The organism is Pseudomonas sp. FW305-70 (assembly GCF_058783925.1).
Genome location: NZ_JBYSYZ010000034.1, coordinates 1 through 57,671 on the forward strand (window position 1 = coordinate 1; position 57,671 = coordinate 57,671).

The window sequence follows — 57,671 nt, forward strand, 5'->3', positions numbered from 1 at the left end:
CATCCCCCCGCCGCACCAGCAACTCAAACACATCCCGCTGGTAATCCCCCATGACCAAATCATCCCGCAAAATCGGGCTCTGACCTTCCGATTCATAAGCCAGTTTGAGGGAGAAGAGGGCGACGGTTTCCAGGTGCAATTCCATGGGGGAATCCTTGTGAAATGTTCTTCCGGCGAGAAGGGCAGAAGAGAAGCAAGATCAAAAGATCGCAGCCTTCGGCAGCTCCTACAGGTCAGTGCGTTGTTCGCGGGGTGTCAGGGGTGGCTTTTCTTTGGGCGAAAAAAAAGGCCTTGCTAAGCAAGACCTTTCTTAATTTTGGTGCCCCGAGGGAGACTCGAACTCCCACTCCTTTCGAAAACGGATTTTGAATCCGCCGCGTCTACCAATTCCGCCATCAGGGCTCAATGGCGGCGAAGTATAGAGATGAGATAACCGCTGGTCAATCAGGTACATGGAGAATTTTTGATAATTCCGCTAGACTTCCCGGCCCTGCTAGACGAACCCCATCATGCGCGTTGCTGACTTTACTTTCGAGCTCCCTGATTCGCTGATTGCCCGCCATCCTTTGGCCGAGCGTCGCAATAGTCGTCTGTTGACCCTGGATGGGGTCAGCGGCGCCCTGGCACACCGTCAATTCACTGATTTGCTGGAGCATTTGCGCCCTGGCGATTTGATGGTGTTCAACAATACCCGGGTGATTCCGGCGCGGCTGTTTGGCCAGAAGGCTTCCGGCGGCAAGCTGGAAATCCTGGTGGAGCGGGTGCTCGACAGTCATCGCGTGCTGGCCCACGTGCGCTCCAGCAAGTCGCCCAAGCCTGGGTCGAAGATCCTGATCGACGGCGGTGGCGAGGCCGAGATGCTGGCGCGTCATGATGCGTTATTCGAGCTGGGGTTCACTGAGGAGGTGTTGCCGCTGCTCGACCGTGTCGGGCACATGCCGTTGCCTCCTTATATTGACCGCCCGGATGAAGGCGCCGACCGCGAGCGTTACCAGACCGTCTACGCCGAGCGTTTGGGCGCGGTGGCGGCGCCGACGGCGGGGCTGCATTTCGATCAGGTGCTGATGGAGGCGATTGCCGCCAAGGGCGTCGAGACGGCGTTCGTGACCTTGCACGTTGGCGCGGGTACGTTCCAGCCGGTGCGGGTCGAGAAGATCGAAGACCACCACATGCACAGCGAATGGCTGGAAGTCGGCCAGGACGTGGTGGATGCCGTTGCCGCCTGCCGCGCGCGCGGTGGTCGTGTGGTGGCCGTGGGGACCACCAGCGTGCGCTCGCTGGAAAGTGCGGCGCGCGATGGCGTGCTCAAGCCGTTCAGCGGCGATACAGACATTTTCATTTACCCTGGCCGGCCGTTTCATGTGGTCGATGCCCTGGTCACCAACTTCCATTTGCCCGAATCCACGCTGTTGATGCTGGTTTCGGCGTTTGCCGGTTATCCGGAAACCATGGCTGCCTACAAAGCCGCGGTCGACAACGGTTACCGCTTTTTCAGCTACGGTGATGCGATGTTCATCACCCGTAATCCCGCTCCAAGCGGCCCAGAGGAAACAGTATGAGTCGCACCTGTCGTATGTCTTTCGAGCTGCTGGCCACTGATGGCAAGGCTCGTCGCGGTCGTTTGACCTTCCCGCGCGGTACCGTCGAGACCCCGGCCTTCATGCCGGTGGGCACCTACGGCACGGTCAAGGGCATGCTGCCACGGGATATCGAGGCGACTGGCGCTGAAATCATTCTGGGCAACACCTTCCACCTGTGGCTGCGCCCGGGCACGGAAGTGATCAAGAAGCACGGCGATCTGCACGATTTCATGCAGTGGAAAGGCCCGATTCTGACCGACTCCGGCGGTTTCCAGGTGTTCAGCCTGGGCGCCATGCGCAAGATCAAGGAGGAGGGCGTGACCTTCGCCTCGCCGGTCGACGGCGCCAAGGTGTTCATGGGCCCGGAAGAGTCGATGCAGGTTCAGCGTGACCTGGGCTCCGACATTGTGATGATTTTCGACGAATGCACGCCGTACCCGGCGGATGAAGACGTCGCGCGTATTTCCATGGAATTGTCCCTGCGTTGGGCCAAGCGTTCGAAAGAAGCCCATGGCGACAACACCGCGGCGCTGTTCGGTATCGTTCAGGGCGGCATGCACCAGGACCTGCGCATGCGCTCCCTGGAAGGCCTGGACAAGATCGGCTTCGACGGCCTGGCCATCGGCGGCCTGTCGGTGGGCGAGCCCAAGCATGAGATGATCAAGGTGCTGGATTACCTGCCGGGCATGATGCCGGCTGACAAACCTCGTTACCTTATGGGCGTTGGCAAACCGGAAGACTTGGTTGAGGGTGTGCGCCGCGGTGTGGACATGTTCGATTGCGTGATGCCAACCCGTAATGCCCGCAATGGGCATCTGTTCATCGATACCGGCGTGCTGAAGATCCGAAACGCGTTCCATCGCCATGATGATTCGCCGCTCGATCCGACCTGCGATTGCTATACCTGCCAGAACTTCTCCCGCGCTTATCTGCATCACCTGGACAAGTGCGGCGAAATGCTGGGAAGCATGCTCAATACCATCCATAACTTGCGTCATTATCAAGTGCTTATGGCTGGTTTGCGCGAGGCTATTCAACAGGGTACATTGGCCGCCTTTGTCGATGCCTTCTACGCCAAACGCGGGTTACCTGTTCCGCCTTTGGACTGAGTTTCCTGACCCCAAGATTCAACATTTGCAACTGGAGTGCTAAATGAGCTTTTTTATCTCTAATGCCATGGCAGACGCTGCAGCCCCTGCGGCAGCCCCTATGGGCGGCGGTTTCGAGTGGATTTTCCTGGTCGGCTTCCTGGTCATCTTCTACCTGATGATCTGGCGTCCACAGGCCAAGCGCGCCAAAGAGCAGAAAAACCTGCTGAGCAGCCTGCAGAAAGGTGACGAAGTTGTGACCACCGGCGGCATCGCCGGCAAGATCACTAAAGTGGCCGACGATTTCGTCGTTCTGGAAGTTTCCGACACCGTCGAAATGAAATTCCAGAAAGGCGCCATCGCCGCGACGCTGCCAAAAGGCACGCTCAAAGCGATCTAAGTTTCAACTTCATTTTCAATCGACGGGGCGCGCAAGGCGCCCCGCGTCATAAACGGGCGGCGTGATGCTGAACAAATATCCTCTGTGGAAATACATTCTGATCCTGGCGGTGCTGGCGGTCGGTCTGATTTATTCCGCTCCCAATCTTTATCCTGATGACCCGGCCATTCAGGTCAGCGGTGCAAGCACTGCACTGCAGGTCAATCAGGCTGATCTGGATCGCGTGAGCGCTGCGCTCAAGGAATCCGGGATCAACGTCAAGGCTGCCACGCTGGCAGAGGGCGGCAAGGGTGGTCTGATTCGCCTGACCAAGGCTGAAGACCAGTTGCCGGCCAAGGACGTTGTACGCAAGGCGTTGGGTGATGACTACGTCGTTGCATTGAACCTGGCGCAAACCACCCCGCAATGGCTGCGCAACCTCGCTGCGCACCCGATGAAGCTGGGTCTGGACTTGTCCGGTGGTGTGCACTTCCTGCTGGAAGTGGACATGGACAAAGCCCTCGATGCACGCCTGAAAGTCTACGAAGGCGACGTCAAGAGCCTGCTGCGTAAAGAAAAGCTGCGCTATCGCAGCCTGCCGCAACTCAATGGTGCCATCCAGCTGGGCTTCGCTGATGAAGACAGCCGTGAACAGGCCCGTGTGCTGATCCGCAAGAACTTCAACGATTTCGACATTGTTCCGGCCGACCTCAATGGTCAACCGGTGCTGCGTCTGGCGATGACCCCGGCCAAGCTGGCGGAAATCCGCGAATACTCCATCAAGCAGAACTTGACCACGGTACGTAACCGCGTCAACGAGCTGGGTGTTGCCGAACCGATCGTCCAGCGCCAGGGCGCCAACCGCATCGTGGTTGAGCTGCCGGGCGTGCAGGACACCGCCGAAGCCAAGCGTATCCTCGGCAAGACGGCCAACCTCGAGTTCCGTCTGGCGGCAGAGCCTGGTGCTTCGAAAGCCACTTCCGAATCCTTCGAGTTCCGTGAAGGCGGCCGTCCTCCAGCGCTGATCGAACGCGGCCTGATCATCACCGGTGACCAGGTGACTGACGCCAAGGCCGGCTTCGACGAGCACGGCAGGCCAGAAGTGAATATCCGTCTGGATGGCCACGGCGGCGAGCTGATGAACCGTGCGACCCGTTCGAACGTCGGTCGCAGCATGGCGGTGATCTTCATCGAGCAGCGTCCGGTTACCACGTATACCAAGCAAGTGGTCAACGGCGTCGAGAAAGACGTGCCGGTTCAGAGCTTCAAGGAAGAGAAGAAGATCATCAGCCTGGCGACCATCCAGTCGCCGCTGGGTGCCCAGTTCCGTATTACCGGCCTGAACGGCCAGGGCGAGTCGTCCGAGCTGGCGCTGCTGTTGCGTGCCGGTGGTCTGGCTGCACCGATGTACTTTGCTGAAGAGCGCACCATTGGTCCAAGCCTGGGTGCCGACAACATCACCAAGGGTATCGATGCGTCGCTGTGGGGCATGCTGTTCGTCTCGCTGTTCATCATGGCCATCTACCGCTTCTTCGGCCTCATCGCCACCGTTGCTCTGGCGGTGAACATGGTGATGCTGCTGGCGCTGATGTCGCTGCTGGGTGCAACGCTGACCCTGCCGGGCATCGCCGGTATCGTATTGACCATGGGTATGGCGGTCGACGCCAATGTGCTGATCTTCTCGCGGATCCGTGAAGAGATCGCTGCCGGCATGACCGTGCAGCGTGCAATCAACGAAGGCTTCGGCCGGGCATTCACCGCGATTCTCGACGCCAACCTGACCACCTTGCTGGTCGGCGGCATCCTCTTTGCCATGGGCACCGGTCCGGTCAAGGGCTTCGCAGTGACCATGTCCCTCGGGATCTTTACCTCGATGTTCACGGCCATCATGGTGACCCGCGCGATGGTCAACCTGATCTTCGGCGGTCGTGACTTCAAGAAGTTGTGGATTTAAGGGGCTGCCATGTTACGTACAATCAACTTCATGGGCGTTCGCAACTTCGCGTTCGGCGTCACATTGTTCCTTACTGCGCTGGCCTTGTTCAGCGTCGCCACCAAGGGCATGAACTGGGGGCTGGACTTCACCGGCGGTACGCTCATCGAGCTGACCTACGAGCGTCCGGCCGATGTCACCAAGGTGCGTGAGCAGCTGGCGACCGCGGGTTATCAAGAAGCCATCGTGCAGAACTTCGGTGCAACCACCGATCTGCTGGTGCGCATGCCGGGCGAAGACCCGCAACTGGGTCACCAGGTGGCCGAGGCCTTGCAGAAGGTCGGCGGCGAGAACCCGGCGTCGGTCAAGCGCGTCGAGTTCGTCGGCCCGCAGGTGGGTGAAGAGCTGCGCGACCAGGGCGGCCTCGGCATGCTGATGGCGCTGGGCGGCATCCTGATCTACCTGGCGTTCCGCTTTCAGTGGAAGTTTGCGGTCGGTGCGATTGTGTCCCTGATCCACGACGTGATCGTGACCATCGGTATCCTGTCGTTCTTCCAGATCACCTTCGACCTGACGGTGCTGGCGGCGGTACTGGCGATCATCGGTTACTCGCTCAACGACACCATCGTGGTATTCGACCGGGTTCGTGAGAACTTCCGTGTACTGCGCAAGGCCAGCCTGATCGAGAACATCAACATCTCGACCACGCAAACCCTGCTGCGGACCATGGCGACGTCGATCTCCACCTTGCTGGCGATCGCGGCCCTGCTGTTCTTCGGCGGCGACAACCTGTTCGGTTTCTCCATCGCCCTGTTCATCGGTGTTCTGGCGGGTACCTACTCGTCGATCTACATCGCGAACGTGGTGCTGATCTGGCTGAACCTGAGCACGGAAGACCTGATTCCTCCTGCCAATACCGAGAAGGAAGTCGACGACCGTCCTTGAAGGATAATTCTTCTGGCGGTGTAGTCCAAAAAAGGCGCGAGTTGAACTCGCGCCTTTTTTTGTGCTCCAAGGCTGGGAGAAGCGCGGACATGTTCCGCATGTGATGGTCCAGGAGGTTCATGTGAACAAGTCGATGCTGGTTGGTGCTGTACTGGGTGCTGTCGGTGTGACTGCCGGGGGCGCTGTGGCCACCTACAGCCTGGTTAAAAGCGGTCCTGAGTTCGCACAAGTACTCGCCGTTGAGCCGGTCAAGACACAAATCAAGACTCCACGTGAAGTGTGCAAGGATGTAACTGTCACCCGGCAGGCGCCGGTGAAAGATCAACATCAGATCGCCGGTACGGTGGTCGGTGCATTGGCAGGTGGTTTGCTGGGTAACCAGGTTGGTGGCGGCACCGGCAAGAAGATCGCCACGGTCGCGGGTGCTGTCGGTGGTGGTTATGCCGGCAACAAGGTGCAGGAAGGCATGCAGGAGCGTGATACCTACACCACGACCCAGACCCGCTGCAACACGGTCAACGACATCAGTGACAAGGTTGTAGGTTACGACGTGCGGTATTCGCTGGACGGCAAGGAAGGCAAGGTGCGCATGGATCGTGATCCAGGCAACCAGATTCCGGTGGATAAGGAAGGCAAGTTGATCCTGTCGGAGAATCAGCAGGGGCAGTGATCTGGATAAAAAAGAAGCACCCTGCGGGGTGCTTTTTTGTGCCCGGGATTTATGCGCCACCACTAATCCCCTGTGGGAGCGGGCTTGCTCGCGAATGCGGTCTAACATCAAACATTGGTGCTGGCTGACCCACCGCTTTCGCGAGCAAGCCCGCTCCCACATTGGGTTTGTGGTGTGTTGGGGATCGAATTCCAGGCATAAAAAAGCACCCCGAAGGGTGCTTTTTTCTGTCGCGGGAAGCTTAGCGCTTCAGCGAGGCCGGCAGGTGCGGCTGGATCGCCGTCAAAACCGCCTTGAAGCATTTGGTGTTGCCGGCAACGACGTGGCCTTTCTCGAGGAAGTCGTGACCGCCGGTGAAGTCGCTCACCAGGCCGCCTGCTTCCTGGATCAGCAGGGCGCCAGCGGCCATGTCCCACTCGGACAGGCCCGACTCCCAGAAGGCGTCGAAACGGCCGGCAGCCACGTAGGCCAGGTCCAGGCTCGCGGAACCGGCGCGGCGGATGCCGGCAGTCTGGCCAACCAGGGCGCGGAACATGCCCAGGTAGTTGTCGAGGTTGTCCATCTGCTCGTCACGGAACGGGAAGCCGGTACCCAGCAGGGCGCCGTCCAGGCTGGTGCGACCGCTGACGCGCAGGCGACGACCGTTCAGTTGAGCGCCGCGACCACGGCTGGCGGTGAATTCTTCCTGGCGAACCGGGTCCAGAACAACAGCGTGCTCCAGGCGACCGCGGTATTTGCAGGCAATGCTGACAGCGAAGTGAGGGATGCCGCGCAGGAAGTTGGTGGTGCCGTCCAGTGGATCGATGATCCACAGGTACTCTTCGCCTTCGATGCCGGTGCCGGCGTGCATGCCGGTCTCTTCACCCAGGATCGAGTGATTCGGGTACGCCTTGCGCAGGGCGTCGATGATTTTCTGTTCGGCGGCGCGATCCACCTCGGATACGTAATCCTTGGCGTCTTTTTCGTCGACCTTGATGGTATCCAGGCGCTCGATGGAGCGGAAGATCAATTCACTGGCGCTGCGGGCGGCGCGCAGCGCGATATTCAGCATGGGCTGCATGGATGTGTCACCTAAGGTTGTTAAAGAAAGCCGGGCATTCTATCAGAAAGTTTCTACAGGAGAAGGACGACGTTCGCTTTCATGGCTTAACGGTAGCTTCAGCTGTAAGATTCCGCTCCCGATTATCGTGTTCGAGAGCGCCTCCCTTGCTGCATAACATTCGTGTCGTCCTGGTCAATACCAGCCATCCGGGCAATATCGGCGGGGCTGCGCGTGCCATGAAGAACATGGGCTTGTCGCGGCTGGTGCTGGTCGAGCCTCGTCTGTTCCCGCATCACGAAGCCGACGCCCGTGCTTCCGGTGCCGGTGACATCCTTGAAAACGCGCAAGTCGTCGCCACCTTGGAAGATGCCCTGGTCGGCTGCAATCTGGTGCTGGGTACCAGTGCCCGCGACCGGCGCATTCCCTGGCCGCTGCTCGATCCCCGCGAATGCGGAACGAAGGTGGTCGAGGAAGTCGGTCAGGGCGCGGAAATCGCTCTGGTGTTCGGTCGTGAAGATTCCGGCCTGACCAACGAAGAGCTGCAGCGATGTCATTATCACGTGCACATCCCATCCGACCCTGAGTTCAGTTCGCTGAACCTTGGGGCGGCGGTGCAGGTGTTGAGCTATGAAGTGCGCATGTCCTGGCTGGCCGCCCAAGGTCAGCCAAGCAAGGTCGAGAAGGAAGAGGTGGCTTCGGTCAAAAGCGCTGAGCTGGCGACCATGGACGAACTGGAGCGATTCTATGAGCACCTGGAGCAAACCCTGGTGGCCATCGAATTCCTCGATCCGGAAAAACCGCGGCACTTGATGGCGCGCCTGCGCCGGTTGTACGGACGCAGCTCGGTCAGCCGGGCGGAAATGAATATTTTGCGTGGCATCCTCACGGAAACCCAGAAAGCGGCCCGTGGTGAGCTTCTAAAGCGGAAGGATTAATGATGTTTGAGCGTTTGCGTGAAGATATCCAGAGCGTATTCCATCGAGACCCGGCGGCGCGTAACGCTTTTGAAGTCCTGACCTGCTACCCCGGCATGCACGCCATCTGGATTCACCGTTTGTCGGCGATGCTGTGGCGCGCGGACCTGAAGTGGCTGGCGCGCCTGGTGTCGAACTTCGGTCGCTGGCTGACCGGGATCGAGATCCATCCGGGGGCCAAGGTCGGTCGACGTTTCTTCATCGACCATGGCATGGGCATCGTCATCGGTGAAACCGCGGAGATCGGCGACGACGTCACTATTTATCAGGGCGTGACCCTGGGTGGCACCAGCTGGAACAAGGGCAAGCGTCACCCGACCTTGGGTGACGGCGTCGTGGTCGGGGCGGGCGCGAAAGTGCTCGGCCCGTTCACTGTCGGTGCCGGTGCCAAGGTGGGTTCCAATGCTGTCGTGACCAAGGAAGTGCCGCCGGGTGCGACCGTGGTCGGGATTCCGGGGCGAATCATCGTCAAATCCGACGAAGAGCAGGATGCCAAGCGCAAGGCCATGGCCGAGAAGATCGGTTTTGATGCCTACGGCGTGACTGAAGACATGCCTGACCCGGTGGCTCGCGCCATCAATCAGTTGCTCGATCACCTGCAGGCGGTCGATGGTCGTCTGGAGGGGATGTGCGGGGCGTTGAAGGATCTGGGCAGTAATTACTGTGCGAAAGACCTGCCTGAGCTGCGCGAAGAAGATTTCGCCTGTGTGAAGGACAAGGATCAGAGTCAGGCCAGCTAGACCGCGTCGCTCCCTTCGCGAGCAAGCCCGCTTCCACAGGATGTTCATCGTCCCTGTGGGAGCGGGCTTGCTCGCGAAGAACGATGGCGCGCATTTACTGGTGATACACGCTCAGCCTTTGCTATGATGCGCCCGCTCTTTTGCGGGTAATCCTGACTAAAGTACTAGGTCTTATAGTTGACTTAAATACTCGGGAATTGCATACTCGCCTCATTCCGAACTCCGTGGTAATTGTCCATGCGACTGACTACAAAAGGCCGATACGCCGTGACCGCCATGCTTGACCTGGCGTTGCACGCGCAGCACGGGCCCGTGTCCCTGGCCGATATCTCCGAGCGCCAAGGCATCTCCCTGTCCTACCTCGAACAGCTTTTTGCCAAATTGCGCCGCAGCAATCTGGTGTCCAGCGTGCGTGGTCCGGGCGGTGGCTACCAATTGTCCCGCGACATGCAGGGCATCCAGGTCGCCCAGGTGATCGATGCGGTGAACGAATCGGTCGATGCCACCAAATGCCAGGGCCAAGGTGATTGCCATCAAGGTGACACTTGTCTGACCCACCACTTGTGGTGCGACCTGAGCCTGCAGATTCACGAATTTCTGAGCGGTATCAGCTTGGCTGACCTTGTAACTCGCCGTGAGGTGCAAGAAGTAGCCCAGCGTCAGGACCAGCGCCGTTGCAACAGCAAGGTGCCACGCCTGGACAAGATTGAAGCGTCCGCCGTCGAATGACAGCCAAAGAGCTAGCGGCACGCCAGCCAGCCTGATTTAGGAGATAGTCCATGAAATTGCCGATTTACCTTGATTACTCTGCGACCACCCCGGTTGATCCGCGTGTCGCGCAAAAGATGAGTGAATGCCTGCTGGTCGACGGAAACTTCGGTAACCCGGCGTCCCGTTCCCACGTGTTCGGCTGGAAAGCTGAAGAGTCCGTTGAAAACGCCCGTCGTCAGGTGGCCGACCTGGTCAACGCCGACCCGCGCGAAATCGTCTGGACCTCCGGTGCCACCGAATCCGACAACCTGGCAATCAAGGGTGCGGCACATTTCTACGCCACCAAAGGCAAGCACCTGATCACCACCAAGATCGAGCACAAGGCTGTCCTGGACACCATGCGCCAACTGGAGCGTGAAGGTTTCGAAGTGACCTACATCGAGCCTCGCACCGATGGTCTGGTAACGCCTGAGATGATCGAAGCCGAACTGCGCGACGACACCATCCTGGTGTCGGTCATGCACGTGAACAACGAAATCGGCACCATCAACGATATCGCAGCGATCGGCGAACTGCTCCGTTCCAAGGGCATCCTGTTCCACGTCGACGCCGCTCAGTCCACTGGCAAGGTCGAGATCGACCTGCAGAAGCTGAAAGTCGACATGATGTCGTTCTCCGCCCACAAGACCTACGGTCCTAAAGGCATCGGCGCCCTGTACGTCAGCCGCAAGCCGCGCGTACGTATCGAAGCGACCATGCACGGTGGCGGCCACGAGCGCGGCATGCGTTCCGGCACCCTGGCGACCCACCAGATCGTCGGCATGGGTGAAGCTTTCCGCGTAGCCAAGGAAGACATGGCTGCCGAAAACGCACGCATCAAGGCGTTGAGCGACCGTTTCTACAAGCAGGTCGAGCACCTGGAAGAGCTGTACGTCAACGGCAGCCTGACCGCCCGCGTTCCGCACAACCTGAACCTGAGCTTCAACTACGTTGAAGGCGAGTCGCTGATCATGGCGCTCAAGGATCTGGCGGTTTCGTCCGGTTCGGCCTGCACCTCGGCATCCCTTGAGCCTTCGTACGTACTGCGCGCCCTGGGCCGCAACGACGAACTGGCTCACAGCTCGATCCGCTTCACCTTCGGTCGTTTCACCACCGAAGAAGAAATCGACTACGCCGCGCAGAAAGTCTGCGAGGCCGTAACCAAGCTGCGCGCTCTGTCGCCGCTGTGGGACATGTACAAAGACGGCGTCGATATCTCGAAGATCGAGTGGGCGGCACACTAACTATAGAAGCCGCCGGATACAGGTCCTGTAGCGGCGCGGCGGTAAATGCAGCGCAACTACAGGGTCTCAAGAGCGGCCCTGATGAGTGAGGATTGAGAATCATGGCTTACAGCGAAAAGGTCATCGACCACTACGAAAACCCGCGCAACGTCGGCAAGATGGACGCGGAAGACCCTGATGTCGGCACCGGCATGGTCGGCGCTCCGGCGTGTGGCGACGTGATGCGCCTGCAGATCAAGGTCAACGACGCCGGCATCATCGAAGATGCCAAGTTCAAGACCTACGGCTGCGGTTCGGCTATCGCTTCCAGCTCCCTCGCCACCGAGTGGATGAAGGGCAAGACCCTGGACGAAGCGGAAACCATCAAGAACACCCAGCTGGCTGAAGAACTGGCCCTGCCGCCAGTGAAAATCCACTGCTCGGTACTCGCTGAAGACGCCATCAAGGCGGCTGTTCGCGACTACAAGCAGAAGAAAGGCTTGATCTAAGCATTTGGCGACGAGTAAGGAGTCAACGATGGCTATCAGCATGACAGAAGCGGCGGCCAAGCACGTGCGACGCTCCCTCGACGGGCGCGGCAAGGGTGAAGGGATTCGTCTGGGTGTTCGCACCACGGGCTGTTCCGGCCTTGCCTACGTGCTGGAGTTTGTCGACGAGGTGGTTGCTGAGGACCAGGTGTTCGAAAGTCACGGCGAAAAAGTGATTATCGACCCGAAAAGCCTGGCTTACCTGGACGGCACCGAGCTCGATTTCGTCAAGGAAGGGTTGAACGAAGGCTTCAAGTTCAACAACCCCAACGTGCGCGGTGAATGTGGCTGCGGCGAAAGCTTCAACATCTGAGGCTTGTCGTGGGTACTCCTTGTCATTTCGCTTTATTCGAGCTGCAACCGGGTTTCGATCTGGATCTCGATCAGCTGGCTACGCGCTACCGTGAGTTGGCGCGCGGCGTTCATCCGGACCGCTTTGCAGACGCTTCCGAGCGCGAGCAGCGGCTGGCGCTGGAGCAATCCGCGAGCCTCAACGAGGCCTATCAGACGCTCAAGAGTCCACCCAAGCGCGCGCGTTACCTGCTCGCCTTGAATGGTGGCGAGCTGCCGCTGGAGGTCACGGTGCATGATCCGGAGTTTCTTCTGCAGCAGATGGAGCTGCGTGAAGAGCTCGAAGACCTGCAGGACAGCGCGGACCTCAATGGCGTTGCCGTCTTCAAGCGTCGCCTGAAGGCTGCCCAGGATGAACTGAACCAAAGCTTCGCAGCTTGCTGGAACGATGCCGCGCAACGTGAACGGGCCGAACGCCTGATGCGGCGCATGCAGTTCCTCGACAAGCTCACCTACGAAGTGCGCCAGTTAGAAGAGCGCCTCGACGACTAACCCAGTGCCGCTCCGGTCGCACGCCTGATATACAGATAAGTCCTGATAACGATGGCCCTACTGCAGATCGCCGAACCCGGCCAAAGTCCTCAACCGCACCAGCGTCGTCTGGCTGTGGGGATCGACTTGGGCACTACCAATTCGCTGGTCGCTGCATTGCGCAGTGGACTTTCCGAGCCTCTGGCTGACGTGCAAGGGCGGGTCATCCTGCCGTCTGCCGTACGCTATCACGCTGATCGGGTCGAGGTTGGCGAATCCGCCAAGCTGGCTGCCGCCACCGATCCCTTGAACACCGTGCTGTCGGTCAAGCGCTTGATGGGTCGTGGCCTGTCCGACGTCAAGCAGTTGGGCGAGCAACTGCCCTACCGCTTTGTCGGCGGCGAGTCGCACATGCCGTTCATCGACACGATCCAGGGCCCGAAAAGCCCGGTCGAAGTGTCCGCCGATATCCTCAAGGTCCTGCGCCAGCGTGCCGAGGAGACCCTGGGTGGTGAGCTGGTGGGTGCGGTGATCACCGTTCCGGCCTATTTCGATGACGCTCAACGTCAAGCCACCAAGGATGCGGCCAAGCTGGCCGGCCTGAATGTGCTGCGTTTGCTCAATGAGCCGACTGCTGCCGCTGTGGCTTATGGCCTGGACCAGCATGCCGAAGGCCTGGTCGCCATTTACGACCTGGGCGGCGGTACCTTCGATATTTCGATTCTGCGCCTGACCGGCGGTGTCTTCGAAGTCCTGGCCACCGGCGGCGACAGCGCCCTGGGCGGCGATGACTTCGACCACGCGATCGCGGGCTGGATCATCGAGAGCGCCGGTCTGTCCGCCGACCTCGATCCCGGTGCGCAGCGCAACCTGCTGCAAACCGCCTGTGCGGCCAAGGAAGCCCTGACCAATGCGCCTGCCGTTGAAGTGGCCTATGGCGACTGGAAGGCCGAGCTGACCCGTGAAGCCTTCAATGCGCTGATCGAGCCGATGGTCGCGCGCAGCCTCAAAGCCTGCCGTCGTGCGGTGCGTGATTCCGGTATCGAGTTGGAAGACGTGCACGCCGTGGTCATGGTCGGTGGTTCGACTCGCGTACCTCGCGTTCGCGAAGCTGTCGCCGAAGCCTTCGGTCGCCAGCCCCTGACTGAAATCGACCCGGATCAAGTGGTCGCCATCGGTGCTGCGATCCAGGCTGATACCCTGGCCGGTAACAAGCGCGATGGTGGCGAACTGCTGCTGCTCGACGTGATTCCGTTGTCCCTGGGCCTGGAAACCATGGGCGGCCTGATGGAGAAGGTGATTCCGCGCAACACCACCATCCCCGTCGCACGTGCCCAGGACTTCACCACGTATAAAGACGGCCAGTCGGCCATGGCGATCCACGTGTTGCAGGGCGAGCGCGAGTTGATCAGTGACTGCCGCTCCCTGGCGCGCTTCGAACTGCGCGGTATCCCGGCAATGGTGGCGGGTGCGGCGAAGATTCGCGTGACCTTCCAGGTCGATGCCGACGGTCTGCTCAGTGTTTCCGCTCGCGAACTGGGTTCGGGCGTCGAAGCCAGCATTCAGGTCAAGCCGTCCTACGGCCTGACCGATGGCGAAATCGCCAAAATGCTCAAGGACTCGTTCCAGCACGCCAATGACGACAAGGTTGCCCGTGTACTGCGCGAGCAACAGGTCGACGCCCAGCGCCTGATCGAAGCCGTGCAGGCCGCTCTGGAGGCCGATGGCGAGCGTTTGCTCGACGCCGAAGAGCGCCTGGTCATCGATGCGCAGGTGCAGGAACTGACCGAACTGATGAAAGGTACCGATGGTTACGCCATCGAGCAGCAGACCAAGCGTCTGTCGCAAGTGACCGACGCCTTTGCTGCCCGCCGCCTGGACTCGACGGTGAAAGCCGCGCTGGCGGGGCGCAACCTGAATGAGATTGAGGAATAACGATGCCGCAGGTCATTTTTCTGCCACACGAGAAGTTTTGCCCCGAAGGCATGGTTGTTGAGGCTGAGACGGGGGTTTCCATCCTCGAACTGGCCCATGAGCACCACATCGAGATGGAAAGCGCCTGTGGCGGCGTCTGCGCCTGCACCACCTGCCACTGCATCATCCGCGAGGGTTTCGACTCGCTGGAAGAGGCCGACGAGCTGGAAGAGGACTACCTTGATAAGGCCTGGGGCCTTGAGCGCGAGTCCCGCCTGGGCTGCCAGGCCAAGGTCGGTACCGAAGACCTGACGGTCGAAATTCCGAAGTACTCGCTCAACCACGCCGCCGAAGCGCCGCACTGATTCAAGGAATTGTCATGAAACTCAAGTGGACTGATGTGCTGGAGATCGCGATCCAGCTGGCCGAAAGCAAGCCCGACGTGGACCCTATGTCGGTCAACTTCGTCGATCTGCGCAAATGGGTAATGGAATTACCCGATTTCGACGACATGCCTGAGCATTGTGGCGAAAAGATCCTGGAGGCCATTCAGGCCCACTGGATCGAAGAACGCGACTGAGCCACGCCGCAGGTTAGGCAATACCCAAGAACCCGCGTATAATTCGCGGGTTTAATTTTTCGTAAATTACCGTTTCTGGAGTTACACCATGGCTGTTCAACGTACTTTCTCCATCATCAAGCCTGACGCCGTTGCTAAAAACGTGATCGGCGAGATCACCACTCGTTTCGAAAAAGCCGGCCTGCGCGTTGTAGCTTCGAAACTGAAGCAACTGTCCAAAGCCGAAGCCGAAGGCTTCTACGCTGAGCACAGCGCTCGTGGTTTCTTCAACGACCTGGTTGCTTTCATGATCTCCGGTCCGGTTGTCGTTCAGGTTCTGGAAGGCGAAAACGCTATCGCTCTGAACCGTGAGCTGATGGGCGCTACCAACCCTAAAGAAGCTGCTGCCGGCACCATCCGTGCTGACTTCGCTGACTCCATCGACGCCAACGCCGTACACGGTTCGGACTCCGAAGCCGCTGCCGCTCGCGAAATCTCGTACTTCTTCGCAGCTACTGAAGTAACCACTCGCTAAGCATTGGCTTAAGAGTGAAGGTGAATCCATGACTACATCGACTGTAAAAACTAACCTGCTGGGTCTGACTCAACAGGAAATGGAAAAATTCTTCGACTCAATCGGGGAGAAGCGTTTCCGTGCCGGTCAGGTAATGAAATGGATTCACCACTTTGGTGTCGATGATTTCGATGCCATGACGAACGTCAGCAAGGCCTTGCGCGAAAAGCTCAAGGCTGTTGCTGAGGTCCGTGGTCCGGAAGTGGTCAGCGAGGACATCTCCAGCGACGGCACCCGCAAGTGGGTGGTGCGCGTGGCGTCCGGCAGCTGCGTCGAGACCGTGTACATTCCCCAGGGCAAACGCGGCACCTTGTGCGTTTCGTCCCAGGCAGGCTGTGCCCTGGATTGCAGTTTCTGCTCCACCGGCAAGCAAGGCTTCAACAGCAACCTCACCGCCGCCGAAGTCATCGGCCAGGTGTGGATTGCCAACAAATCCTTTGGCAGCGTCCCGGCAACCGTCGACCGTGCCATCACCAACGTGGTGATGATGGGCATGGGTGAGCCGCTGCTGAACTTCGACAACGTCGTCGCGGCCATGCATCTGATGATGGACGACCTGGGCTACGGCATTTCCAAGCGCCGCGTGACCCTGTCGACCTCCGGCGTGGTACCGATGATCGATGAGCTGTCCAAGCACATCGACGTCTCCCTGGCGTTGTCCCTGCACGCACCGAATGACGCATTGCGTAACCAATTGGTGCCGATCAACAAGAAGTATCCGCTTAAGATGCTGCTCGAGTCGTGCCAGCGCTACATGTCGTCCCTGGGCGAAAAGCGTGTGCTGACCATCGAGTACACCTTGCTCAAGGACGTCAACGACAAGCTTGAGCACGCCGTGGAAATGATCGAGCTGCTCAAGAACATCCCGTGCAAGATCAACCTGATCCCGTTCAACCCGTTCCCGCATTCCGGGTACGAGCGTCCGAGCAACAACGCCATTCGTCGTTTCCAGGATCAGCTTCATCATGCCGGTTTCAACGTCACCGTCCGCACCACCCGTGGTGAAGACATCGACGCCGCCTGTGGTCAATTGGTAGGGCAGGTGCTGGATCGCACCCGTCGCAGCGAACGTTATATCGCCGTGCGTGAATTGAACGCCGACAGCGATGTTGCTTCGAGCACTGCGAACAACAATTAAGAGAGGATCTCTATGTCCCTGCGCTTTGCGCTGCTTTTGCTGTTGGCCAGCCTGTGTGCTGGCTGCGTGCTTTCGGGTGATTACAACCCGATGAAGACCAGCAAGGGCCGTGATGAAGCGCGTGAGGCGTATGTGCAGCTCGGTATCGGGTATTTGCAACAAGGCATGACCGAGCGCGCCAAGGTTCCGCTGAGAAAAGCCCTGGAACTCGATGGCTCCGACCCGGATGCCAACGCGGCGCTGGGGCTGGTGTTCCAGGCCGAGATGGAGCCGGAGCTGGCCGACGAGCATTTTCGCAAGGCGCTGTCTTCCCGTCCGGGCGACGCACGAATTCTCAACAATTACGGCAGTTTTCTTTTCGAGCAGAAACGTTACAAGGAAGCCTACGAGCGCTTTGAACAAGCCGCTGCCGATACGCTGTATCCTGAGCGTTCGCGGGTGTTCGAGAACCTGGGCATGACCGCTGCGATGCTCGGTCAGCGTGATCTGGCCCAGCAGCAACTGGAAAAAGCCCTGCGCCTGAACCGGCAACAACCTCGTGCATTGCTGGAAATGGCTGAGTTGTCTTACGAAGACAGGCATTATGTGCCCGCGCGAGATTATTACGACCGTTTCAGCCAGCTCTCCGAGCAAAATGCACGTAGTCTATTGCTCGGCGTTCGGCTGGCAAACGTGTTCGAAGATCGCGACAAGGCTGCAAGTAAAGGCCTGCAACTAAAAAGACTCTATCCCGGTACGCCGGAATATCAGCAATACCTGTCGGAGCAATGATGAAAGCGGCGCATCCCGAAGTTGTAGCAGCGAATCGCGTTAACCCCGGTGAGACTTTGCGCCAGGCCCGCGAAAGCAATGGCTGGTCGCTGGCCGAAGTGGCCCTCAAGCTCAACCTCACCACCACTTCCTTGAGCAATCTGGAAGCCGGCGCTTTCGACAAGCTGCCCGGGCATACCTTTGCCCGTGGTTACATTCGTGCTTATGCCAAGTTGCTCGGCATGGACCAGGCCGTTCTGGTCCAGCAATTCGATCAATCCACCGGTACCGATTCCCAGGGCAGCAATGTTCACAGCCTGGGTCGTATTGAAGAGCCGGTCCGGGTTTCCCACACCATTTTGCGAATCGTCAGCCTGCTGTTGCTGGTAGCGGTGATCGGTGGCGGTTTCGTCTGGTGGCAGGATCAGACCTCGATGCGCACCAAGGACCTGATCGGTCTGGCACCCGAGCACGTAGAAGTCGAAGGCGCCGACGGTACCACTCAGATTCATCCGCTGGACGAGCCGGAAGACCAGGCCGTCGTGGAAGGTCAGACCGAAGGCGGTACCGCTCTCGCGCTGCCACAGGCCGAGGCTCCGGCTGAAGCACCGGAGCAGGCTCAAGTGACTGCGCCAGTTGCCCCCGCAGCGCCGACCACGCCAGCTGCACCCGCGCACACTACCGCGCCCGTTGTCGCAGCGCCGGTGACCCCGGCAGCTCCGGCTCCGGTAGCGCCTGCCGCCGCGGTCCCTGCGGTGACTGCACCGGTAGCCGCTGCGGCTCCTGCTCAAGCGCCAGCCGCACCGGTGGCCGGTCAAGGCCAGGTTCAGGTGCAGTTCACCTCCGATTGCTGGACACAAGTGACCGACGGTAGCGGCAAGGTGCTGTTCAGCGGTCTCAAACGCAAAGGCGACAGCCTGGCAGTCAATGGCAAACCACCGTTTTCCGTACGCCTGGGCTTTGCCCGTGGCGCTCAGGTCAGCTACAACGGCCAGCCAGTCGATGTCGCTCCGTTCACCAGTGGCGAGACTGCTCGCCTGAAGTTGGGTCAATAAGTCATGCACGGCGAATCTCCAATCAAACGTCGCGAATCCCGTAAGATCTGGGTCGGTAACGTGCCTGTTGGCGGCGATGCGCCTATCGCTGTGCAGAGCATGACCAACAGCGACACCAATGATGTCGCGGCCACGGTTGCGCAAATCAATCGCCTGGAAGCGGCCGGCGTCGATATCGTGCGGGTTTCCGTACCGGACATGGACGCCGCCGAAGCCTTCGGCAAGATCAAGCAACTGGTCAAAGTCCCCTTGGTCGCCGACATCCACTTCGACTACCGCATCGCGTTGCGCGTCGCCGAGCTGGGGGTCGATTGCCTGCGGATCAACCCGGGCAACATCGGTCGCGAAGACCGCGTGCGCGCGGTGGTCGATGCCGCCCGTGACCGCGGGATCCCGATCCGTATCGGCGTGAACGCCGGCTCCCTGGAAAAAGACCTGCAGAAGAAATACGGCGAGCCCACGCCTGCTGCGCTGGTCGAATCTGCCTTGCGCCACGTCGAGCACCTTGAGCGTCTGAACTTCCAGGACTTCAAGGTCAGCGTGAAAGCCTCCGACGTGTTCATGGCCGTCGAAGCGTACCGCCTGCTGGCCAAGGAAATCGTCCAGCCACTGCACCTGGGCATCACCGAAGCCGGTGGTTTGCGTTCAGGCACGGTGAAATCTGCCGTGGGCCTCGGTATGCTGCTCGCCGAAGGGATTGGCGATACTATCCGCATCTCGTTGGCCGCCGACCCGGTCGAGGAAGTGAAAGTCGGCTACGACATTCTCAAATCCCTGCACCTGCGTTCCCGTGGCATCAACTTCATCGCCTGCCCGAGCTGCTCGCGGCAGAACTTCGATGTGGTCAAGACCATGAACGAGCTGGAAGGGCGCCTCGAGGATTTGCTGGTGCCGCTGGATGTCGCGGTCATCGGTTGCGTGGTCAACGGCCCCGGCGAAGCCAAGGAAGCCCATATCGGCTTGACCGGCGGCACGCCGAACCTGATTTACATCGACGGCAAGCCGTCGCAGAAACTGACGAATGACAATCTGGTGGATGAGCTCGAACGCTTGATCCGTCAGAAAGCGGCCGAAAAGGTCGAAGCTGACGCTGCCGTAATTGCGCGCGGCTGAACCTGACTGAAGAGCCGAACGAATTTAAGGATTTAAAGTGAGCAAGTCATTGCAAGCCATTCGTGGCATGAACGACATCTTGCCCGAACAGACCCCCCTGTGGCGTCATTTCGAAGGCACCGTTTCGCGTCTGCTGGATAACTACGGTTACAAGCAGATCCGCATGCCGATCGTCGAGTTCACCGAGCTGTTCAAGCGCTCCATCGGTGAAGTGACCGACATCGTCGAAAAAGAGATGTACACCTTCGACGACCGCAACGGCGACTCCCTGACCCTGCGCCCTGAAGGCACGGCGGCCTGTGTGCGCGCGGTGCTGGAGCATGGCATCACCGGCGGTGGCCAGGTTCAGAAACTCTGGTACATCGGCCCGATGTTCCGCCACGAACGCCCGCAGAAAGGTCGTTATCGCCAGTTCCACCAGATCGGTGTCGAAGTGTTCAACCTCGACGGTCCGGACATCGACGCCGAGCTGATCGTGCTGACCTGGCGCCTGTGGGGCGAACTGGGCATCCGCGATGCGGTAAAACTCGAGCTCAACAGCCTGGGTACCAGCGAATCCCGTGGTCGTTATCGCGAAGCACTGGTCGAATACCTCTCGGCGCACATGGACAAGCTCGACGAAGACAGCCAGCGTCGCCTGAAAACCAACCCGCTGCGGGTTCTTGATACCAAGAACGCCGACACCCAGGCGGTATTGGTCGATGCGCCGAAGATGGCCGACTACCTCGACGAAGAATCCCGCGTGCACTTCGAGGGCCTCAAGGCTCGCCTGGACGCCGCCGGCATTCCCTACGTGATCAACCCGAAGCTGGTTCGCGGGCTGGATTACTACAGCAAGACCGTTTTCGAATGGGTCACCGACAAGCTCGGCGCCCAGGGCACTGTGTGTGCTGGCGGTCGTTACGACGGCCTGGTAGAGCAGATGGGCGGTAAGCCGACTGCCGGTGTTGGCTTTGCCATGGGCATCGAACGCCTGGTGTTGTTGCTGGAAACCCTGGGGCAGATTCCGGAGGAAATCTCCCGTCAGGTTGACGTCTACCTCTGCGCCTTCGGTGAAGCCGCCGAACTCGCCGGGCTGACCCTGGCGGAGCGCGTCCGTGACCAGTTGCCCAACCTGCGCCTGCAAGTGAATGCCGGCGCCGGCAGTTTCAAAAGCCAGTTCAAGAAGGCCGACAAGAGCGGTGCGTTGTACGCGCTGATCCTCGGTGACGACGAAATGGCCCAGCAAGTGGTAGGTTTCAAACCCCTGCGTGGCCAGGGCGAACAACAAAGCATTGCCTGGGATGCGCTTGCAGCGCACCTGGCCACCTGCGTCGTGCAGGGTTGAAGCTGTCTAAACAGCCGAATTAGCGATTAAGGAGTATTGGGGTGTCGAGTACCGAAGACGAACATTTGATGGAACTGAAGGAATGGTGGTCACGCAACGGTAAGCCCCTGGTCACTGGCGGCCTGTTGGCGTTGGTCATCGTGTTCGGCTGGCAGGCGTTCCAAAAGTATCAGAGCAATCAGTCGCAAGGCGCCTCGATTCTCTATCAGCAATTGCTCGAAACCACGCTGACGCCTGACGGCAAGCCTGATGCGGCCCGTGTTTCGGACCTGGCCGGCAAGCTTAACAGCGAGTACGGCGGCAGCGCCTACGCGCAGTACGGTAGCCTGTTCGTGGCCAAGGTCGCGGTCGACAGCGGCAAGCTGGACGACGCGGCCACCGAGCTCAAGGCCATTGTCGCCAAACCGGCCAACCCGGCGCTGGGCGAAATCGCCCGTCAGCGTCTGGCCCAGGTACTCGGCGCGCAGAACAAGGCCGACGAAGCCCTGAAGCTGCTCGAAGGCGATGCCGACAAGGCATTCCTGGCCACTCGCGAAGAACTCAAGGGCGATCTGCTGGTGCAGTTGGGTCGTACCGACGAGGCGAGCGCGGCGTATCAAAAAGCCAAGGCGGCACTGTCGGATGAAGCGGCGGTCGGTGGCCTGCAAATCAAGCTGGACGACCTGGCCAAAGGGGATGCGTGACGTGATTCGTTGGAAACATGCAGCATTGCTGGCCCTGGCCATTTTGGCCGCGGGTTGCAGCAGCAACAGCAAAAAAGAACTGCCTCCGGCCGAACTGGTCGACTTCAAGGAAGAAGTGGTTCTGCAAAAGCAGTGGAGTCGTTCGATCGGTGACGGTCAGGGCGAAACCTACAACATGCTGGTTCCGGCCATCGATGGCGATACCATCTATGCCGCCGACGTCACTGGCGTGTTGATGGCGATGGATCGCCACACGGGCGACGTCAAATGGAAGAAAGATCTCGAGCTGCCTGTTTCCGGCGCTGTCGGCGTTGGTTACGGTCTGGTCACGATCGGTACGATCAAGGGTGAAATCGTTGCCCTGGACGCGATCAACGGTGAAGAGAAGTGGCGCGCTCGCGTGTCCAGCGAAGTGCTGGCACCACCAGCCAACAACGGTGACGTTGTGGTGGTTCAGACTCAGGACGATCGCCTGATCGGCCTGGATGCCTCCACCGGTAATCGTCGCTGGATCTATGACAGCACGCCTGCGGTTCTGACCCTGCGGGGCACCAGTGCGCCGATCGTGACCAACCGCCTGGCGGTGGCTGGCCTGTCGACCGGTAAAGTGGTTGCCGTGGACATCTCCAACGGCGTACCAGTGTGGGAACAGCGTGTAGCGATCCCGCAAGGTCGTTCGGAGCTGGAGCGTGTGGTCGATATCGACGGTGGCTTGCTGCTGTCGGGCGAGACGCTGTATGTCGCCAGCTATCAGGGGCGCGTTGCCGCTCTGGACCTGCAAAGCGGCCGTCAGCTCTGGCAGCGTGATGCTTCCAGCTACGCCGGTGTCGCCCAAGGCTTTGGCACCGTTTATGTAAGCCTGTCTTCGGGTACCGTTGAAGGCGTCGACGAGCGTTCCACCACAGCCTTGTGGAGCAACGATTCGCTGGCCCGTCGTCAACTGTCGGCCCCGGAAGTGTTCTCCAGCTACGTTGCAGTCGGTGACCTGGAAGGTTACCTGCACCTGCTGAGTCAGGTGGACGGTCGATTCGTCGGCCGCGAGCGCATCGACAGCGACGGCCTGCGTGCCCGTCCGCTGGTGGTGGGTGACACGATTTATGTGTATGGCAACAGCGGCAAACTGGAAGCCCTGACCATCAAGTAACGACTATGCTTGGGTTTTAACCCCCAAGCGGCTTCACCGTTTGTAGGACTGTAGGAGCGAGCTTGCTCGCGATGGACGTTAACGATGACGTTGGCGGCCTGAATAAACGCGGTGTCTTGGCGTTTTTCGCGAGCAAGCTCGCTCCTACAAATGACAACGTGATTGCCCCGAGCACCAGCCGCTGCCTCGCAGCGGCTTTTGTATTTTCTGAAATAACGAAGTGGAGAGCCGCATGGTTCCCGTAATCGCCCTGGTGGGCCGACCGAACGTCGGCAAGTCCACCTTGTTCAACCGCCTGACCAGGACTCGTGACGCCATCGTCGGCGACTTGTCCGGTCTGACCCGTGATCGCCAGTACGGTGAGGCCAAGTGGCAAGGGCGTTCCTACATTCTGATCGACACCGGCGGTATCTCCGGTGACGAGCACGGTATGGACGAAAAGATGGCCGAGCAGTCGCTGTTGGCCATCGAAGAAGCCGATGTCGTTCTGTTCCTGGTAGATGCCAAGGCCGGTTTTACCGCCGCCGACCAGATGATCGCCGAGCATTTGCGCAAACGTAACAAGCGTTCCCACGTGGTCGCCAACAAGGTCGACAACATCGACCCGGAAATGGCCCGCGCCGAATTCGCCCCGTTGGGCATGGGCCATGCGATCCCGATCGCCGGTGCCCACGGCCGTGGTATCACCCAGTTGCTGGAAGCGGCACTGAGTGAATTCCCGCGTGACGAAGACGAGCCGCAGGAAGGCGAAGAGGAAGAGGTTGTCGCCGAAGGCGAGGAAGCCAAGCGCATTCCTGGCCCAAGCGAAAAAGACGGGATCAAGATCGCGATCATCGGCCGTCCGAACGTCGGCAAGTCGACCCTGGTCAACCGCATGCTCGGTGAAGATCGGGTCATCGTCTACGACCAACCCGGCACCACCCGCGACAGTATCTACATCCCGTTCGAACGTAACGACGAGAAGTACACGCTGATCGACACGGCCGGTGTGCGCAAGCGCGGCAAGATCCACGAAGAAGTCGAAAAGTTCTCCGTGGTCAAAACCCTGCAGGCGATCAAAGACGCCAACGTGGTGATCTTCGTGATGGACGCCCGCGAAGGTGTGGTCGATCACGACCTCAACCTGTTGGGCTTCGCCATTGAATCGGGTCGTGCGCTGGTCATCGCGATCAACAAGTGGGACGGCATGACGCCGAGCGAGCGCGACTTCGTGAAGGTCGAGCTGCAACGTCGGCTGTTCTTCGTTGACTACGCCGATATCCACTTCATCTCGGCCTTGCACGGCACCGGCGTGGGCAACCTCTACGCGTCGGTACAGAACTCGTTCAAGTCTGCGGTTACCCGTTGGCCGACCAGCCGCCTGACCCAGATCCTCGAAGATGCGGTCAGCGAGCACCAGCCGCCAATGGTCAACAGCCGCCGGATCAAGCTGCGTTATGCCCACCTCGGTGGTGCAAACCCGCCAATCATCGTGATCCACGGCAACCAGATCGAGAAGGTACCGAAGTCCTACGTGCGCTACCTGGAAAACACTTACCGCCGTGTCCTGAAGCTGGTCGGTACGCCGATCCGCATCGAGTTCAAGGGTGGCGAGAACCCGTACGAAGGCAACAAGAACACGCTCACCGACCGTCAGGTCAACAAGAAGCGTCGTTTGATGTCGCACCACAAGAAGGCCGACAAGAAGCGTCGCGATAAGCGATAAAAGCAGCTGCAAGCTTCAAGTCAAAGCGAAAAGGGGCCTTTCCAAGGCCCTTTTTTGCGTCTGGAGGTTTGGCGCTTGACCACTTGCAGCTTGCAGCTTGAAACTTGCAGCTCACCTGCAAGGGGTTATCGATGATCACCAGCAAGCTGCCGAATGTCGGCATCACCATCTTCACGCAGATGTCTCAGCTCGCGGCACAGACCGGCGCGCTCAATCTGTCCCAGGGCTTTCCCGATTTCGCGGCCCCGCAGGCCCTGTGCGATGCGGTCGGCCGGCATATCGCCAGTGGCCACAACCAGTATTCGCCGATGACCGGCCTGCCGGTGTTGCGTCAGCAGATTGCGGTGAAGATCGCCCGCAGCTATGGCACGCAGGTGGATGCGGATACTGAAGTGACGGTCACCCCAGGCGCGACCGAGGCGATTTTCTGTGCCATTCAGGCGGTTATCCACAGCGGCGACGAAGTCATCGTGTTTGATCCGGCCTACGACAGCTACGAGCCCTCGGTAGAGCTGGCCGGCGGTCGTTGCGTGCACGTACAACTGGGCTTGAACGATTTCAGTATCGACTTCGAGAAGCTTGCCCAGGCACTGAGCCCGCGCACGCGGATGATCATTCTCAACTCCCCGCACAACCCCAGTGGCGCATTGATCAGCCGTGCCGAACTCGATCAGTTGGCCGCCATGATCCGCGATCGCGACATTTATGTGATCAGCGACGAAGTCTACGAACACCTGGTGTACGACGGTGTACCCCATGTCAGCGTGCTGGCCCATGAAGAGTTGTATCAGCGTGCTTTCGTGGTCAGTTCGTTCGGCAAGACCTACCACGTCACCGGCTGGAAAACCGGCTACGTGGTCGCACCGCCGGCCCTGACGGCGGAGTTGCGCAAGGTGCACCAGTACGTCAATTTCTGTGGTGTGACGCCGCTGCAATATGCCTTGGCCGACTTCATGGCCGAACACCCGGAGCACGTCGAAGAGCTGCCGGACTTCTATCAGGCCAAGCGTGATCTGTTCTGCGATCTGCTGGTGCCGTCGCGTTTCAGTTTCACCCGGGTGACCGGCACCTATTTCCAGTTAGTCGACTATTCGCAGATCCGCCCGGACCTCAATGATGTCGAGATGGCCCTGTGGATGACTCGCGAGCATGGTGTGGCAAGTATCCCGATTTCGGTGTTCTACCAGACACCGCCTGAAGGGCAGCGTCTGGTGCGGCTGTGCTTTGCCAAGCGTGAGGAGACCCTGCGTGAGGCGGCGGAAAAGCTATGCGTGATCTGAGTGCATTGCCGAACCTGACCGTGGCGCTGATCCAGACATCCCTGGCCTGGCACGACCGTCAGGCCAACCTGGAGCATTTCGAGTCATTGCTGGAGCAGTCTCGTGGCGCTGACCTGATCATACTGCCGGAGATGTTCACCACCGGTTTTTCCATGGAGTCCGAGACCCTCGCGGAATCGGAAAACGGCCCCACCAGCAAGTGGTTGCGGGCTCAGGCGGCAAGACTTGATGCCGTGATTACCGGCAGCGTGATCATCCAGGCCGCCGACGGCAGTCATCGCAATCGCCTGTTATGGGCACGCCCGGATGGCGAGGTGTTGCATTACGACAAGCGTCACCTGTTCCGCATGGCCGGTGAGCATAACCACTACACCCCGGGCGAGCGCCAGGTGCAGTTCGAGTTAAAGGGCTGGCGCGTGCGGCCGCTGATTTGCTACGACTTGCGCTTCCCGGTGTGGAGTCGTGACGCTCAGGACACGGATCTGCTGCTGTACACCGCGAACTGGCCGGGTGCGCGACGCCAGCATTGGAACCGTCTGCTGCCGGCGCGGGCGATCGAGAACCTGTGCTACGTGGCGGCGGTGAATCGTATTGGTTCAGATGGCAAGGGCTTTGCCTATACCGGTGACAGCCAGGTGCTGGATTTCCAGGGTGAGACGTTGCTGAGCGCAGGAGAGGCGGATGGGGTGTTTCAGGTCGTTCTGAATGCCGCAGACCTTCAAGCTTATCGCACACGGTTTCCGGCGAATCTGGATGCCGATACCTTCGAGTTCACCTGAGATTTTCGCTGCCTGACAGGGCCTCTTCGCGGGCAAGCCCGCTCCCACAGTTGACCGTTGCGAACACAAATTTTGTGTACGCCCACATACCCTGTGGGAGCGGGCTTGCCCGCGAAGGGGCCAGTTCAGACAACACAAAACAAGCAGGCAAAAAAAGGCCCCGAGGTTCACACCCCGGGGCCTTTTGCGTTTCAGCGGTGACTTACGCCGCTTTCGCTTCCGGCTGGCTCAGCGAACGGTTCAGCGCGCTGAACAGGGCCTTGAAGCTGGCGGTGGTGATGTTTTCATCGATGCCGACGCCGTGCACCGCACGTTCACCGTTCACGCGCAGTTCAATGTAGGCCGCGGCCTTGGCATTGGTGCCCGCGCCAATGGCGTGCTCGTTGTAGTCCATGATTTCCACCGGGATCGGCAGACCGGCCACCAGCGCTTCCAGGGCACCGTTGCCCTTGCCGCGCCAGTGCAGGTTGGTCTCGCCCTGGCCTTTACTGGCCACTTCCACTTCGACGGCGCTGTGACCGTTTTCTTCCTGCAGGCGATGGCTGACCAGCGCGTACGGGGTGTTGGCCTGCAAGTACTCGCTGTGCAGCAGCGCGTGGATTTGCTGGGCGGTCATCTCAAGGCCCAGGCGGTCGGTTTCACGTTGTACGACCTGGCTGAATTCGATCTGCATGCGACGTGGCAGGCTGATGCCGTATTCCTGCTCCAGGAGGTAGGCGATGCCACCCTTGCCCGACTGGCTGTTGACGCGGATGACCGCCTCGTAGCTGCGGCCGATGTCAGCCGGGTCGATCGGCAGGTACGGCACTTCCCACAAGGCATCGGATTTCTGCTGGGCGAAGCCCTTGCGGATCGCATCCTGGTGCGAGCCGGAGAACGCGGTATGCACCAGGTCACCGACGTATGGGTGACGCGGGTGTACCTGGATCTGGTTGCACTCTTCGACGACTTTGCGCACGCCATCGATGTCGGAGAAGTCCAGCTCAGGGTTCACGCCCTGGGTGTAGAGGTTCAGGGCCACGGTCACCAGGTCGACGTTGCCGGTACGCTCGCCGTTGCCGAACAGGCAGCCTTCGACACGGTCGGCGCCAGCCATCAGGCCCAGTTCGGTGGCGGCAACGCCGGTGCCACGGTCGTTGTGGGTGTGCAGGCTGATGATCACGCTGTCACGACGGTTGATGTGACGGCCGAACCATTCGATCTGGTCGGCATAGATGTTCGGGGTCGCGCATTCGACGGTGGCCGGCAGGTTGAGGATCATCTTGTGCTCAGGCGTCGGGTTCCAGACTTCGATGACCGCGTCGCAGACTTCCTTGGCGAACTCCAGCTCGGTGGCGCTGAAGGTCTCCGGCGAGTATTCGAAGGTCCACTCGGTGTCCGGCTGCATGGCTGCGTATTTGACGAACAGCTTGGCGGCGTTCACGGCGATGGCCTTGACCCCGTCCTTGTCCTGGTTGAAGACAATGCGGCGGAAGGAAGGGGAGGTCGCGTTGTACAGGTGAACGATGGCTTTCTTCGCGCCGCGCAGGGATTCGAAGGTGCGCTCGATCAGGTCTTCACGGCCCTGGGTCAGCACCTGGATGGTGGTGTCGTCCGGGATGTGGTTGCCTTCGATCAGGGTACGGACGAAATCGAAGTCGGTTTGCGAAGCGGCCGGGAACGACGCTTCGATTTCCTTCACGCCGACCTGCACCAGGGTTTTCCAGAAGCGCAGCTTCTTGACGGCGTCCATCGGCTCGATCAGCGACTGGTTGCCGTCGCGCAGGTCGGAACTGCACCAGATCGGCGCGGCGGTGATGGTTTTCGATGGCCAGGTGCGGTCCGGAATATCGATGGTCGGGAACGCGCGGTATTTCGAAGACGGGTCTTTGAGCATGCTCATCGGGAAATCCTTATTGTGTGGGCCGAAAAAAGGCGGCCTGCCGGTGGATCAAAAGTTCTTGGACTGACGCTTGGGGCGAGGCACCACGATTCAGCCCGGCAGTCGTGCGCTGACAAGGCACAGGCTGCGGTGCTGGCGGAGCTGAATGAGGGTGTGAGAGGTTTTCATGCCTTCAACCCTAACCTTGGGGGGGAAGGATGGCAAGCAGTCGAAAAAAATTGAGAGGAATACTCGTGGGTGAGTGTTTATCGAGATTTTATTGCTGTGATTGGTAATGATTGTTCTGTTGTTTGCGCGAGGTTTGAGTGGTGCGCAATTGGAGGGAACGGCAACCTTGGATCTTCTGGTGACTGGAATGCCGCCTTCGCGGGCAAGCCCGCTCCCACAGGTACAGAGCAATCCCTGTGGGAGCGGGCTTGCCCGCGAAGAGGCCATCAGCCTCGGCGAAGATTCAGGGCTGAAACGCACCAATGAAGATAGCCGGATCCACCCGCGCATCGTTCAGGCTGATGTTCCAGTGCATGTGCGGCCCTGTCGCCCGGCCGGTCGCGCCGACCTTGCCGACCACACCACCCCGGGCCAGTTGCTGCCCCACCTTCACGTCGATTTTCGACATATGGCAGAACATGCTGATGAAGCCCTGACCATGGTCGACGAACACCGTATTGCCATTGAAGAAGTAGTTGCCGATCAGGATCACCTTGCCCGCGGCCGGGGTCTTGATCGGCGTGCCGGCGCCCACGGCGAAATCCAGGCCCGAATGAGGGTTACGCTCCTCACCGTTGAAGAAGCGCCGCACGCCAAACTTGCTCGACAGCGGACCGTTCACCGGTTTGTCCAGCAGCAGGTTGCTTGGCGTATTGGGGCTGAACGTGCGGTAAGCGGCAATCTGCTCGGCCAGTTCACGCTCGATGCGCTTGAGGTTTTCCGGGTCCGGATTGACCTGCTGGGTGTTTTTCAGGGTGATGCGTTGTTCCGGGTATTTCTTGTCGCCAACCGTAAAACTCAGATTGCGACCACCGCTGTTGATCGATTGGGGCCCCGGCTTGACCGTCAGAGGCACACCGACTATGGCCAGCCAGTTGTTCTGCTCCTTCACGACCAGCACGGGTTTGCCTTGATAACTGGCTTTTGGCGCCTGGGCGGACGGGCCCAGATCCACCACCGCCACGCCGCCCGGTACCGGTTTGTTCAACAGGCGGGTGATGTAGCTGTCGGCGTGGGCGTTGAAGGTCAGGAGCAGCAACAGCAATGGAGCCAGGAAACGCGGCATGGATCAGTCCAGTAAAGAAAGGGTGACAGGCGTCAGGTGGTTGTCTTCGACCCGCACTTGCAGTTCGCCTTCGCCCAGCTTGGCTTTCAGGCGCTGGCCGGTGTGGGTTTGCGCGGCGTTGCGGATCGCGTTGCCGCGCTCGTCCAGCAAGATGCTGTAGCCACGGCCGAGGGTCGCCAGCGGGCTGACCACATGCAGGGTCTGCATCTGGCTGTGCAATTGCAGACGCCGGTTCTTCAGCCCTTCGCGGATGGCGCGCGGCAGGCGTTCGGCCAGGCTGTCGAGGCGCTGGCGCAACATTGCCAGTTGCCGGCCAGGATGCTGTGCGGCCAGACGGGTTTCCAGACGGATCAAGCGTTCGCGACGGGTGTTGAGGCTACGCTCGAACGCGCGGCGCATGCGCATGTCCAGGTCATCCAGGCGTTGCGCTTGCTGGCGCAGGCGCTCGCCGGGATGGCGCAGGCGGCGAGAGATACCTTCCAGGCGTAGGCGGTCGCGCATCAAACGGTCACGCATGCGCATCACCAGACGGCGGTGCAGGCTCTCGACCCGACGCACCAGGTCACTGGAGTCCGGAGCCAGCAATTCGGCGGCAGCGGAAGGGGTGGGCGCGCGAACATCGGCGACGAAGTCGCTGATCGACACGTCGGTTTCATGACCTACTGCGCTGACAATCGGCGTCACGCAAGCGTCCACGGCACGGGCCACGGCTTCTTCGTTGAAGCACCAGAGGTCTTCCAGCGAACCGCCACCCCGGGCCAGGATCAGGGCGTCGAAACCCCGGGCATCCGCCAGTTTCAGCGCACGGACAATCTGTGCGGTGGCTTCGCGGCCCTGTACGGCGGTGGGGATCAGCGTCAACTGCACCTGCGGTGCGCGACGGCGGAACACGCTGATGATGTCGCGGATCACTGCCCCGGTGGGCGAACTGATGATGCCGATGCGTTGCGGATGCGCCGGTAGCGGGACCTTGCGCTCGGCACTGAACAGGCCTTCGGCGCTGAGCTTTTCCTTGAGTGCATCGAAAGCCAGGCGCAAGGCGCCATCGCCGGCCGGCTCCACGGTGTCGAGGATCAGTTGATAATCCCCGCGCCCCTCGAACAACGAGACCTTGCCGCGCACTTTGACCGCCAGCCCGTCCTTCAAGGCCTGGCGAACCCGGGCCGCGTTCTGCCGGAACAGCGCGCAACGCACCTGGGCGCCGCTGTCCTTGAGGGTGAAATACACGTGGCCGGACGCCGGGCGGGCGAGATTGGAGATTTCGCCCTCTACCCAGATGTTGCTGAACACGTCTTCGAGCAACACCCGCGCGCGGCCGTTGAGCTGGCTGACGGTCAGGACTTCGCGGTCCAGGCCGAGTCTTGCAAAGGGATCTTTAATCATGGGGCGCAGTTTAAAGGCATTCTTCAAGTGAATGCACGACCCCTATATGACCAAATGCTCGAGGAACTGTTGAACCAGTGCTGTGGGGTGTTTGCGGTACGCCAGAGCGACGCAGCTATGGCTTCCGGGGTCTGCCAAAGGCAGGAAACGAACGTTGGGCGGCGCAATGTCTCGCATCGATTCCGGCAAGAGGGCGATACCAAATCCCGCCTGGATCAGTTGCAGTTGCGTGGTTTTACGCGAAATTACCCGAGCTGCTTTGGGAAAGAAGCCTTGGCGCATGCACAACTCGGCAGAAAGGTAGCTTAGACCGCCTCGCTGGGGATGAGGGATGGAAATAAACGCTTCGTCGCGTAGCTGCCCCAGGTTGATCTTCTGCCCGGATTTGTCCCTCGCCAGCCAGTGATCGGGCGGGACTGCCACCAGCAAAGGTTCGTCGTACAGCGGGTCGATTTGCACCTCTTCACACTGACGCAGCACTGGCAGGCGCAATAGGCCGATGTCCAGTCGGCCGTCTGCCAACTCTTGCAGCTGCGCCTCGGAAGACAACTGAGCGATGTCCATGGACACGCCGGGATGATGTTCGAGATAACGGCCGACGCTGCGCAGCAGTCGGCCGCTCATGGGCACAGTGCTGGAATGGCTCAAGCGCAAGGTGCCGTGTTGACCTTTGCCGATCCTGGTGGCCGTCTCGCTGGCTTTGATCAGCTCGCTCAACAGGTTTTTGGCACGGGGTAAGAAAGCCTCACCCGCTGGAGTGAGCTGGGGCCGCCGCGCAGTACGTTCGAAAAGTGGGGTTTGCAGGTGGACTTCCATGTCCTTGATTTGCCGGCTCAGGGCCGATTGGGCGATGAACAGGCGCTCGGCTGCGGCGCCGAAGCTGCCGCATTCAGCGATTTCAACGAAGTAACGCAGTTGCCGGGTTGAAAGCACAAGGCATGCCTTTTTGAGATGGGTTGGTGGCTTTGATGATATTAGTCGCAACGCTCAGCGATGGCTAAAGTCAGCGAACTTAAAGTAGAGGAACGCTGCAATGAGCGTATTGACGTTGTTGAACCAATGGCCTTTCAGCGCCATGGACTGGCTGGTCATCGGCGCGGGTATCGCCCTGGCCTACATTGTGTTCGGCATCGCCGGGTTCGGTACGGCGTTGATCGCGGGGCCGATTCTGATTCTGTTCATGCCGCTGTCGAAGATCGTGCCGTTGCTGGTGTTGCTCGATTTCGTCGCGGCATTCGGCAACCTGTTGCCTTCGCGGCGGGATGTCGCCCGGCCGGAGCTATTGCGGCTGCTGCCGTGCATGGCGGTGGGCTGCACGCTGGGGGTGATTTTCCTGCTGAACCTCAAGTCCGATCTGTTGCTGCTGTTGATGGGGCTGTTTATCAGTGCCTATGCGATCTACAGCCTGTGGGTCAAAACCCGCCCGACGCAGTTGTCTGCCGTGTGGGCTCTGCCGATGGGCACTGTGGGCGGGATGTTTGGCGCGTTGTTTGGCAGCGGCGGCTTTCTCTATGCGATCTATCTGAACAGTCGGTTGCCCAAGGAGGCGGCCCGGGCCACCCAGAGCGCACTGATCAGTTGCAGTACGGTGGTGCGATTGAGTCTGTTTGCAATCGCCGGTGTGTATGCCGATCTGCCATTGCTGGTGCTGGCGGTGTGTCTGTTGCCGGCGATGGTGCTGGGGCTGTGGATTGGGCGGCGCCTGACCATGCGGATGTCCCGCGAGGGGTTCGTGCGTCTGGTGACGTGGCTGGTGCTGGCCAGCGGGATTGCGTTGATCGGGCGCTATCTCAGCACCTGAAGATTCAACCTGTTGCAGGGGGCTTTTTGTGGGAGCGAGCTTGCTCGCGATAGCGGTCAAACAGACACATCAATGTTGAATATGACGCCCTCATCGCGAGCAAGCTCGCTCCCACAGAAGAGCCCTCACCGCAAGTTGTTCAATCGTTGTACTGGCTCAACAACCGCTCCAGTCGTGCACTGAGGCGGCGTTTGATTTCGGTCTCGATGTGCGGGGCGAAATCGTCGATCACGTCTTGCATGATCAACTGCGCGGCGGCGCGCAGTTCGTTGTCCAGGTGCAACAGGTCATCCGGGTTCTTGCTGGCGGCAGGCGCCGGCGCAGCCGCGATGACCGGTTCTACGATCGGGGCGGGGGTTGTCGGTTCGACGGGCGGCGAAGGCTCGCTGACCGCGTCGAACAACATGGGAATCTGTTCCTGGTCGCCTTCCTCGACCGTGTCGGTCAGCAGGGGCGGTTGCAGGTTGTCATCGCCGAGCAATTGGCGGATCGACTCAAGGTCGTCCAGCAGGTGCGCGGACTGTTGCAGCGGTTTTGGAGTGTCCATTGGAAGGCTCAGAGTCGCTGTAAACGGTGATCTTGCAGAGGATAGCCCTGTTCGCGGTAGAAACGGAAACTCTCCCGCGCGGCCTGGCGAATCGTCGGGTCTTCCACCACCACTTCCGCCACGCGGGCGAAACGCTGGGCGAAGGCCGGGACTTTCAGGTCGAGATTGACCAGCAAGTCCTGATGCTGACCGCAATCGTCACCCAGACCCAGGACAATCAAGCCATCCGGTTCGTTTTCGGCGGGGCCGTGGGGAACGAAGCTTTCACCCTTGAACGTCCAGAGGCGTGCGTCGAGATCGTTGCGTTGGGCCGCGTCACTGCAATGCAGGTAGACACGGTGCCCTATGCGCCAGGCCTTTTCGGTGAGCTTGCAAGCGAAATCCAGGCGTGCCGAAGGATCGGCGCTGGGCAGGATATAGAAGTCGACTTTGGTCATTGCGGTTCCTGAGCCCTTGGGGGCACTGCCCGAAAGCAATGCCCCCCAGGGTCATTGGTTTCAGGCTTTGGCGCGGTCCAGCAGGTATTGGGTCAGCAGAGGAACCGGACGGCCAGTGGCGCCCTTGTCCTTGCCGCCGCTGGTCCAGGCGGTGCCGGCGATGTCCAGGTGCGCCCAGTTCAGGTTCTTGGTGAAGCGCGACAGGAAGCAGGCGGCGGTGATGGTGCCGGCTTTCGGGCCGCCGATGTTGGCGATATCGGCGAACGGGCTGTCCAGCTGTTCCTGATACTCATCGAACAGCGGCAGTTGCCAGGCGCGGTCGTCGGCAGCCTTGCCGGCGCTCAGCAGTTGGCCGATCAGTTCGTCGTTGTTGCCCAGCAGGCCCGACGTGTGGGAACCCAGAGCGACCACGCAGGCACCGGTCAGGGTCGCGATGTCGATGACCGCTTGCGGCTTGAAGCGCTCGGAGTAGGTCAGGGCGTCGCACAGCACCAGACGGCCTTCGGCGTCGGTGTTGAGGATTTCCACGGTCTGGCCGCTCATGGTGGTGACAATGTCGCCAGGGCGAGAAGCGTTGCCGCTCGGCATGTTCTCGGCACAGGCCAGGATGCACACCAGGTTGATCGGCAGCTTCAGTTCCAGCACGGCACGCAGGGTGCCGAACACGCTGGCGGCACCGCCCATGTCGTACTTCATTTCATCCATGCCGGCGCCTGGCTTGAGGCTGATGCCGCCGGTGTCGAAGGTGATGCCTTTGCCGACCAGCGCATACGGCTTCTCGGATTTCTTGCCGCCGTTGTATTGCATGACGATCAGGCGTGGCGGCTGGGCGCTGCCCTGGCCTACGGCGTAGAACGAACCCATGCCCAGGGCCTTGATCTTCTTCTCGTCGAGGACTTCGACTTTCAGATCCTTGAATTCCTTGCCGAGGTCTTTCGCCTGCTCACCGAGGAAGGTCGGGTGGCAGATGTTGGGTGGCAGGTTGCCCAGGTTACGGGTGAAGGCCATGCCGTTGGCGATGGCAGTGGCGTGAGTCACGGCGCGCTGCACTTCAGCCTGGGCGGCCTTGATGGTCAGCAGGGTGATTTTCTTCAGGGCGCGGGGTTCGGCTTTCTGGCTCTTGAACTGCTCGAAGCTGTACTCGCCGTCCACCAGGGTTTCGGCCAGCAGGCGCGTCTTGCCATAGCTGTCGCGGCCCTTGACCACGACTTCGTCGAGGGCCAGTACCGCGTCGCTGCCGCCCAGGCCCTTCAGGGTGTTGAGGATGCCGGCAATGATTTTGCGGAACGGGCGGTCACCCAGTTCGTCGTCCTTGCCAGTGCCCACCAGCAGCACACGCTCGGCCTTGAGGTTAGGCAGGCTGTGCAGCAACAGGCTCTGGCCAACCTTGCCGGCCAGGTCGCCGCGCTTGAGCACTGCGCTGATCGCGCCGCCGCTCAGTTCGTCGAGTTGTCTGGCAACGGCGCCGAGCTTGCGGCCTTCGCCGACGGAGACCACGAGAGTGGCGGTCTTCAACGTTTCCGGGTTGACGCTTTTTACAACCAGTTCCATGTCCGGGTCCCTGAATTGATGGTTATCACGCATGCGCCCGACACCTTATGTGCGTCGATTGCTTGTAAAAGAAAGGCGCCAGGATCGACCGGCGACAAAGGCCGCAGTTTGAACCTCGCTACCGGCGGCTGACAACCCTCGGTTGTACGATCTTCACGGAATTGACGACCCAGTAGGAGCGAGCCTGCTCGCGAAGAACCCGAGACCACCGCGGGGCTTCAGGCTCCCCGCGTTATCATTGACGACCATCGTCGGAACGCCGCCCGGAGCAAGCTCGCTCCTACACCTGCCCAATGCATTGCGCAGTGACAGGCGCACCCAATCACAGGATAATGCGCCATCTTTTTTCGGCGGCTCTGTCTTGCGGGCCGCCCGATACGTTTGCTTGTTTGGCCGCCTTAGCCTGACAACCCTGGAGTGTCTGGTTTGATCGTCTTCCGTTATCTGTCCCGCGAAGTCCTGTTGACCTTGAGCGCCGTCAGCGCCGTGCTGCTGGTCATCATCATGAGCGGTCGCTTCATCAAATACCTCGCCCAGGCCGCCTCGGGCCTGCTGGATCCGGGCTCGCTGTTCCTGATCATGGGCTTTCGCATGCCGGGGTTCCTCCAGTTGATCCTGCCGCTGGGGCTGTTTCTCGGGATCCTGTTGTCCTACGGGCGGATGTACCTCGAAAGCGAAATGACCGTGCTCTCGGCCACCGGCATGAGCCAGCAGCGGCTGGTCTGGATGACGATGTTTCCGGCCACCCTGGTTGCACTCATCGTCGCGTGGCTGAGCCTGAGCCTGGCGCCACAGGGAGCCAATCAGTTTCAGTTGCTGCTGAACAGGCAGGATGCCCTTACCGAATTCGATACCCTGGAGCCGGGGCGCTTCCAGTCCCTGCGTGACGGCACCCGGGTCACCTATACCGAGCGCATGTCGGATGATCGCGTGAACCTGGGTGGCGTGTTCATCTCGCAGAAGAACATCAGTTCCAACAACAAGGATCGCGGAATTTCCGTGCTGGTGGCGGAAAAGGGGCGTCAGGAAATTCGCCCGGACGGAAACCGCTACCTGATCCTGGATAACGGCTATCGCTATGACGGTAGTCCGGGGCAGGCCGACTACCGGGCGATCAAATACGACGAGTACGGTGTGTTGCTGCCAAAACCGGAAGTCAGCGACGAAGTCACCGACCGCGATGCGATGCCGACCCGTACGTTGATCGGCAGCGAAGACATTCGCATGCGCGCCGAATTGCAATGGCGCATCTCGCTGCCATTGCTGGTGTTCATCGTGACCTTGATGGCGGTGCCGCTGGCGCGGGTAAACCCGCGTCAGGGCCGATTCCTCAAATTATTGCCGGCGATTCTTCTTTATATGGCTTACCTGAGCATTCTGATTGCCGCCCGCGGTGCCCTGGATAAAGGCAAGATTCCCGCCGCGGTGGGCTTGTGGTGGGTGCACGGGATTTTCCTCTCCATTGGCCTGGGCCTGCTTTATTGGGAACCTTTGCGCTTGAAGCGGGCGAGTCGCCGCAGCGCGCTGGAGGTGGCCCGTGGTTAAGCTGGATCGCTACATTGGTAGCAGCGTGTTCATGGCTATTCTCGCGGTGCTCGGGATCATTCTTGGTCTGGCGACGCTGTTTGCCTTCATCGACGAGATGGGTGAGGTCAGCGATACCTACACCCTGGTCGATGTGCTGGGCTATGTGACGCTGACGGCGCCGCGCCGGATGTACGAAATGCTGCCGATGGCCGCGCTGATCGGTTGCCTGATCGGCCTGGGCACTCTGGCCAGCAACAGTGAATTGACGATCATGCGCGCCGCCGGTGTGTCGATCGGCCGGATTGTCTGGGCGGTCATGAAACCGATGCTGGTGTTGATGCTGGCTGGCTTGCTGATTGGCGAGTACGTCGCTCCGCCCGCTGAAACCGCCGCGCAGGCCAATCGCTCGCTGGCCCAGGGCAGCGGCGATGCTCAAAGCGCCAAGCACGGCTTGTGGCACCGCCAGGGCGATGAGTTCATTCACGTCAACTCGGTGCAGCCTAACGGCATCCTGTACGGCGTGACCCGCTATCGTATCGACAGCGAGCGGCACATGCTGTCGGCGAGTTTCGCCAAGCGTGCCGAGTTCGACACGGATCACTGGCAGTTGACGGACGTCACGACCACGGTGTTCCACGAGCGCAGCACTGAAGTGGTGTCGACCCCGGTCGAGCGTTGGAACGTGGCCTTGAGCCCTCAATTGCTGAGCACTGTGGTCATGGTGCCAGAGTCGCTGTCGATCAGCGGTCTGTGGGGTTATATCCACTACCTGGCGGACCAGGGGTTGAACAACAGCCGTTACTGGCTGGCATTTTGGGTCAAAGTGTTGCAGCCGCTGGTGACTGCCGCCCTGGTGTTGATGGCGATTTCCTTCATCTTTGGTCCGCTGCGTTCGGTGACCCTGGGTCAACGGGTGTTCACAGGCGTGCTGGTGGGCTTCACCTTCCGCATCGTTCAGGATCTGCTGGGCCCTTCGAGCCAGGTGTTCGGCTTCCCACCGTTGCTTTCGGTGCTGGTGCCGGCGGGTATTTGTGCCGTAGCCGGGCTCTGGCTGTTGCGCCGGGCCGGTTGATGGCGGGCTTTTTCCGAGCGCTTTGACGATCAAAAACGCCCTTGTCGCAAGACCGGGGCGTTTTTGTAGGTGCCGTCTGACCTGCGAACGTGACGCTAGTGCCGTGGATCAGGTACAATTCCCGGCTATTTTTCGGCGGGCTATGCCTGCAGCCTTTTTGAGTGTTGATCCGTGAGTGATTTGAGTCATATCCGCAATTTCTCCATCATCGCCCACATTGACCATGGCAAGTCGACGCTGGCCGATCGCTTCATCCAGATGTGTGGCGGCCTGGCCGAGCGCGAAATGGAAGCCCAGGTCCTGGACTCCATGGACCTTGAGCGCGAGCGCGGGATCACCATCAAGGCGCACAGCGTTACTCTGTATTACAAAGCCAAAGACGGTATCAACTACCAGCTGAACTTCATTGACACCCCCGGCCACGTCGACTTCACCTACGAAGTCAGCCGTTCGCTGGCGGCCTGTGAAGGCGCGCTGCTGGTGGTCGACGCCGGTCAAGGCGTTGAAGCGCAGTCGGTTGCCAACTGCTACACGGCGATCGAGCAGGGCCTGGAAGTGATGCCGGTGCTGAACAAGATCGACCTGCCACAGGCCGATCCTGAGCGTGTCAAGGAAGAAATCGAAAAAATCATCGGCATCGATGCCACCGACGCGGTCACTTGCTCTGCCAAGACCGGTCTGGGCGTCGATGAAGTACTCGAGCGCCTGGTGACCACCATTCCTGCGCCGACCGGCAACATCGAAGATCCGCTGCAAGCGTTGATCATCGACTCCTGGTTCGACAACTACCTGGGCGTTGTCTCTCTGGTTCGCGTGCGCCACGGCCGCGTGAAGAAGGGCGACAAGATCCTGGTCAAGTCCACCGGCAAGATCCACCTGGTGGACAGCGTCGGTGTATTCAACCCGAAACACACCCCGACCGTTGACCTGAAGGCCGGCGAAGTGGGCTTCATCATTGCCAGCATCAAGGACATTCACGGTGCGCCAGTGGGCGATACCCTGACCTTGAGCTCGACGCCGGACGTCGACGTGCTGCCCGGCTTCAAGCGCATTCAGCCGCAGGTGTACGCCGGCCTGTTCCCGGTCAGCTCCGACGACTTCGAAGACTTCCGCGAGGCGCTGCAAAAGCTCACCCTCAACGATTCTTCGCTGCAATACACGCCGGAAAGCTCCGACGCCCTGGGCTTCGGCTTCCGTTGCGGCTTCCTCGGCATGCTGCACATGGAAATCATCCAGGAGCGCCTGGAGCGCGAGTACAACCTGGACCTGATTACCACCGCGCCTACGGTAATCTTCGAGCTGCTGCTCAAGACCGGCGAGACGATCTACGTCGATAACCCGTCGAAGCTGCCGGACCTGTCTGCCATCGAAGACATGCGCGAGCCGATCGTGCGCGCCAATATTCTTGTGCCGCAAGAGCACCTGGGCAACGTCATTACCCTGTGCATCGAAAAACGCGGTGTACAGGTCGACATGCTGTTCCTCGGCTCTCAGGTACAGGTGACCTACGACTTGCCGATGAACGAAGTGGTGCTGGACTTCTTCGATCGTCTGAAATCCACCAGTCGCGGCTATGCTTCTCTGGACTACCATTTCGATCGTTACCAATCGGCCAGCCTGGTGAAACTGGACGTGCTGATCAACGGTGACAAGGTCGACGCCCTGGCGCTGATCGTGCACCGTGACAATTCGCACTACAAAGGTCGCCAGCTGACCGAGAAGATGAAGGATCTGATTCCTCGGCAGATGTTCGACGTGGCAATCCAGGCCGCCATTGGCGGGCAGATTGTGGCGCGGACAACCGTCAAGGCGCTCAGAAAGAACGTATTGGCCAAATGCTACGGTGGTGACGTCAGCCGTAAGAAAAAGCTGCTGGAAAAGCAAAAGGCCGGTAAGAAACGCATGAAGCAGGTCGGCAACGTGGAAATTCCACAGGAAGCCTTCCTTGCAGTGCTCAGGTTGGATAGTTAGGTCCTATGTCACTAAATTTCCCGCTGTTGCTGGTCATCGCCGTATTTGTCTGCGGCCTGTTGGCGTTGCTCGATCTGTTGATCCTGGCCCCGCGTCGGCGTGCCGCCATCGCGTCCTATCAGGGCAGCGTCAGCCAGCCTGACATGGTCGTGGTCGAGCAGCTGAACAAAGAGCCGCTGCTGGTCGAATACGGCAAGTCGTTCTTCCCGGTGTTGTTCATCGTGCTGGTGCTGCGTTCGTTCCTGGTGGAACCGTTCCAGATTCCTTCCGGTTCGATGAAGCCAACCCTGGATGTCGGTGACTTCATCCTGGTGAGCAAGTTTTCCTACGGGATCCGCTTGCCGGTGATCGACAAGAAAGTCATCGAAGTCGGTGATCCGCAGCGCGGTGATGTGATGGTATTCCGCTACCCGAGCGATCCGAACGTCAACTACATCAAGCGTGTGGTTGGCTTGCCGGGCGACACGGTTCGCTACACCGCCGACAAGCGTCTGTTCGTCAACGGTCAGTCGATTGCCGAGCAACTGGTCGGCTCCGAGCCGGGCACGCTGGGCAGCGCCGAGCTCTACAAGGAAAAACTCGGCGTCGCCGAGCACATGATCCGTAAAGAGATGAGTCGCTACCGCGCCATGCCGGACCATTCGTGGACCGTGCCGGCCGGGCACTACTTCATGATGGGCGACAACCGCGACAACTCGAACGACAGTCGCTACTGGGATGATCCGAACATTCCCAAGGATCTGCTGGGCATGGTTCCCGACAAGAATATCGTCGGCAAGGCCTTCGCGGTCTGGATGAGCTGGCCGGAACCCAAACTCAGTCACCTGCCGAATTTCTCGCGGGTTGGCCTGATCAAGTAATCAAACACGGCGCTGTTGAACACAGCGCCGAATGCATTTCTGGAACCTGAAGAAGGTGACGGAAAAAAGCATGAAGCCAATGATATTCAGGACGTTATTTTTGAACACAGCGTTAATTGTCCCAAGCCTGCGCCGCCTCACGGCGATGGCAGTGCAATCGAACCACGAACTCAGCGTGGGTAAACCGTGAGCGTCTCCTTAAGCCGTCTAGAGCGTCAGCTCGGCTACACCTTCAAGGATCAGGAACTGATGGTCCTGGCCCTGACTCACCGCAGTTTTGCCGGGCGTAACAACGAGCGCCTGGAATTCCTCGGTGACGCCATCCTCAACTTCGTCGCCGGCGAGGCGTTGTTCGAGCGTTTCCCGCTGGCCCGCGAAGGCCAGTTGTCGCGTTTGCGTGCACGCCTGGTGAAAGGTGAGACCCTGGCCGTACTGGCCCGTGGTTTCGATCTGGGCGAGTACCTGCGCCTGGGCTCGGGCGAGCTGAAAAGCGGTGGTTTCCGTCGCGAGTCGATTCTGGCCGATGCCCTCGAAGCGCTGATCGGTGCGATCTACCTCGATGCCGGCATGGAAGTGGCCCGCGAGCGTGTGCTCGCCTGGCTGGCTGGAGAGTTCGAAGGCCTGACGCTGGTCGACACCAACAAAGATCCGAAGACCCGCCTGCAAGAGTTCCTGCAGTCCCGTGGTTGTGAGCTGCCGCGTTACGAAGTGGTGGATATCCAGGGTGAGCCGCATTGCCGGACGTTCTTCGTCGAATGCGAAATCATCTTACTGAATGAGAAAAGCCGAGGTCAGGGTGTGAGCCGTCGTATTGCCGAACAGGTAGCGGCCGCCGCAGCACTGATTGCCCTGGGTGTGGAGAATGGCAATGACTGATACAAACGCAACGCGCTGTGGCTATGTTGCCATCGTCGGCCGTCCGAACGTGGGCAAGTCCACGCTGCTGAACCACATCCTGGGTCAGAAGCTGGCAATCACCTCGCGCAAGCCGCAAACCACCCGCCACAACATGCTCGGTATCAAGACCGAGGGCGACGTGCAGGCGATCTACGTCGACACCCCCGGTATGCACAAGGGTGGCGAGAAGGCCCTGAACCGCTACATGAACAAGACCGCTTCGGCGGCGTTGAAAGACGTCGACGTGGTGATCTTCGTGGTCGACCGCACCAAGTGGACCGAAGAGGACCAGATGGTGCTCGAGCGCGTCCAGTACGTGACCGGCCCGCTGATCGTGGCGCTGAACAAGACCGATCGCATCGAAGACAAGGCCGAGCTGATGCCGCACCTGAGCTGGTTGCAGGAGCAGCTGCCGAATGCGCAGATCATCCCGATTTCCGCGCAGCACGGGCACAACCTCGATGCACTGGAGCGGGTGATTGCCGAGCACTTGCCGGAAAACGATCACTTCTTCCCGGAAGACCAGATCACCGACCGCAGCAGCCGCTTCCTCGCCGCGGAGCTTGTGCGCGAGAAAATCATGCGCCAGATGGGCGCCGAACTGCCATACCAGATCACCGTTGAAATCGAAGAGTTCAAGCAGCAGGGCAAGACCCTGCACATCCACGCCTTGATCCTCGTCGAGCGCGATGGCCAGAAGAAAATCATCATTGGCGACAAGGGCGAGCGCATCAAGCGAATCGGCACCGAAGCGCGCAAGGACATGGAGCTGCTGTTCGACTCCAAGATCATGCTCAACCTGTGGGTCAAGGTTAAGGGCGGCTGGTCCGATGACGAGCGTGCGCTGCGTTCGCTGGGTTACGGCGACCTGTAGTACCCCGAAAGCCCCCCTGTAGGAGCGAGCTTGCTCGCGATGGACTTGAGAGCGCCGCGTTCATTCAGAAAGCCCGCGTTATCGTTATCCACCATCGCGAGCAAGCTCGCTCCTACAGTATGTGAGACTTGATGTCCTCAACTCCGCCCATCGCCCAACCCGCCTACGTCCTGCATTCGCGCGCCTACCGTGAAAACAGTGCGCTGGTGGATTTCCTGACGCCGCAAGGCCGGCTGCGGGCGGTGTTGCGCAGTGCGCGGGGCAAGGCCGGGACGCTGGCGCGGCCATTCGTGCCATTGGAAGTCGAGTTTCGGGGCAAGGGCGAGCTGAAGAACGTCGGGCGCATGGAAAGTGCCGGTGTTTCCACCTGGCTCAATGGCGAGGCGCTGTTCAGCGGTCTTTACCTCAATGAGCTGCTGATTCACCTGTTGCCTGCCGAAGATCCCCATCCCGCCGTATTCGAACATTACGCCGCGACCCTGCTTGCTCTGGCCGAAGGTCGGGCGCTGGAGCCGTTGCTGCGTTCGTTCGAATGGCGCTTGCTCGATGATCTTGGCTACGGATTCTCACTGACTGCGGATATCCACGATGAGGCCATCGCCCCCGACGGTCTCTACCGTTTGCAAGTGGATGCCGGGCTGGAGCGGGTCTACCTGCTGCAACCGGGTCTGTTCAACGGCACCGAACTGCTGGCGATGGCCGATGCAGACTGGAGCGCACCGGGTGCGCTGTCGGCGGCCAAGCGTTTGATGCGTCAGGCATTGGCCGTGCATCTGGGTGGACGCCCACTGGTTTCCCGCGAGTTGTTTCGAAAGCCGTAATTTCCCCGTGTATGCTGTGCACTGAACTTTCTCTTCTTCTGGAGCGCTTTCCGTGACCACCAGCACCCGTATTCTTCTTGGCGTGAACATCGACCACGTTGCCACCCTGCGTCAGGCCCGGGGCACCCGTTATCCGGACCCGGTCAAGGCAGCGCTGGACGCGGAAGAGGCGGGCGCTGACGGCATCACCGTGCACCTGCGCGAAGACCGCCGGCACATTCAGGAGCGCGACGTTCTGGTGCTCAAGGATGTGCTGCAAACCCGCATGAACTTCGAAATGGGCATCACCGAAGAAATGATGCAGTTCGCCGAACGCATCCGCCCGGCGCATATCTGCCTGGTGCCCGAAACCCGTCAGGAGCTGACCACCGAAGGCGGACTGGACGTGGCGGGACAGGAAGCGCGGATCAGGGCGGCGGTCGAACGCCTGTCGAAGATCGGCTCCGAGGTGTCGCTGTTCATTGACGCCGACGAGCGTCAGATCGAAGCCTCGCGCCGTGTTGGCGCCCCGGCCATCGAACTGCACACCGGGCGTTATGCCGATGCCGAGACACCGACCGAAGTCGCCGAAGAACTCAAGCGTGTTGCCGATGGCGTGGCCTTCGGCCTGGCCCAGGGCCTGATCGTCAATGCCGGGCATGGCCTGCATTATCACAACGTTGAAGCCGTGGCCGCGATCAAGGGCATCAACGAGCTGAACATCGGGCATGCGCTGGTGGCCCATGCGTTGTTCGTTGGCTTCAAGTCGGCTGTGTCGGAGATGAAGGCGCTGATTCTGGCGGCTGCTGCCAAATCTTAAAGCCAACAGATTACCAATGTGGGAGCGGGCTTGCTCGCGAAAGCGGTTTATCAGTCAACATCTCTGTTAGCTGACACTCCGTCTTCGCGAGCAAGCCCGCTCCCACATTTGATCTCGGTTGTTCTGTCAGAGTGGCGCAGGCTCCTGCGCCGGCTTGCTCTTGTCGATCCCCGGAACCAGCAGTTTGCCCTCGGCGACCTGGTCGCCTTCAAGCTGTGGCTGGGTTACCCAGGTCAGGATGTCGTAGTAGCGACGGATGTTCGCCACGAAATGCACCGGTTCGCCGCCGCGGGCGTAGCCGTAGCGGGTCTTGCTGTACCACTTCTTCTCGGACAGGCGCGGCAGGATCTTCTTCACGTCCAGCCATTTGTCCGGGTTCAATCCTTCCTTGGCCGCCAGTTTGCGTGCGTCGTCCAGATGGCCGCTGCCGACGTTGTAGGCCGCCAGGGCAAACCAGGTACGGTCCGGTTCCTGGATCGAGTCGTCGAGCTGGTCTTTCATGTAGGCCAGGTACTTGGCGCCGCCCATGATGCTTTGTTTCGGATCGAGGCGGTTGGACACGCCCATGGCCTGTGCGGTGTTCTGGGTCAGCATCATCAGGCCGCGAACACCGGTCTTGGACGTGACGGCCGGTTGCCACAGGGATTCCTGATAGCCGATGGCCGCCAGCAGGCGCCAGTCGACTTTCTCTTTCTTGGCGTAGGACTTGAAGTGCTGTTCGTACTTGGGCAGGCGTTGCTGCAAGTGCTGGGCAAAGGTGGTGGCGCCCATGTAGCCGAGCACGTCGACGTGCCCGTAGTAACGATCCTTGAGGCGCTGCAGGGTGCCGTTTTTCTTGACCTTGTCGAGGTAGTCGTTGATTTCGTTGAGCAGGCTGTTGTCGTCGCCCAGCCCGACGGCCCAGCTCTGGTTGCTGGCGTCACCGAGGTCGAAGGCGACCCGGATGTTGGTGAAGTACACCTGGTTCATCGCGACTTCGTTGGAGTCGACCAGCGTCAGGTCGATCTGGCCTTCATCGACCATGCGCAGGAGATCGACGACCTCGACTGCGTCAGACTCTTCGTATTCGATGCCGGGAAACTTCTGTTTCAGCTTTGCCAGTTGTTCGGCGTGGGTGCTGCCCTTGAGCACCATGATCTTCTTGCCCACCAGGTCCTTGGCGTCGGTCGGCCGTGACTGGCCGTTGCGGTAGATGACCTGCGGGGTGACTTCCAGATAGGAGTGCGAGAAGCGCACCTGCTTCTTGCGTTCTTCGCTGCTGACCAGGCCGGCCGCCGCCAGCACCGGGCCGTTGGGCTTGCCGACCTGGTTGAACAGGTCATCGAGGTTGTCGGCGGTCTCGATCTTGAGCTCGACCCCCAGATCGTCGGCGAAGCGCTTCACCAGCTCGTATTCGAAGCCGGTTTCACCGTTGCGATCCTGAAAGTAGGTGGCAGGGCTGTTTCGGGTAACCACCCGCAGCACGCCATCCTCCTTTACGCGCTCGAGCGTGTTGGGTTTATCAACACAGGCACCGAGCATCAGGAAGAGTCCGGTTGCGATCAGCCATTTGGCGTACCGCGGACGCAAAGCCATTGGGAAAAACATCTGCGCAGTATACGCAAAGGACCACGGGCGCCATATCTCGACAGTGAAGGGCGAGTCTGCTAGAGATCACAAAACCGGCCGAAACCCCGCAGGAACGGGCCTTGTCTGCATTTTGTGACAGTAAAAATAAGCTGTCGTCACACGCCCGGTTAACCTGACTTTCGGGGCAGAAACACAGATCGACACCCGAGTGCAACCGTGCGTAGCGTTTCGGGTGATGTCGCGGGCGGTTTAGGCTAGAATGCACGGCCTCAAAGCACACCCCTTCCCGAGGCTGTCCCGAAGATGTTGATCCTGCGCGGCGCTCCTGCCCTTTCCGCCTTTCGCCACAGCAAGCTCCTTGAGCAACTGAGCCAGAAGGTTCCGGCTGTCAGCGGCCTGTATGCTGAATTCGCTCACTTCGCCGAAGTTACCGGCGTCCTGACCGGCGACGAACAGCAGGTGCTTGCGCGCCTTCTGAAGTACGGTCCAAGCGTTCCGGTACAGGAGCCGACCGGTCGTCTGTTTCTGGTGCTGCCGCGTTTCGGCACCATTTCGCCGTGGTCGAGCAAGGCCAGCGACATCGCCCGCAACTGCGGCCTGGCGAAAATCCAGCGCCTGGAGCGCGGTATCGCGTTCTACGTGGCCGGCCAGTTCAGCGATGCTGAAGCCCGGTTGATCGCTGACGGTCTGCACGACCGCATGACCCAGATCGTGCTGGGCAACCTCGAACAGGCCGCCGGTCTGTTCAGCCACGCCGAACCGAAACCCCTGACCGCCATCGACGTGCTGGGTGGCGGCCGCGCCGCGCTGGAAAAAGCCAACACCGAGCTGGGCCTGGCCCTGGCCGAAGACGAGATCGACTACCTGGTCAACGCCTTCGTGGGCCTTTCGCGCAACCCGCATGACATCGAACTGATGATGTTCGCCCAGGCGAACTCCGAGCACTGCCGTCACAAGATCTTCAACGCCAGTTGGGACATCGACGGCCAAAGCCAGGATAAAAGCCTGTTCGGCATGATCAAGAACACCTATCAGATGCACAACGAAGGTGTCCTGTCGGCTTATAAGGACAACGCTTCGGTGATCGTCGGTTCCGTGGCCGGTCGTTTCTTCCCGGACCCTGAAACCCGCCAGTACGGCGCGGTGCAGGAACCGGTGCACATCCTGATGAAGGTCGAGACCCACAACCACCCGACCGCGATTGCCCCGTTCCCGGGCGCGTCCACCGGTTCCGGTGGCGAAATCCGCGACGAAGGCGCCACCGGTCGCGGTGCCAAGCCGAAAGCCGGCCTGACCGGTTTCACCGTGTCCAACCTGCAGATCCCGGGCTTCGAACAGCCGTGGGAAGTGCCGTACGGCAAGCCTGAGCGCATCGTTACCGCGCTGGACATCATGATTGAAGGCCCATTGGGCGGTGCTGCGTTCAACAATGAATTCGGCCGTCCGGCCCTGACCGGCTATTTCCGTACCTTCGAACAGTCGATCACCACCCCGCACGGTGACGAAGTTCGCGGCTACCACAAGCCGATCATGCTGGCAGGCGGCATGGGCAACATCCGCGAAGAACACGTCAAGAAAGGCGAGATCGTCGTTGGCTCCAAGCTGATCGTGCTCGGTGGCCCGGCGATGCTGATCGGCCTGGGTGGCGGCGCGGCTTCCTCCATGGCCACCGGCACCAGCTCGGCGGACCTGGACTTCGCTTCGGTTCAGCGTGAAAACCCGGAAATGGAACGTCGCTGCCAGGAAGTCATCGACCGTTGCTGGCAACTGGGCGACAAGAACCCGATCAGCTTCATCCACGACGTGGGTGCGGGCGGTCTGTCCAACGCCTTCCCGGAACTGGTCAACGACGGCGACCGCGGTGGCCGTTTCGAACTGCGCAACATTCCAAACGACGAGCCGGGCATGGCCCCGCACGAAATCTGGTCCAACGAATCCCAGGAACGCTACGTTCTGGCGGTCGGCCCGGCTGACTTCGAGCGTTTCAAGGCGATCTGCGAACGTGAGCGTTGCCCGTTTGCCGTGGTCGGCGAAGCCACTGCCGAACCCCAGCTGACCGTCACCGACAGCCATTTCGGCAACAGCCCGGTGGACATGCCACTGGAAGTGTTGCTGGGCAAGGCGCCACGCATGCACCGTTCGGTGGTACGTGAAGCCGAGCTGGGCGACGACTTCGATCCGTCGACCCTGAACATTGCCGACTGCGTCGAGCGTGTCCTGCATCACCCGGCCGTGGCGAGCAAGAGCTTCCTGATCACCATCGGCGACCGCACCATCACCGGCCTCGTGGCCCGTGACCAGATGGTCGGCCCGTGGCAAGTGCCGGTGGCCGACGTTGCCGTCACCGCCACCAGCTTCGACGTCTACACCGGTGAAGCCATGGCCATGGGCGAGCGGACTCCGCTGGCACTGCTGGACGCTCCGGCGTCGGGCCGCATGGCCATCGGCGAAACCCTGACCAACATCGCGGCCTCGCGCATCGGCAAGATCTCCGACATCAAGCTGTCGGCGAACTGGATGTCCGCTGCCGGTCACCCGGGCGAAGACGCGCGTCTGTACGACACCGTGAAAGCGGTCGGCATGGAACTGTGCCCTGAGCTGGGCATCACCATTCCGGTGGGCAAGGACTCGATGTCCATGGCCACGCGCTGGAACGATGAAGGCGTCGACAAGTCCGTCACGTCGCCGATGTCCCTGATCGTGACCGGTTTTGCGCCAGTGACTGACATCCGTCAGACCCTGACCCCGCAACTGCGCATGGACAAGGGCACCACTGACCTGATCCTGATCGACCTGGGTCGGGGCCAGAACCGCATGGGCGCTTCGATCCTCGCGCAGGTCCACGGCAAGCTCGGCAAGCAGGCTCCGGACGTCGACGACGCCGAAGACCTGAAGGCCTTCTTCGCCGTGATCCAGGGCCTCAACGCCGACGGTCACCTGCTGGCTTACCACGACCGTTCCGACGGTGGTCTGCTGACCTCCGTGGTTGAAATGGCCTTCGCCGGTCACTGCGGCCTGAGCCTGAACCTCGACAGCCTGGCGGATTCCTCCGCCGACATCGCCGCGATCCTGTTCAACGAAGAACTGGGTGCGGTGATCCAGGTTCGCCAGGACGCCACCCCGGACATCCTCGCGCAGTTCAGCGCTGCCGGCCTGGGCGATTGCGTGTCGGTGATCGGTCAGCCAATCAACAATGGCGAGATCGGCATCACCTTTAACGGTGACACCGTGTTCGAAGGCCAGCGTCGTCTGCTGCAACGCCAGTGGGCCGAGACCAGCTACCAGATCCAGCGCCTGCGTGACAACGCCGATTGCGCCGAGCAAGAGTTCGACGTGCTGCTGGAAGAAGACAACCCGGGCCTGAGCGTCAAGCTGAGCTACGACATCAACCAGGACATCGCCGCGCCTTACATCAAGAAAGGCATCCGCCCACAGGTTGCCGTGCTGCGTGAGCAGGGCGTCAACGGTCAGGTGGAAATGGCGGCGGCGTTCGACCGCGCCGGTTTCAACGCGATCGACGTGCACATGAGCGACATTCTGGCCGGTCGTGTCGACCTGAACGAGTTCAAGGGCATGGTCGCTTGCGGCGGCTTCTCCTACGGCGACGTATTGGGTGCCGGTGAAGGCTGGGCGAAATCCGCGCTGTTCAACAGCCGTGCCCGCGATGCGTTCCAGGGCTTCTTCGAGCGCAACGACAGCTTCACCCTCGGCGTGTGCAACGGTTGCCAGATGATGTCCAACCTGCACGAGCTGATCCCGGGCAGCGAGTTCTGGCCGCACTTCGTGCGCAACCGTTCCGAACAGTTCGAAGCCCGTGTTGCCATGGTGCAGATCCAGGAGTCGAACTCGATCTTCCTGCAGGGTATGGCCGGTTCGCGCATGCCGATCGCCATCGCCCACGGCGAAGGTCATGCCGAGTTCGCCAGCGAAGAAGCACTGCTGCAAGCCGATCTGTCCGGTTGCGTGGCGATGCGTTTCGTCGACAACCACGGCAAGGTCACCGAAAGCTACCCGGCCAACCCGAACGGCTCGCCGCGCGGGATCACCGGTTTGACCAGCCGCGACGGTCGCGTGACCATCATGATGCCGCACCCGGAGCGTGTGTTCCGCGCCGTGCAGAACTCGTGGCGTTCCGATGACTGGAACGAAGATGCACCGTTGATGCGCATGTTCCGTAATGCTCGCGTGTGGGTGAACTGATAGCCGTGTACAAGCTCAGCTTTTTTGTTCCCGACAGTCATGTCGACATGGTCAAAAGTGCCGTATTCGCCGCCGGTGGCGGACGGATCGGTGCTTACGATCACTGTGCATGGCAAGTGTTGGGCCTGGGCCAGTTTCGTCCACTGGACGGCAGTCAGCCGTTCATTGGCGAGGCAGGGCAGGTCGAACAGGTCGAGGAATGGAAAGTCGAGCTGGTAGTGGCTGATGAGTTGATTCACGCGGTGGTGGCGGCTCTGAAACAGAGCCATCCCTACGAGACACCGGCTTATGAAGTGTGGCGCCTGGAGGATTTCTGATTCTCGTGCCGCTGAAATGAAAAACCCGCTGAAAGAGATTTCAGCGGGTTTTTTGTTGGTTGCGATTCAAAGGATGTACTCCGATCCAGTGTGGGAGCGGGCTTGCTCGCGAAGGCGGTCTAACCGGCAACATTGATGCTGAATGTGATGGCCTCTTCGCGAGCAAGCCCGCTCCCACACTGGTTCGGTGTGTTTCCAAAACCTAAACCTTGGCACTGACCTCACTGCGATTGACCAACGCTTCCAACGCCCCACTCAAACTCGCCGCCTTGTCGCCAACCAGCAGATGCCAGATCCCGCCGTCCAGCTGACTCACACCCTGGCAACCCAGCGCTTTCAAATCACACTCCGACAATGCCTTGCCATTGGCCAGTTGCAGGCGGATGCGCGTCATGGCGATGCAGTCGAGTTGCAACACATTGTCGCCACCCCCCAGCGCATTGAGCCATTGCTGCGCTTCAGGTGTCGCCACGGCGGCCGGTGCAGGCGCATCGATTTCCACTACCGGCGACGACACCATGGCACGACCCAGCGCCGGCATCGCCAGGCGAATTTCATCGGCAATCGCATCGGCCATCGGCCCCACCACTACCTGCAGACTCCCGCCCTTGCCCGGACGTACCACGGCCATGGCGCCGAGCGCTTTCAGATCGGTATCCGAGGCCTTGTTGCGATCCACCATGTCCAGGCGCAACCGCGTGGTGCAGGCGCCAACGGTGATCAGGTTTTCGGCGCCGCCCAAGGCCTTGATGTAAGCCCCGGCGCGTTCATTGTCGGCCACCGCCACTTGCGGGGCGGCAACGCTGGTTTCGCGCCCCGGTGTCTTCAGGTCGAAACGACGGATGCAGTAATCGAACACCACGTAGTAGATCACGGCATACGCCAGGCCCACCGGGAACACCAGCCAGCCGTTTGTGGACTTGCCCCAGCCCAGCACCATGTCGATGAAGCCACCGGAGAACGTGAAGCCCAGGTGAATGTTCAGCGCATTGGTGATGGCCATCGACAGGCCGGTCAGCAACGCATGCAGCAGAAACAGCAGCGGCGCGAGGAACATGAAGGCGAACTCGATCGGCTCGGTCACGCCGGTCAGGAACGCGGTCAGGGCCATCGACAGGAAAATCCCGCCCATCACCTTGCGCCGTTCCGGCAGGGCGTTGCGGTACATCGCCAGGCACGCGGCGGGCAGGCCGAAGATCATCACCGGGAACATGCCGGTCATGAACTGGCCACCTTTCGGGTCGCCGGCGAAGTAGCGCGACAGGTCGCCGGTGACCAGCGCACCGGTGGTGGGGTCGGTGAAATTACCGAACACGAACCACGCCATGTTATTGAGGATATGGTGCAGGCCGGTGACGATCAGCAAGCGGTTGAACACGCCGAAGACGAACGCACCAATGCTGCCGCTCTCCATCATCAGTGTGCCGAAGCTGTTGATGCCGTGCTGGATCGGCGGCCAGATATAGCCGAACACCACGCCCAGGCCCACGGCGGCGAACCCGGTGACAATCGGCACGAACCGTCGCCCACCGAAGAAGGCCAGGTATTCCGGCAACTTGATGTCCTTGAAGCGGTTGTACAGCGCGCCGGCCATCAGGCCGCTGACGATCCCGGCGAGCATGCCCATGTTGATGCTCGGGTCGAGCACCTTGAGGGTGGCGATCATCACCAGGTAGCCGATCACCCCGGCAAGCCCCGCCGTACCGTTGTTGTCCTTGGCGAAACCGACCGCGATGCCGATGGCGAAGATCATCGCCAGGTTGGCAAAGATCACCTGCCCGGCGTCGTGGATGATCGCGATGTTCAGCAGGTCGGTATCGCCCAGGCGCAGCAGCAGGCCGGCAATCGGCAGGATCGCGATCGGCAGCATCAGCGCGCGGCCGAGGCGTTGCAGGCCTTCAATGAAAAGTTGGTACATGGCGGATCTCCCTGGATTTTTGTTCTTCTTTTGTAAAGAGTTAGCTCAGAGGCCAGTGCTGGTGACAGGCATGACGCACGGCACTGGCGCTGCTCAGCTTGAGCAGGCCCTGACTGATGCGCCGGCATTCGCTGGCGTCGAGATGACGCACGCGGTCCTTGATTTCACCGATCTGTACCGGGCTCACCGACAGCTCGCTGACCCCCAGGCCGATCAACACCGGCGTGGCCAGCGGATCGGACGCCAGTGCACCGCACACACCGACCCAACGCTTGTGCTGCGCCGCTCCGGCACAGGTCTGGGCGATCAACCGCAGCAGAGCCGGGTGCAGCGCATCGACGCGCGCGGCGAGCCCTGCGTGGTCGCGGTCCATGGCCAGGGTGTATTGCGACAGGTCATTGGTGCCGATGGACAGGAAGTCCGCGTGTTCGGCCAGTTGCTCGGCCAGCAGCGCGGCAGCCGGCACTTCAATCATCACCCCCAGCTCCGGGCGTTGCGCCAGACCCAGTTCGGTACACAAGGCGTCGAGGCGCTGGCGGATGTGCAGCAGTTCATCGACCTCAGTGATCATCGGCAGCAGGATCCGGCAGCGTGACAACGGGCGCAGGTGCAGTAGCGCGCGAAGTTGCTGGTCGAGCAGTTCCGGGCGAACCTGAGCCAGGCGAATGCCGCGCAGGCCGAGCACCGGGTTGGCCTCGGCGGGCAGTGGCAGGTAATCGAGTTGCTTGTCGCCACCGACGTCGATGGTGCGGATGATCACCGACTTGTCGCCCATGGCATCGAGCACGGCTTGATAGGCCTGGTGTTGTTCCTGTTCATCCGGGGCGGTGTGGCGGTCGACGAAGAGAAATTCGGTGCGCAGCAAGCCGACGCCGTCGGCGCCATTGGCCAATGCGTCTGCCGCCTCCGTGCTGGACGCCACGTTGGCGGCGACTTCGATGCACAGGCCATCGGTGGTTAGCGCCGGTGTGTGCGCCTGGGCCTGTTGTTCGGCCCGGCGTTGTTGCTGTTGCTGTTGCAGCTGGCGCACGTCGGCCAGGCGCTGTGTGCCGGGGGTCAGTTCGAGGCGGCCGCCGTCGGCGTCCAGCACCACCGGTTGCCCCTGTTGCTGATCGAGCAGCGTCGAGCCCAGTGCGACCAGGCACGGCAGGCCTTTGCCCCGAGCCAGAATCGCCACGTGGGAGGTCGCACCGCCCTCGGCCATGCACAGCCCGGCGACGCCTTGCTGGCTCAGTTGCAGCAGATCGGAGGGGGTCAGTTCATGGGCCGCGACGATGGCGCCGGCCGGCACGTCGTAATGCCAGGTATCGCCGAGCAATACGCGCAGCACCCGTTGCTTGAGGTCGCGCAGGTCGTTGGCACGTTCGGCGAGCAATGTGCTGCCGGTTTGCTGGAGCATTTCGCATTGCGCTTCGATGGCCTGGTGCCAGGCGTGGGTCGCGGCCGTGCCCTGGTCGACGGATTGACTGGCAGCGTCCAGCAAGGCCGGATCTTCGAGCAGCGCCAGGTGTGCAGCGAAAATGGCCTCCTCAGCGCTGTCCTTGTGTTTTTTTGCCTGGGCCAGGGTGTGGTCGATTTCGCTGCGCACCTGGCTCAGTGCCGCGTCCAGAACCTGGCGTTGCTGTTGCGGATCATGCTGGCCGGCATCCACTGGCAGGCTGATCGCATTCAGACGAAACAGCGGCCCGCCGACCAGGCCGGGCGCCGCGCAGACGCCGTGCAACACACCGGCTTCGACGGGGCGATTGCGTTGGGCGATCGTCGGTGGCGCGGCGGCGTGACTGTCTTCGGCCAGGGCTGTGGATAACGCGGTGAGCAAGGCTTGCAGGGCGGCTTCGGCATCCGGGCCCTGGCAACTGACCTGAACCTCCGCCTGTTCGCCGATGGCCAACCCCATCAGGCCGATCAGGCTGTCGCAGGTGGCCGACTTGCCGGCGAAGTGCAGCTGCGACTTACTTTTGAAACCTTGTGCGGTCTGACGGATCAACGCCGCCGGTCGCGCGTGCAGGCCGCCACGGTGCGCAATGCGTACGAGGCCGACAATCTCTGCGCCGGCAAACTCGACATCGACCTCTGCGGTCGATGTCTGTCGACGAATGATGTGCAGCAGCGGCTCACCGACTTTCACCGATTTGAGGGTGATGGGCCGCGCCTGAAAGTCCTGGCTGTTGGTGAGGATCAGCAGGCTGACCAGGCTTTTGCACTGTTGCGCGACCTTGTCCAGGTCGTAGCGCAGCAGGGGTTGGCCATTGGCGACGCGCGCCCCTTCCTTGACCAGCATCGAGAAGCCCAGGCCCTGCAACTCGACCGTGTCGAGGCCCAGGTGCAGGAGTAATTCCGCGCCGTTGTCGGCACGCAGGGTCACCGCGTGACCGGTGCGGGCGACATGCACCACGACGCCGGCACACGGGGCGTGAAGGGTGTCGTTGAGCGGATCGATGGCGATACCGTCGCCCATGGCACCGCTGGCAAACACCGGGTCCGGGACTTTGGCGAGCGTGAGCACCGGGCCGCTGAGCGGGGCGCTTAAAGTCAGCTCTTTATTGTTGTTATGCATGGCTCGGTCTCATAAAAAGTTCAGATCAGCTCGCCACCTGTAGGAGCGAGCTTGCTCGCGAAGAACCTGAGAACAACGCGTTCATTCAGGAAACTCGCGTCATCGTTGACGTCCATCGCGAGCAAGCTCGCTCCTACAGGGGACAATGATTCAATGGGTGCGGGTGACTTTGCTCAAGTGCCGCGGCTGGTCCGGGTCCATGCCGCGGGCCACGGCCAGGCCGGCGGCCATCACGTAGAAACTCTGGATCGCCAGAATCGGGTCGAGGGCCGGGTGTTCGGCGCGGGTCAGGGTCAGGTCGCGCTCGCGCACGTCATCCGGTGCGGCCAGCAGGACACGGGCGCCGCGCTGGCGCATGTCGGCGGCCAGGCTCAGCAGACCGGCCTGCTCGGCACCCCGTGGGGCAAACACCAGCAGCGGGTAGTTGTCGCCGATCAGGGCCATCGGGCCGTGGCGGACTTCGGCGCTGCTGAAGGCTTCGGCCTGGATCGCCGAGGTCTCTTTGAATTTGAGCGCCGCTTCCTGGGCGATGGCGAAACCGGCGCCCCGGCCGATCACCATCAGCCGCTGGCAATCGCGCAAGGCCTCGATGGCCGGGCTCCATTCCTGTTGCGCAGCGTTGCGCAGGCCGTCGGGCAAGGCCAAACCCGCTTCGAGCAGTTCGGCGTCTTCCTTCCAGTGCCCGATCAACCGTGCGCTGGCGCTCAGGGTGGCAATGAAACTCTTGGTCGCGGCGACGCTGCTTTCAGTTCCGGCACACAGCGGCAGGCTGAACTCACAGGCGGCTTCCAGAGGTGAGTCTTCGGCATTGACCAGCGAAATGCTCAATGCGCCGCGCTTGCGCAACAGGCGCAGGCTGTTGACCAGGTCCGGGCTTTGCCCCGATTGCGAGAAGGCGAATGCCACCTGGCCGCTGACCTTCAGCGGCGCCTGCTGCATGGTCACCACCGACATCGGCAACGACGCCACCGGAATGCCCAGCAGCTGCATGGTCAGGTAGGCGAAATAACTGGCGGCGTGGTCGGAGCTGCCGCGCGCCACGGTCATGGCCACTTGTGGCGGCTGACGACGCAGGCGTCCGGCGATCTCGATCATCTGCGGGTCGAGTTGCTGCAGTTGGGCTTGCACGGCCTCGAACGAGGACAGCGCCTCTTCAAGCATTTTTGAAGTCAATGTCTTCTCCTTCGACCATGACGGCGGTCAGTTTCAGTGAGCGGTCCAGCCGCACGCAGTCGGCCCAGGCCCCTGGTTGCAGGCGCCCGCGTTCGGTGAGGCCGAGGTAGTCGGCGGGGAATTGCGACAGGCGCTGCGAGGCTTCGGCGATGGGCAGGCCGATTTTCACCAGGTTGCGCAGGGCCTGATCCATGGTCAGGGTGCTGCCGGCCAGGGTGCCGTCGGGCAGGCGCACGCCGCCCAGGCACTTGGTCACGGTGTGGCTGCCGAGTTTGTACTCGCCGTCGGGCATGCCGGCGGCGGCGGTCGAGTCGGTGACGCAGTACAGGCACGGGATCGAGCGCAGGGCGACGCGGATGGCGCCGGGGTGCACGTGCAGCAAGTCCGGGATCAGTTCGGCGTACTTGGCGTGGGCCAGTGCAGCGCCGACGATCCCCGGCTCGCGGTGATGCAGCGGGCTCATGGCGTTGTAGAGGTGGGTGAAACTGCTGGCGCCAGCCTCCAGCGCCGCGACGCCTTCCTCGTAACTGCCCAGGGTGTGGCCGATCTGCATGCGGATACCGCGGCGGCTGAGGTCGCGGATCAAGGCATCGTGACCGGCGATTTCCGGGGCAATGGTGATCACCCGGATCGGCGCCAGTGCCAGATACGCTTCGACCTCGACCATCAACGCGGTGTGGGCGAAGTTGGGTTGCGCGCCGAGCTTGCCGGGGTTGATGTAGGGGCCTTCGAGGTGCACACCGAGCACCCGCGCGCAGCCTTGTGGCCGCTGCTCACAGAATTCGCCGACGGCTTCGAGCACGCTGGTGATCTCTTCGCTCGGCGCCGTCATGGTGGTCGCCAGCATCGACGTGGTGCCGAAGCGCACGTGGGTTCGGGTGATGGTTTCGAAGGCGGACGTGCCTTCCATGATGTCTTTGCCGCCACCGCCGTGAACGTGCAGGTCGATGAAACCCGGCAGCAGATAAGGCAGGTCGTTGTCCGCCGGATTGCAGGGGACGCCTTCGATGGACACGACCTTGCCGTGGGCGTGGACCAGTCGGCCGCGAACCCAGCCGTGGGCGGTGAGGATGTTGTCTTCGGACATGTCGGGATCTCGGTTTTTAGCGGCCGGCTGTTTGTCAGCGACGCAGCTCTGCCACAAAGTCGTAGTAGTCGTTGCGGCAATAGGTGTCGGTGACTTCGATGGGCGTGTTGTCTTCCAGGTAGCCGACCCGGGTCATCAGCAGCATGGCGGTGCCGGGGGCGATGCCGACCAGCGCGGCGAACTCGTCCGAGGCGTTGATTGCCTGGATATGCTGCAAGGCGCGCACCACCGGCTTGCCGATGCCGTCGAGGAATTCGTAGAGGGAATCACCCACCAATTGCGGCTTGGGAATGATCGAGGCGGGCAGGGTGCTCATCTCGATGGCCATCACGGTGTCGTCGGCCTTGCGCAGGCGTTTGAGCCGCGCGACCTTGTCGTTGGGCGACAGGCCGAGGCGGATCAGCTCTTCGTGGGTCGGCAGGGTGATTTCCCGCTCCAGC

Annotated in this window: 52 protein-coding genes and 1 tRNA gene (1 of these 53 running past the window's edge); 38 read left to right on the forward strand and 15 right to left on the reverse strand. The window is 60.8% G+C overall.

The window, feature by feature from the left end; all coding sequences use genetic code 11:
- Positions 1-317 precede the first annotated feature (317 nt).
- Positions 318-402: transfer RNA gene (locus AC3WN7_RS21495), tRNA-Leu, on the reverse strand.
- Positions 403-509: 107 nt separating this feature from the next.
- On the opposite strand from AC3WN7_RS21495, the gene queA reads away from it, so the two are divergent.
- The 6 genes from queA (at position 510) to AC3WN7_RS21525 (ending at position 6,595) form a co-directional block, all read left to right on the forward strand.
- Entirely contained in the window at positions 510-1,559 is a 1,050-nt protein-coding gene (queA, locus tag AC3WN7_RS21500; protein WP_007998687.1) for a tRNA preQ1(34) S-adenosylmethionine ribosyltransferase-isomerase QueA, read from the forward strand.
- 14 nt (positions 1,560-1,573) lie between these two features.
- A complete protein-coding gene (tgt, locus tag AC3WN7_RS21505; protein WP_162130301.1) occupies positions 1,574-2,689 on the forward strand; it encodes a tRNA guanosine(34) transglycosylase Tgt in 1,116 nt (371 codons plus the stop codon).
- A 43-nt stretch (positions 2,690-2,732) separates the two neighbouring features.
- Positions 2,733-3,068, forward strand: a complete 336-nt coding sequence (yajC, locus tag AC3WN7_RS21510) for a preprotein translocase subunit YajC (RefSeq protein ID WP_007956696.1) — start codon at positions 2,733-2,735, stop codon at positions 3,066-3,068.
- A 64-nt stretch (positions 3,069-3,132) separates the two neighbouring features.
- Positions 3,133-5,001: a protein translocase subunit SecD gene (gene secD, locus AC3WN7_RS21515; RefSeq protein ID WP_015093620.1), complete on the forward strand. Its 1,869-nt coding sequence runs from the start codon at positions 3,133-3,135 to the stop codon at positions 4,999-5,001.
- A gap of 9 nt (positions 5,002-5,010) precedes the next feature.
- Positions 5,011-5,925, forward strand: a complete 915-nt coding sequence (gene secF, locus AC3WN7_RS21520; RefSeq protein ID WP_095964821.1) for a protein translocase subunit SecF — start codon at positions 5,011-5,013, stop codon at positions 5,923-5,925.
- A gap of 121 nt (positions 5,926-6,046) precedes the next feature.
- Positions 6,047-6,595 (forward strand): glycine zipper 2TM domain-containing protein, encoded by a 549-nt coding sequence (locus tag AC3WN7_RS21525; RefSeq protein WP_015093622.1) that lies wholly within the window; start codon positions 6,047-6,049, stop codon positions 6,593-6,595.
- A gap of 241 nt (positions 6,596-6,836) precedes the next feature.
- Here the strand turns inward: AC3WN7_RS21525 and suhB are convergent, their stop codons facing one another.
- Complete coding sequence (gene suhB, locus AC3WN7_RS21530) at positions 6,837-7,655, reverse strand: type III secretion system regulator SuhB (RefSeq protein WP_007974015.1); 819 nt, start codon at positions 7,653-7,655, stop codon at positions 6,837-6,839.
- Between the two features lie 146 nt (positions 7,656-7,801).
- On the opposite strand from suhB, the gene trmJ reads away from it, so the two are divergent.
- From trmJ to AC3WN7_RS21635, 21 genes are all read left to right on the forward strand, one after another.
- On the forward strand, positions 7,802-8,572 hold the full coding sequence (gene trmJ / locus AC3WN7_RS21535; protein WP_102674859.1) for a tRNA (cytosine(32)/uridine(32)-2'-O)-methyltransferase TrmJ: 771 nt from the start codon (positions 7,802-7,804) through the stop codon (positions 8,570-8,572).
- A gap of 2 nt (positions 8,573-8,574) precedes the next feature.
- Positions 8,575-9,351: a serine O-acetyltransferase gene (cysE, locus tag AC3WN7_RS21540; RefSeq protein WP_007982740.1), complete on the forward strand. Its 777-nt coding sequence runs from the start codon at positions 8,575-8,577 to the stop codon at positions 9,349-9,351.
- Positions 9,352-9,588: 237 nt separating this feature from the next.
- On the forward strand, positions 9,589-10,080 hold the full coding sequence (iscR, locus tag AC3WN7_RS21545; protein WP_007974010.1) for a Fe-S cluster assembly transcriptional regulator IscR: 492 nt from the start codon (positions 9,589-9,591) through the stop codon (positions 10,078-10,080).
- A 50-nt stretch (positions 10,081-10,130) separates the two neighbouring features.
- On the forward strand, positions 10,131-11,345 hold the full coding sequence (locus AC3WN7_RS21550) for an IscS subfamily cysteine desulfurase (protein WP_007974008.1): 1,215 nt from the start codon (positions 10,131-10,133) through the stop codon (positions 11,343-11,345).
- A 101-nt stretch (positions 11,346-11,446) separates the two neighbouring features.
- Complete coding sequence (gene iscU / locus AC3WN7_RS21555) at positions 11,447-11,833, forward strand: Fe-S cluster assembly scaffold IscU (RefSeq protein WP_007974006.1); 387 nt, start codon at positions 11,447-11,449, stop codon at positions 11,831-11,833.
- A gap of 28 nt (positions 11,834-11,861) precedes the next feature.
- On the forward strand, positions 11,862-12,185 hold the full coding sequence (gene iscA, locus AC3WN7_RS21560) for an iron-sulfur cluster assembly protein IscA (RefSeq protein WP_007974004.1): 324 nt from the start codon (positions 11,862-11,864) through the stop codon (positions 12,183-12,185).
- A gap of 8 nt (positions 12,186-12,193) precedes the next feature.
- On the forward strand, positions 12,194-12,715 hold the full coding sequence (gene hscB, locus AC3WN7_RS21565) for a co-chaperone HscB (RefSeq protein WP_102674860.1): 522 nt from the start codon (positions 12,194-12,196) through the stop codon (positions 12,713-12,715).
- Between the two features lie 51 nt (positions 12,716-12,766).
- Positions 12,767-14,629, forward strand: a complete 1,863-nt coding sequence (gene hscA, locus AC3WN7_RS21570; protein ID WP_095964822.1) for a Fe-S protein assembly chaperone HscA — start codon at positions 12,767-12,769, stop codon at positions 14,627-14,629.
- A 2-nt stretch (positions 14,630-14,631) separates the two neighbouring features.
- Positions 14,632-14,973: an ISC system 2Fe-2S type ferredoxin gene (fdx, locus tag AC3WN7_RS21575; RefSeq protein WP_015093626.1), complete on the forward strand. Its 342-nt coding sequence runs from the start codon at positions 14,632-14,634 to the stop codon at positions 14,971-14,973.
- 14 nt (positions 14,974-14,987) lie between these two features.
- Positions 14,988-15,188 carry a Fe-S cluster assembly protein IscX gene (gene iscX / locus AC3WN7_RS21580; protein WP_007973999.1) on the forward strand — a complete coding sequence of 67 codons (201 nt, stop codon included), beginning with the start codon at positions 14,988-14,990 and terminating at the stop codon, positions 15,186-15,188.
- An 88-nt stretch (positions 15,189-15,276) separates the two neighbouring features.
- Positions 15,277-15,702 carry a nucleoside-diphosphate kinase gene (gene ndk / locus AC3WN7_RS21585; protein ID WP_007903599.1) on the forward strand — a complete coding sequence of 142 codons (426 nt, stop codon included), beginning with the start codon at positions 15,277-15,279 and terminating at the stop codon, positions 15,700-15,702.
- Between the two features lie 28 nt (positions 15,703-15,730).
- Positions 15,731-16,879, forward strand: a complete 1,149-nt coding sequence (gene rlmN, locus AC3WN7_RS21590; protein ID WP_015093627.1) for a dual-specificity RNA methyltransferase RlmN — start codon at positions 15,731-15,733, stop codon at positions 16,877-16,879.
- Positions 16,880-16,891: 12 nt separating this feature from the next.
- Positions 16,892-17,650: a type IV pilus biogenesis/stability protein PilW gene (pilW, locus tag AC3WN7_RS21595; protein WP_015093628.1), complete on the forward strand. Its 759-nt coding sequence runs from the start codon at positions 16,892-16,894 to the stop codon at positions 17,648-17,650.
- On the forward strand, positions 17,650-18,684 hold the full coding sequence (locus tag AC3WN7_RS21600; protein WP_095964823.1) for a RodZ domain-containing protein: 1,035 nt from the start codon (positions 17,650-17,652) through the stop codon (positions 18,682-18,684). Before pilW ends, AC3WN7_RS21600 begins: the two co-directional genes overlap by 1 nt.
- Positions 18,685-18,687: 3 nt before the next feature.
- Positions 18,688-19,797: a flavodoxin-dependent (E)-4-hydroxy-3-methylbut-2-enyl-diphosphate synthase gene (gene ispG / locus AC3WN7_RS21605; protein WP_003185136.1), complete on the forward strand. Its 1,110-nt coding sequence runs from the start codon at positions 18,688-18,690 to the stop codon at positions 19,795-19,797.
- Between the two features lie 37 nt (positions 19,798-19,834).
- Complete coding sequence (gene hisS / locus AC3WN7_RS21610) at positions 19,835-21,124, forward strand: histidine--tRNA ligase (protein WP_102674861.1); 1,290 nt, start codon at positions 19,835-19,837, stop codon at positions 21,122-21,124.
- Between the two features lie 41 nt (positions 21,125-21,165).
- Positions 21,166-21,807: a tetratricopeptide repeat protein gene (locus AC3WN7_RS21615; RefSeq protein ID WP_095964824.1), complete on the forward strand. Its 642-nt coding sequence runs from the start codon at positions 21,166-21,168 to the stop codon at positions 21,805-21,807.
- On the forward strand, positions 21,800-22,951 hold the full coding sequence (gene bamB, locus AC3WN7_RS21620; protein ID WP_095964825.1) for an outer membrane protein assembly factor BamB: 1,152 nt from the start codon (positions 21,800-21,802) through the stop codon (positions 22,949-22,951). Before AC3WN7_RS21615 ends, bamB begins: the two co-directional genes overlap by 8 nt.
- Before the next feature lie 232 nt (positions 22,952-23,183).
- A complete protein-coding gene (gene der, locus AC3WN7_RS21625) occupies positions 23,184-24,656 on the forward strand; it encodes a ribosome biogenesis GTPase Der (protein ID WP_007973987.1) in 1,473 nt (490 codons plus the stop codon).
- Between the two features lie 131 nt (positions 24,657-24,787).
- Positions 24,788-25,936, forward strand: coding sequence for a pyridoxal phosphate-dependent aminotransferase (locus AC3WN7_RS21630; protein WP_095964826.1), 1,149 nt, complete (start codon positions 24,788-24,790; stop codon positions 25,934-25,936).
- The gene (locus tag AC3WN7_RS21635; RefSeq protein ID WP_095965126.1) at positions 25,924-26,715 is read left to right on the forward strand and encodes an amidohydrolase; all 792 of its coding nucleotides are present in this window, start codon (positions 25,924-25,926) and stop codon (positions 26,713-26,715) included. The genes AC3WN7_RS21630 and AC3WN7_RS21635 overlap by 13 nt, the downstream gene beginning before the upstream one ends.
- 202 nt (positions 26,716-26,917) lie before the next feature.
- Here AC3WN7_RS21635 and leuA read toward each other — a convergent pair whose 3' ends face one another.
- From leuA to AC3WN7_RS21655, 4 genes are all read right to left on the reverse strand, one after another.
- Entirely contained in the window at positions 26,918-28,597 is a 1,680-nt protein-coding gene (gene leuA, locus AC3WN7_RS21640) for a 2-isopropylmalate synthase (protein ID WP_095964827.1), read from the reverse strand.
- A gap of 451 nt (positions 28,598-29,048) precedes the next feature.
- Positions 29,049-29,870, reverse strand: a complete 822-nt coding sequence (locus AC3WN7_RS21645; RefSeq protein WP_095964828.1) for a M23 family metallopeptidase — start codon at positions 29,868-29,870, stop codon at positions 29,049-29,051.
- A gap of 3 nt (positions 29,871-29,873) precedes the next feature.
- On the reverse strand, positions 29,874-31,253 hold the full coding sequence (gene xseA / locus AC3WN7_RS21650) for an exodeoxyribonuclease VII large subunit (protein ID WP_008053235.1): 1,380 nt from the start codon (positions 31,251-31,253) through the stop codon (positions 29,874-29,876).
- Between the two features lie 42 nt (positions 31,254-31,295).
- Complete coding sequence (locus tag AC3WN7_RS21655) at positions 31,296-32,186, reverse strand: LysR family transcriptional regulator (protein WP_095964829.1); 891 nt, start codon at positions 32,184-32,186, stop codon at positions 31,296-31,298.
- A 100-nt stretch (positions 32,187-32,286) separates the two neighbouring features.
- Here AC3WN7_RS21655 and AC3WN7_RS21660 point away from each other — a divergent pair, with 100 nt between their 5' ends.
- Positions 32,287-33,054 carry a sulfite exporter TauE/SafE family protein gene (locus AC3WN7_RS21660; RefSeq protein WP_095964830.1) on the forward strand — a complete coding sequence of 256 codons (768 nt, stop codon included), beginning with the start codon at positions 32,287-32,289 and terminating at the stop codon, positions 33,052-33,054.
- Between the two features lie 139 nt (positions 33,055-33,193).
- On the opposite strand, the gene AC3WN7_RS21665 is transcribed toward AC3WN7_RS21660, so the two are convergent.
- From AC3WN7_RS21665 to AC3WN7_RS21675, 3 genes are read right to left on the reverse strand one after another with little or no spacing between them, the layout of a single operon-like run.
- Entirely contained in the window at positions 33,194-33,601 is a 408-nt protein-coding gene (locus AC3WN7_RS21665) for a DNA polymerase III subunit chi (RefSeq protein ID WP_102674862.1), read from the reverse strand.
- Between the two features lie 8 nt (positions 33,602-33,609).
- The gene (locus AC3WN7_RS21670; RefSeq protein ID WP_102674863.1) at positions 33,610-34,038 is read right to left on the reverse strand and encodes a DNA polymerase III subunit chi; all 429 of its coding nucleotides are present in this window, start codon (positions 34,036-34,038) and stop codon (positions 33,610-33,612) included.
- 60 nt (positions 34,039-34,098) lie between these two features.
- Positions 34,099-35,589 (reverse strand): leucyl aminopeptidase, encoded by a 1,491-nt coding sequence (locus tag AC3WN7_RS21675; protein WP_102674875.1) that lies wholly within the window; start codon positions 35,587-35,589, stop codon positions 34,099-34,101.
- 426 nt (positions 35,590-36,015) lie between these two features.
- On the opposite strand from AC3WN7_RS21675, the gene lptF reads away from it, so the two are divergent.
- The 8 genes from lptF to pdxJ all read left to right on the forward strand — a co-directional run bounded on the left by lptF (position 36,016) and on the right by pdxJ (position 44,410).
- On the forward strand, positions 36,016-37,134 hold the full coding sequence (lptF, locus tag AC3WN7_RS21680) for an LPS export ABC transporter permease LptF (RefSeq protein ID WP_102674864.1): 1,119 nt from the start codon (positions 36,016-36,018) through the stop codon (positions 37,132-37,134).
- Positions 37,127-38,188 (forward strand): LPS export ABC transporter permease LptG, encoded by a 1,062-nt coding sequence (lptG, locus tag AC3WN7_RS21685; protein WP_095964833.1) that lies wholly within the window; start codon positions 37,127-37,129, stop codon positions 38,186-38,188. The genes lptF and lptG overlap by 8 nt, the downstream gene beginning before the upstream one ends.
- Before the next feature lie 171 nt (positions 38,189-38,359).
- A complete protein-coding gene (gene lepA, locus AC3WN7_RS21690) occupies positions 38,360-40,159 on the forward strand; it encodes a translation elongation factor 4 (RefSeq protein ID WP_007973962.1) in 1,800 nt (599 codons plus the stop codon).
- 5 nt (positions 40,160-40,164) lie between these two features.
- Positions 40,165-41,019: a signal peptidase I gene (gene lepB / locus AC3WN7_RS21695; protein ID WP_102674865.1), complete on the forward strand. Its 855-nt coding sequence runs from the start codon at positions 40,165-40,167 to the stop codon at positions 41,017-41,019.
- A 186-nt stretch (positions 41,020-41,205) separates the two neighbouring features.
- Entirely contained in the window at positions 41,206-41,895 is a 690-nt protein-coding gene (gene rnc, locus AC3WN7_RS21700) for a ribonuclease III (RefSeq protein WP_007973960.1), read from the forward strand.
- Positions 41,888-42,790, forward strand: coding sequence for a GTPase Era (gene era, locus AC3WN7_RS21705; RefSeq protein WP_007973959.1), 903 nt, complete (start codon positions 41,888-41,890; stop codon positions 42,788-42,790). Before rnc ends, era begins: the two co-directional genes overlap by 8 nt.
- A 131-nt stretch (positions 42,791-42,921) precedes the next feature.
- Positions 42,922-43,611, forward strand: coding sequence for a DNA repair protein RecO (gene recO / locus AC3WN7_RS21710; protein WP_102674866.1), 690 nt, complete (start codon positions 42,922-42,924; stop codon positions 43,609-43,611).
- Between the two features lie 52 nt (positions 43,612-43,663).
- Entirely contained in the window at positions 43,664-44,410 is a 747-nt protein-coding gene (pdxJ, locus tag AC3WN7_RS21715) for a pyridoxine 5'-phosphate synthase (protein ID WP_102674867.1), read from the forward strand.
- Positions 44,411-44,536: 126 nt separating this feature from the next.
- Here pdxJ and mltF read toward each other — a convergent pair whose 3' ends face one another.
- Complete coding sequence (gene mltF, locus AC3WN7_RS21720; protein ID WP_102674868.1) at positions 44,537-45,997, reverse strand: membrane-bound lytic murein transglycosylase MltF; 1,461 nt, start codon at positions 45,995-45,997, stop codon at positions 44,537-44,539.
- A gap of 285 nt (positions 45,998-46,282) precedes the next feature.
- On the opposite strand from mltF, the gene purL reads away from it, so the two are divergent.
- Positions 46,283-50,179, forward strand: a complete 3,897-nt coding sequence (gene purL, locus AC3WN7_RS21725) for a phosphoribosylformylglycinamidine synthase (RefSeq protein ID WP_102674869.1) — start codon at positions 46,283-46,285, stop codon at positions 50,177-50,179.
- Positions 50,180-50,184: 5 nt separating this feature from the next.
- Positions 50,185-50,496 (forward strand): YqfO family protein, encoded by a 312-nt coding sequence (locus tag AC3WN7_RS21730; RefSeq protein ID WP_102674876.1) that lies wholly within the window; start codon positions 50,185-50,187, stop codon positions 50,494-50,496.
- Positions 50,497-50,698: 202 nt separating this feature from the next.
- On the opposite strand, the gene nagE is transcribed toward AC3WN7_RS21730, so the two are convergent.
- The 5 genes from nagE to AC3WN7_RS21755 form a co-directional block, all read right to left on the reverse strand.
- Positions 50,699-52,414, reverse strand: coding sequence for an N-acetylglucosamine-specific PTS transporter subunit IIBC (nagE, locus tag AC3WN7_RS21735; RefSeq protein ID WP_102674870.1), 1,716 nt, complete (start codon positions 52,412-52,414; stop codon positions 50,699-50,701).
- 40 nt (positions 52,415-52,454) lie between these two features.
- On the reverse strand, positions 52,455-54,971 hold the full coding sequence (ptsP, locus tag AC3WN7_RS21740) for a phosphoenolpyruvate--protein phosphotransferase (protein ID WP_102674871.1): 2,517 nt from the start codon (positions 54,969-54,971) through the stop codon (positions 52,455-52,457).
- Between the two features lie 150 nt (positions 54,972-55,121).
- Complete coding sequence (locus tag AC3WN7_RS21745; RefSeq protein WP_102674872.1) at positions 55,122-56,144, reverse strand: SIS domain-containing protein; 1,023 nt, start codon at positions 56,142-56,144, stop codon at positions 55,122-55,124.
- Positions 56,125-57,231: an N-acetylglucosamine-6-phosphate deacetylase gene (gene nagA, locus AC3WN7_RS21750; RefSeq protein WP_095964843.1), complete on the reverse strand. Its 1,107-nt coding sequence runs from the start codon at positions 57,229-57,231 to the stop codon at positions 56,125-56,127. The genes AC3WN7_RS21745 and nagA overlap by 20 nt, the downstream gene beginning before the upstream one ends.
- A 34-nt stretch (positions 57,232-57,265) precedes the next feature.
- Positions 57,266-57,671 carry the 3' portion of a GntR family transcriptional regulator gene (locus AC3WN7_RS21755; RefSeq protein WP_095964844.1) on the reverse strand. Its footprint extends 326 nt past the window's final position, so the window shows 406 of its 732 coding nt (coding positions 327-732); its start codon lies off the right edge, out of view; its stop codon occupies positions 57,266-57,268.

Excerpts from the sequence above, each read along its gene's own strand:
- queA (WP_007998687.1), top strand. The coding sequence starts at position 510 with ATGCGCGTTGCTGACTTTACTTTCGAGCTCCCTGATTCGCTGATTGCC.
- tgt (WP_162130301.1), top strand. The coding sequence starts at position 1,574 with ATGTCTTTCGAGCTGCTGGCCACTGATGGCAAGGCTCGTCGCGGTCGT.
- yajC (WP_007956696.1), top strand. The coding sequence starts at position 2,733 with ATGAGCTTTTTTATCTCTAATGCCATGGCAGACGCTGCAGCCCCTGCG.
- secD (WP_015093620.1), top strand. The coding sequence starts at position 3,133 with ATGCTGAACAAATATCCTCTGTGGAAATACATTCTGATCCTGGCGGTG.
- secF (WP_095964821.1), top strand. The coding sequence starts at position 5,011 with ATGTTACGTACAATCAACTTCATGGGCGTTCGCAACTTCGCGTTCGGC.
- suhB (WP_007974015.1), bottom strand. The coding sequence starts at position 7,655 with ATGCAGCCCATGCTGAATATCGCGCTGCGCGCCGCCCGCAGCGCCAGT.
- cysE (WP_007982740.1), top strand. The coding sequence starts at position 8,575 with ATGTTTGAGCGTTTGCGTGAAGATATCCAGAGCGTATTCCATCGAGAC.
- iscR (WP_007974010.1), top strand. The coding sequence starts at position 9,589 with ATGCGACTGACTACAAAAGGCCGATACGCCGTGACCGCCATGCTTGAC.
- AC3WN7_RS21550 (WP_007974008.1), top strand. The coding sequence starts at position 10,131 with ATGAAATTGCCGATTTACCTTGATTACTCTGCGACCACCCCGGTTGAT.
- iscU (WP_007974006.1), top strand. The coding sequence starts at position 11,447 with ATGGCTTACAGCGAAAAGGTCATCGACCACTACGAAAACCCGCGCAAC.
- iscA (WP_007974004.1), top strand. The coding sequence starts at position 11,862 with ATGGCTATCAGCATGACAGAAGCGGCGGCCAAGCACGTGCGACGCTCC.
- hscA (WP_095964822.1), top strand. The coding sequence starts at position 12,767 with ATGGCCCTACTGCAGATCGCCGAACCCGGCCAAAGTCCTCAACCGCAC.
- fdx (WP_015093626.1), top strand. The coding sequence starts at position 14,632 with ATGCCGCAGGTCATTTTTCTGCCACACGAGAAGTTTTGCCCCGAAGGC.
- iscX (WP_007973999.1), top strand. The coding sequence starts at position 14,988 with ATGAAACTCAAGTGGACTGATGTGCTGGAGATCGCGATCCAGCTGGCC.
- ndk (WP_007903599.1), top strand. The coding sequence starts at position 15,277 with ATGGCTGTTCAACGTACTTTCTCCATCATCAAGCCTGACGCCGTTGCT.
- rlmN (WP_015093627.1), top strand. The coding sequence starts at position 15,731 with ATGACTACATCGACTGTAAAAACTAACCTGCTGGGTCTGACTCAACAG.
- pilW (WP_015093628.1), top strand. The coding sequence starts at position 16,892 with ATGTCCCTGCGCTTTGCGCTGCTTTTGCTGTTGGCCAGCCTGTGTGCT.
- AC3WN7_RS21600 (WP_095964823.1), top strand. The coding sequence starts at position 17,650 with ATGAAAGCGGCGCATCCCGAAGTTGTAGCAGCGAATCGCGTTAACCCC.
- ispG (WP_003185136.1), top strand. The coding sequence starts at position 18,688 with ATGCACGGCGAATCTCCAATCAAACGTCGCGAATCCCGTAAGATCTGG.
- bamB (WP_095964825.1), top strand. The coding sequence starts at position 21,800 with ATGCGTGACGTGATTCGTTGGAAACATGCAGCATTGCTGGCCCTGGCC.
- der (WP_007973987.1), top strand. The coding sequence starts at position 23,184 with ATGGTTCCCGTAATCGCCCTGGTGGGCCGACCGAACGTCGGCAAGTCC.
- AC3WN7_RS21630 (WP_095964826.1), top strand. The coding sequence starts at position 24,788 with ATGATCACCAGCAAGCTGCCGAATGTCGGCATCACCATCTTCACGCAG.
- AC3WN7_RS21635 (WP_095965126.1), top strand. The coding sequence starts at position 25,924 with ATGCGTGATCTGAGTGCATTGCCGAACCTGACCGTGGCGCTGATCCAG.
- leuA (WP_095964827.1), bottom strand. The coding sequence starts at position 28,597 with ATGAGCATGCTCAAAGACCCGTCTTCGAAATACCGCGCGTTCCCGACC.
- AC3WN7_RS21645 (WP_095964828.1), bottom strand. The coding sequence starts at position 29,870 with ATGCCGCGTTTCCTGGCTCCATTGCTGTTGCTGCTCCTGACCTTCAAC.
- xseA (WP_008053235.1), bottom strand. The coding sequence starts at position 31,253 with ATGATTAAAGATCCCTTTGCAAGACTCGGCCTGGACCGCGAAGTCCTG.
- AC3WN7_RS21660 (WP_095964830.1), top strand. The coding sequence starts at position 32,287 with ATGAGCGTATTGACGTTGTTGAACCAATGGCCTTTCAGCGCCATGGAC.
- AC3WN7_RS21665 (WP_102674862.1), bottom strand. The coding sequence starts at position 33,601 with ATGGACACTCCAAAACCGCTGCAACAGTCCGCGCACCTGCTGGACGAC.
- AC3WN7_RS21670 (WP_102674863.1), bottom strand. The coding sequence starts at position 34,038 with ATGACCAAAGTCGACTTCTATATCCTGCCCAGCGCCGATCCTTCGGCA.
- AC3WN7_RS21675 (WP_102674875.1), bottom strand. The coding sequence starts at position 35,589 with ATGGAACTGGTTGTAAAAAGCGTCAACCCGGAAACGTTGAAGACCGCC.
- lepB (WP_102674865.1), top strand. The coding sequence starts at position 40,165 with ATGTCACTAAATTTCCCGCTGTTGCTGGTCATCGCCGTATTTGTCTGC.
- era (WP_007973959.1), top strand. The coding sequence starts at position 41,888 with ATGACTGATACAAACGCAACGCGCTGTGGCTATGTTGCCATCGTCGGC.
- recO (WP_102674866.1), top strand. The coding sequence starts at position 42,922 with ATGTCCTCAACTCCGCCCATCGCCCAACCCGCCTACGTCCTGCATTCG.
- mltF (WP_102674868.1), bottom strand. The coding sequence starts at position 45,997 with ATGTTTTTCCCAATGGCTTTGCGTCCGCGGTACGCCAAATGGCTGATC.
- purL (WP_102674869.1), top strand. The coding sequence starts at position 46,283 with ATGTTGATCCTGCGCGGCGCTCCTGCCCTTTCCGCCTTTCGCCACAGC.
- nagE (WP_102674870.1), bottom strand. The coding sequence starts at position 52,414 with ATGTACCAACTTTTCATTGAAGGCCTGCAACGCCTCGGCCGCGCGCTG.
- ptsP (WP_102674871.1), bottom strand. The coding sequence starts at position 54,971 with ATGCATAACAACAATAAAGAGCTGACTTTAAGCGCCCCGCTCAGCGGC.
- nagA (WP_095964843.1), bottom strand. The coding sequence starts at position 57,231 with ATGTCCGAAGACAACATCCTCACCGCCCACGGCTGGGTTCGCGGCCGA.